This window comes from Leeuwenhoekiella aestuarii (assembly GCF_004104055.1).
Classification (GTDB): domain Bacteria; phylum Bacteroidota; class Bacteroidia; order Flavobacteriales; family Flavobacteriaceae; genus Leeuwenhoekiella; species Leeuwenhoekiella aestuarii.
In genome coordinates, this window is the sequence record NZ_QOVJ01000001.1 from 288358 (window position 1) to 346028 (window position 57671).

42 protein-coding genes are annotated in these 57671 nt (G+C 38.2%); 15 read left to right on the plus strand and 27 right to left on the minus strand.

Features of this window, described 5'->3' with window-relative positions:
- The first annotated feature begins 17 nt into the window (after positions 1-17).
- Complete coding sequence (locus tag DSM03_RS01290; protein WP_128761568.1) at positions 18-497, plus strand: ExbD/TolR family protein; 480 nt, start codon at positions 18-20, stop codon at positions 495-497.
- A 152-nt stretch (positions 498-649) separates the two neighbouring features.
- A complete protein-coding gene (locus DSM03_RS01295; RefSeq protein ID WP_236638849.1) occupies positions 650-1321 on the plus strand; it encodes a porin family protein in 672 nt (223 codons plus the stop codon).
- On the opposite strand, the gene DSM03_RS01300 is transcribed toward DSM03_RS01295, so the two are convergent.
- From DSM03_RS01300 to rplM, 15 genes are all read right to left on the minus strand, one after another.
- A complete protein-coding gene (locus DSM03_RS01300) occupies positions 1309-1917 on the minus strand; it encodes a hypothetical protein (protein WP_128761570.1) in 609 nt (202 codons plus the stop codon). The genes DSM03_RS01295 and DSM03_RS01300 overlap by 13 nt on opposite strands.
- Positions 1917-3371 carry an RNA polymerase factor sigma-54 gene (gene rpoN / locus DSM03_RS01305; protein WP_128761571.1) on the minus strand — a complete coding sequence of 485 codons (1455 nt, stop codon included), beginning with the start codon at positions 3369-3371 and terminating at the stop codon, positions 1917-1919. Before rpoN ends, DSM03_RS01300 begins: the two co-directional genes overlap by 1 nt.
- Positions 3372-3484: 113 nt before the next feature.
- A complete protein-coding gene (locus tag DSM03_RS01310) occupies positions 3485-4120 on the minus strand; it encodes a response regulator transcription factor (RefSeq protein WP_128761572.1) in 636 nt (211 codons plus the stop codon).
- 5 nt (positions 4121-4125) lie between these two features.
- Positions 4126-4884, minus strand: a complete 759-nt coding sequence (locus DSM03_RS01315; RefSeq protein ID WP_128761573.1) for a sensor histidine kinase — start codon at positions 4882-4884, stop codon at positions 4126-4128.
- A 3-nt stretch (positions 4885-4887) separates the two neighbouring features.
- Entirely contained in the window at positions 4888-5622 is a 735-nt protein-coding gene (locus tag DSM03_RS01320; RefSeq protein WP_128761574.1) for a hypothetical protein, read from the minus strand.
- A gap of 12 nt (positions 5623-5634) precedes the next feature.
- A complete protein-coding gene (locus DSM03_RS01325) occupies positions 5635-6279 on the minus strand; it encodes a hypothetical protein (RefSeq protein WP_128761575.1) in 645 nt (214 codons plus the stop codon).
- Between the two features lie 273 nt (positions 6280-6552).
- Complete coding sequence (asnS, locus tag DSM03_RS01330; RefSeq protein WP_128761576.1) at positions 6553-7992, minus strand: asparagine--tRNA ligase; 1440 nt, start codon at positions 7990-7992, stop codon at positions 6553-6555.
- Positions 7993-8114: 122 nt separating this feature from the next.
- On the minus strand, positions 8115-10520 hold the full coding sequence (locus DSM03_RS01335) for an efflux RND transporter permease subunit (RefSeq protein ID WP_128761577.1): 2406 nt from the start codon (positions 10518-10520) through the stop codon (positions 8115-8117).
- A gap of 134 nt (positions 10521-10654) precedes the next feature.
- Positions 10655-12802 carry a DUF5686 family protein gene (locus DSM03_RS01340; RefSeq protein ID WP_128761578.1) on the minus strand — a complete coding sequence of 716 codons (2148 nt, stop codon included), beginning with the start codon at positions 12800-12802 and terminating at the stop codon, positions 10655-10657.
- Positions 12803-12883: 81 nt separating this feature from the next.
- Positions 12884-13447 (minus strand): ribosome recycling factor, encoded by a 564-nt coding sequence (frr, locus tag DSM03_RS01345; protein ID WP_128761579.1) that lies wholly within the window; start codon positions 13445-13447, stop codon positions 12884-12886.
- A 140-nt stretch (positions 13448-13587) separates the two neighbouring features.
- Positions 13588-14295 (minus strand): UMP kinase, encoded by a 708-nt coding sequence (gene pyrH / locus DSM03_RS01350; RefSeq protein ID WP_128761580.1) that lies wholly within the window; start codon positions 14293-14295, stop codon positions 13588-13590.
- Positions 14296-14418: 123 nt separating this feature from the next.
- Positions 14419-15384: a translation elongation factor Ts gene (tsf, locus tag DSM03_RS01355; RefSeq protein ID WP_128761581.1), complete on the minus strand. Its 966-nt coding sequence runs from the start codon at positions 15382-15384 to the stop codon at positions 14419-14421.
- Between the two features lie 96 nt (positions 15385-15480).
- Positions 15481-16272 carry a 30S ribosomal protein S2 gene (gene rpsB / locus DSM03_RS01360; RefSeq protein WP_128761582.1) on the minus strand — a complete coding sequence of 264 codons (792 nt, stop codon included), beginning with the start codon at positions 16270-16272 and terminating at the stop codon, positions 15481-15483.
- A 193-nt stretch (positions 16273-16465) separates the two neighbouring features.
- Positions 16466-16852: a 30S ribosomal protein S9 gene (gene rpsI / locus DSM03_RS01365; protein WP_073099261.1), complete on the minus strand. Its 387-nt coding sequence runs from the start codon at positions 16850-16852 to the stop codon at positions 16466-16468.
- Positions 16853-17308, minus strand: a complete 456-nt coding sequence (gene rplM, locus DSM03_RS01370) for a 50S ribosomal protein L13 (RefSeq protein WP_073099262.1) — start codon at positions 17306-17308, stop codon at positions 16853-16855.
- Positions 17309-17890: 582 nt separating this feature from the next.
- On the opposite strand from rplM, the gene DSM03_RS01375 reads away from it, so the two are divergent.
- Positions 17891-20971: a SusC/RagA family TonB-linked outer membrane protein gene (locus tag DSM03_RS01375; protein WP_128761583.1), complete on the plus strand. Its 3081-nt coding sequence runs from the start codon at positions 17891-17893 to the stop codon at positions 20969-20971.
- Positions 20972-20981: 10 nt separating this feature from the next.
- Positions 20982-22580: a RagB/SusD family nutrient uptake outer membrane protein gene (locus DSM03_RS01380; RefSeq protein WP_128761584.1), complete on the plus strand. Its 1599-nt coding sequence runs from the start codon at positions 20982-20984 to the stop codon at positions 22578-22580.
- A 93-nt stretch (positions 22581-22673) separates the two neighbouring features.
- Here DSM03_RS01380 and polA read toward each other — a convergent pair whose 3' ends face one another.
- Positions 22674-25526: a DNA polymerase I gene (gene polA / locus DSM03_RS01385; RefSeq protein WP_128761585.1), complete on the minus strand. Its 2853-nt coding sequence runs from the start codon at positions 25524-25526 to the stop codon at positions 22674-22676.
- Between the two features lie 104 nt (positions 25527-25630).
- On the opposite strand from polA, the gene DSM03_RS01390 reads away from it, so the two are divergent.
- A complete protein-coding gene (locus DSM03_RS01390) occupies positions 25631-25939 on the plus strand; it encodes a hypothetical protein (RefSeq protein ID WP_128761586.1) in 309 nt (102 codons plus the stop codon).
- Between the two features lie 68 nt (positions 25940-26007).
- On the opposite strand, the gene odhB is transcribed toward DSM03_RS01390, so the two are convergent.
- A complete protein-coding gene (gene odhB, locus DSM03_RS01395) occupies positions 26008-27300 on the minus strand; it encodes a 2-oxoglutarate dehydrogenase complex dihydrolipoyllysine-residue succinyltransferase (RefSeq protein WP_128761587.1) in 1293 nt (430 codons plus the stop codon).
- Between the two features lie 48 nt (positions 27301-27348).
- Positions 27349-30108, minus strand: coding sequence for a 2-oxoglutarate dehydrogenase E1 component (locus DSM03_RS01400; RefSeq protein ID WP_128761588.1), 2760 nt, complete (start codon positions 30106-30108; stop codon positions 27349-27351).
- Between the two features lie 165 nt (positions 30109-30273).
- Between DSM03_RS01400 and DSM03_RS01405 the strand changes: the two genes are divergently transcribed.
- Entirely contained in the window at positions 30274-30789 is a 516-nt protein-coding gene (locus DSM03_RS01405) for a hypothetical protein (protein ID WP_128761589.1), read from the plus strand.
- Here DSM03_RS01405 and DSM03_RS01410 read toward each other — a convergent pair.
- A complete protein-coding gene (locus tag DSM03_RS01410) occupies positions 30724-31110 on the minus strand; it encodes a hypothetical protein (RefSeq protein WP_128761590.1) in 387 nt (128 codons plus the stop codon). The genes DSM03_RS01405 and DSM03_RS01410 overlap by 66 nt on opposite strands.
- A gap of 13 nt (positions 31111-31123) precedes the next feature.
- Entirely contained in the window at positions 31124-32098 is a 975-nt protein-coding gene (locus DSM03_RS01415; protein ID WP_128761591.1) for a polyprenyl synthetase family protein, read from the minus strand.
- Positions 32099-32262: 164 nt separating this feature from the next.
- On the opposite strand from DSM03_RS01415, the gene DSM03_RS01420 reads away from it, so the two are divergent.
- Genes DSM03_RS01420 through DSM03_RS01435 form a run of 4 tightly spaced genes read left to right on the plus strand, consistent with a single transcriptional unit; the run spans position 32263 to position 38953 of the window.
- Complete coding sequence (locus DSM03_RS01420; protein ID WP_201740392.1) at positions 32263-32868, plus strand: TetR/AcrR family transcriptional regulator; 606 nt, start codon at positions 32263-32265, stop codon at positions 32866-32868.
- A complete protein-coding gene (locus DSM03_RS01425) occupies positions 32868-34247 on the plus strand; it encodes a TolC family protein (protein WP_128761593.1) in 1380 nt (459 codons plus the stop codon). The genes DSM03_RS01420 and DSM03_RS01425 overlap by 1 nt, the downstream gene beginning before the upstream one ends.
- Before the next feature lie 19 nt (positions 34248-34266).
- Positions 34267-35445: an efflux RND transporter periplasmic adaptor subunit gene (locus DSM03_RS01430; protein WP_128761594.1), complete on the plus strand. Its 1179-nt coding sequence runs from the start codon at positions 34267-34269 to the stop codon at positions 35443-35445.
- A gap of 1 nt (position 35446) precedes the next feature.
- The gene (locus DSM03_RS01435; RefSeq protein WP_128761595.1) at positions 35447-38953 is read left to right on the plus strand and encodes an efflux RND transporter permease subunit; all 3507 of its coding nucleotides are present in this window, start codon (positions 35447-35449) and stop codon (positions 38951-38953) included.
- A gap of 68 nt (positions 38954-39021) precedes the next feature.
- Here DSM03_RS01435 and DSM03_RS01440 read toward each other — a convergent pair whose 3' ends face one another.
- Positions 39022-41817 carry a leucine-rich repeat domain-containing protein gene (locus tag DSM03_RS01440; RefSeq protein ID WP_161568049.1) on the minus strand — a complete coding sequence of 932 codons (2796 nt, stop codon included), beginning with the start codon at positions 41815-41817 and terminating at the stop codon, positions 39022-39024.
- A 167-nt stretch (positions 41818-41984) separates the two neighbouring features.
- Between DSM03_RS01440 and aspS the strand changes: the two genes are divergently transcribed.
- Entirely contained in the window at positions 41985-43733 is a 1749-nt protein-coding gene (gene aspS / locus DSM03_RS01445) for an aspartate--tRNA ligase (protein ID WP_128761597.1), read from the plus strand.
- Positions 43734-44578: 845 nt separating this feature from the next.
- On the opposite strand, the gene DSM03_RS01450 is transcribed toward aspS, so the two are convergent.
- The 3 genes from DSM03_RS01450 to DSM03_RS01460 form a co-directional block, all read right to left on the minus strand.
- A complete protein-coding gene (locus DSM03_RS01450; RefSeq protein WP_128761598.1) occupies positions 44579-44971 on the minus strand; it encodes a helix-turn-helix domain-containing protein in 393 nt (130 codons plus the stop codon).
- 226 nt (positions 44972-45197) lie between these two features.
- A complete protein-coding gene (locus DSM03_RS01455; protein WP_128761599.1) occupies positions 45198-47153 on the minus strand; it encodes a hypothetical protein in 1956 nt (651 codons plus the stop codon).
- A gap of 34 nt (positions 47154-47187) precedes the next feature.
- Complete coding sequence (locus DSM03_RS01460) at positions 47188-50013, minus strand: TonB-dependent receptor (protein ID WP_128761600.1); 2826 nt, start codon at positions 50011-50013, stop codon at positions 47188-47190.
- 186 nt (positions 50014-50199) lie between these two features.
- Between DSM03_RS01460 and DSM03_RS01465 the strand changes: the two genes are divergently transcribed.
- Positions 50200-51531, plus strand: coding sequence for a deoxyguanosinetriphosphate triphosphohydrolase (locus DSM03_RS01465; protein WP_201740410.1), 1332 nt, complete (start codon positions 50200-50202; stop codon positions 51529-51531).
- Positions 51532-51645: 114 nt separating this feature from the next.
- Here the strand turns inward: DSM03_RS01465 and DSM03_RS01470 are convergent, their stop codons facing one another.
- Positions 51646-53412 carry a 1-deoxy-D-xylulose-5-phosphate synthase gene (locus tag DSM03_RS01470; protein ID WP_128761602.1) on the minus strand — a complete coding sequence of 589 codons (1767 nt, stop codon included), beginning with the start codon at positions 53410-53412 and terminating at the stop codon, positions 51646-51648.
- Positions 53413-53514: 102 nt separating this feature from the next.
- Here DSM03_RS01470 and DSM03_RS01475 point away from each other — a divergent pair, with 102 nt between their 5' ends.
- From DSM03_RS01475 to DSM03_RS01485, 3 genes are read left to right on the plus strand one after another with little or no spacing between them, the layout of a single operon-like run.
- Positions 53515-53964: a nucleoside deaminase gene (locus tag DSM03_RS01475; RefSeq protein ID WP_128761805.1), complete on the plus strand. Its 450-nt coding sequence runs from the start codon at positions 53515-53517 to the stop codon at positions 53962-53964.
- A 7-nt stretch (positions 53965-53971) separates the two neighbouring features.
- The gene (locus DSM03_RS01480; RefSeq protein ID WP_128761603.1) at positions 53972-55876 is read left to right on the plus strand and encodes a DUF294 nucleotidyltransferase-like domain-containing protein; all 1905 of its coding nucleotides are present in this window, start codon (positions 53972-53974) and stop codon (positions 55874-55876) included.
- 2 nt (positions 55877-55878) lie between these two features.
- Positions 55879-56544: a 3'-5' exonuclease gene (locus DSM03_RS01485; protein ID WP_128761604.1), complete on the plus strand. Its 666-nt coding sequence runs from the start codon at positions 55879-55881 to the stop codon at positions 56542-56544.
- On the opposite strand, the gene DSM03_RS01490 is transcribed toward DSM03_RS01485, so the two are convergent.
- Together DSM03_RS01490 and DSM03_RS01495 are read right to left on the minus strand one after the other, a co-directional pair.
- Positions 56537-57121 carry a hypothetical protein gene (locus DSM03_RS01490; RefSeq protein ID WP_128761605.1) on the minus strand — a complete coding sequence of 195 codons (585 nt, stop codon included), beginning with the start codon at positions 57119-57121 and terminating at the stop codon, positions 56537-56539. The two genes, DSM03_RS01485 and DSM03_RS01490, sit on opposite strands and share 8 nt — an antisense overlap.
- Positions 57108-57587 carry an ankyrin repeat domain-containing protein gene (locus tag DSM03_RS01495; RefSeq protein WP_128761806.1) on the minus strand — a complete coding sequence of 160 codons (480 nt, stop codon included), beginning with the start codon at positions 57585-57587 and terminating at the stop codon, positions 57108-57110. The genes DSM03_RS01490 and DSM03_RS01495 overlap by 14 nt, the downstream gene beginning before the upstream one ends.
- Between the last annotated feature and the right edge of the window lie 84 nt (positions 57588-57671).

Genomic DNA, 57671 nt, shown 5'->3' on the forward strand with positions numbered 1-57671 from the left:
CTATAACATTAAAATTTATGTCTAAGTTTAATAAGAAAAAAAGTGGTGATTTGCCAGCTATTTCTACGGCATCACTTCCGGATATTGTTTTCATGTTACTGTTCTTCTTTATGGTTGCAACAACAATGCGTGAAACAACCTTGATGGTAAAAAATAATTTGCCTACAGCAAACCAAGTTGAAAAACTCGACAAAAAAGACCTTATTATGTATATCTACGCTGGGGAACCTGTAGATCGCTATCAAGGTACTTATGGGACTTCTGCAAAAATTCAATTAAATGATAAATTTGCAGATGTTGGAGAGATTCAAGATTTTATTTATCAAGAACGTGCTAGTAAGAGAGAGGAGTTAGTACCCTTTCTTACTACAGCTCTTAAAGTAGACGGAGATAGTAAAATGGGCCTTATTTCTGATATTAAGCAGGAATTGAGAAAAGCAAATGCACTTAAGATTAACTATGTTACCAAATCTGGTGATGCAGTTAAGATGAACTGATACTCTTTTGCAAGAGTTGATTCACATCTCTTAAAATTTATATTTAAAACGTTCTGTATCTTCAGGACGTTTTTTTTATTTCTTTAATATCTCAGAACACCAAAATACTTATGCGTTTAAAATCACCATTTAAGTTGATTATTTTTTTACTTATGAGCTTTTCAGTATTGGCTCAAGATAGCATTGTACAAGTTATTGATACCGCTGAAGTTTATAAGAAATACAGAGAAGATCAATTCTACCTTGGAGTTACATTCAACCTGCTTACTAATAAGCCTAAAGAAATGGAGCAGAATGGCTTTAGTGGTGGAATTCACTTTGGTTTCATACGCGATATGCCGATCAATAAACAAAGAAACCTTTCTATAGGCATGGGCGGAGGTCTTTCTATGAACACCTACAATCAAAATTTATTCGTTGGAGAGACAACTTCAGAAGAGAGTATTTTTGATATTATAGATTCTTCTACTGATTATGATAAAAATTGGCTTTCAACTTATATAGTAGAGGTACCCATACAATTACGCTGGCGCACTTCTACAGCTACTAATTATAAATTTTGGAGAATATATACAGGACTACAATTAGGATACGTCTACGCTTATAAATTTCACTTTGAAGAAACAGGTAATCAAGTTACACAAACTGATGTCCCTGAATTTAATAAATATCGAATGGGCCTGACATTCTCTTTTGGCTACGATACCTTCAACTTTTATTTTTATTATAATCTAAATCCATTTTTTAATGGTGATGCACAACTAAATGGCAGCCCTATTGAAATAAACAGCTTGAAGTTAGGGCTAATGTTTTACATCTTATAAAGATAAAACACCAAAAATTGTGGTAAGCCTCCCACTACTATCCCCACAAATAGCTCTAGCATCGTATGTGCTTTTAATTGAATTCTGGAAGCTGCTGTAAAACCGATTGCCAAAATCAGCAAACTTATTACAATCAAATAGTTTGCATTATACACTAGACTCAACCCCATTACAAATAACAACACTCCACCAATACCGGTCATATGCAAACTAGTCTTAAAACCAAATAAAGCAAGCAAAAAAGCAGTAGCAGATGTAATCAATATTCCTAAAAAAAAGATATAAAGTTCCGGGAATTCATATCCATTGATAATGATACGTATAATAAGTAATGTAATACCAATTTGTATTAACAAAGGCAACCTGCGTTCTTTGACTTGCTTCAACTCTATGGAAGAAACTAGTTTCACACTTTCCAATAAAAAGTAAAATAGAATGGGAACTACAACGGTTAGAATACTTATCGCAAATAATTTTGCATACATAAAGGACTGTGGAACAAACTTAGGAGTTACTGAAAAATAAATCCCAACACCTAACATCGGCATCAAAAGTGGATGCATTAAATAAGAAAAGAACCGGAGAAAGTATTTCATTAAATTTCTTTACGTAAACGTGCCACCGGCACATCTAATTGCTCTCGGTATTTCGCAACAGTACGACGAGCTATAGGATAACCTTTTTCTTTTAAAATTTTAGCCAATTTATCATCAGTGAGTGGCTTGCGCTTGTTCTCTTCCTGAATTGTGATTTCAAGGATTTTTTTGATCTCTCGCGTAGAAACCTCTTCCCCCTGATCATTCGTCATACTCTCACTAAAAAATTCTTTTATCAACTTGGTTCCATATGGGGTATCTACATATTTACTATTAGCAACCCGTGATACTGTAGACACATCCATCTCGATCTCATCCGCTATATCCTTCAGGATCATTGGACGCAAATTACGCTCATCACCGGTTAAAAAATATTCTTGTTGATAATTCATTATAGAACTCATCGTTACAAAAAGTGTTTGCTGGCGTTGCTTTATAGCTTCTATAAACCATTTTGCAGCATCTAGTTTTTGCTTAATAAATAATACAGCATCTTTCTGAGATTTACTCTTTTGCTTGGCGTCTTTATATCCCTTTAGCATATTGGTATATTCTCTAGAAACATGCATCTCAGGAGCATTCCGACCATTTAAAGTCAACTCAAGTTCACCATCATTTATTGTTATCGTAAAATCTGGAATAACATGCTCAACAACTTTTGTATTTCCGGCGTAAGAGCCGCCTGGTTTTGGATTGAGATGTTCTATTTCTTCAATAGCATCTCGAAGCTGATCTTCAGTAATGTCAAATTTTGAAAGTAATTTTTGATAATGTTTCTTGCTAAAATGATCAAAAGCATCAGTCAGGATATCCTGAGCTAGAGCCACAGATTCAGTTTCTTCTTTACGTTTTAGCTGAATTAATAAACATTCTTCAAGACTACGCGCTCCCACTCCTGCTGGATCTAGATTTTGAACGATTTGCAATATCTTCTCTAGACTATCTTCCGTAGTATAAATATTCTGGGTAAAAGCCAGATCGTCCATCAAGTCAATAAGACTTCTTCTTAAATAACCACTTTCATCTACACTTCCTATTAAAAACTCTGCAATCTCCATCTGCTCATCATCCAGACGATAGGTATGCAACTGCCCCATCAAATGTTGCGTAAATGAAGTTCCTGATGCATAAGGAACCTGTCGCTCTTCATCATCAGAACTGTAGTTATTAGCATTTAAGCGGTAACTGGGAATTTCATCATCAGATAGATAGTCATCGACATTGATATCTGTCTCAATTTTTTCTGAATCATATTCCTCATCCCCACTGTTGTCAAACTCCTCAAAATCATCTTTCACTTCATCCTTTCCACTGTCTAAAGCAGGATTCTCTTCGAGCTCCTGTTTTACGCGCTGTTCAAAAGCCTGCGTAGGCAATTGTATAAGCTTCATCAGCTGTATCTGCTGAGGCGAAAGCTTTTGTGAAAGTTTAAAATTAAGTTGTTGTTTTAACATATAAGTTGTTGAATCTGTTCTTACAAAAATAAAAAAATGCACCTAGTAACGCATCAGAATGTTTTGTTAAGAAGCGCTTCTAAAATTAGTGCATCAAACAGATTAACGATGCACTATGGAGTGAAGATATTGTTTTTAATGGCATATATAACAAGACCCGTTCTATTTTTTAAACCGAGCTTTTGAAAAACAGACTCCCGATAGCCTTCTATAGTTTTTGGACTTAAGAACATTTTTTCAGCGATCTGCTTATAGGTCATTTCAGTACAAGCGTGTTTAATAAACTCAATCTCCCGGTCCTTTAAAACTACTTCCTCTTCGTACAAATTCTCCGTTTGCTTGACGATACGCTCTACGGTATTGGTATAATAAAAACCATAATTAATAACCTCAAGAAGGGCTTGTTCTAAAATAGACTTACGGGTATCTTTCAACAAGTAACCTTTAGCTCCAGAGCGAATCATCTGCATCACAACACCCTCTTCTTCTTCTACAGAAAGTGCCAAAACTTTAATATCAGGATAGTATTTAGAAAGATACTTTGTAGTTTCGACTCCACCCATAACGGGCATTTTCACATCCATCAAAACAACATCAGGTTTATCGCTGTTCGCTGTTTCGAGGTAGTTAATAAACTCTTTTCCGTTGACCGAAATATTGACTACTTCAAAATTGATAAACTGGCGTACTAAACCACCTATGGCTTCTGACAAAAGGGTATGATCGTCTACAAGAGCTACTTTATACATAGTATTTATTCTAATGGATAAATTAATTTCAATTGAGTTCCGGCACCGGGAATCGAACTGATCTTAGCATCGGCACCTATTAACTCAGCACGTTTATCAATATTGCTCAGGCCGATACCTTTCTCAAAGAGATTTTCTGAATCAAACCCTACACCATCATCCAGCGCTGTGATTTCTAAGGCATCTGCTTTAAATTGAACTTTCACTTCTAACTTAGAAGCTCTTGAATGCTTCATGGTATTGGCCATAAATTCCTGAACAATGCGAAACAATACAATCTCTACTTTTGAATCGATTGTAACAGCATCACCCAGCAATTCATAATCTGCAGAGAGATATTTCAACCGATTGAAACGATTTACCTCCTGCTCTAAAGAGTAAATAAGTGATTGCCCATTGATAGCTTCTGGATTGATAGATTTTGAAAGCGCACGAAGCTCATTTAAGCCCGTTCCTATTGTTTCTGCAACTTCTATCATTTCTTCCCCTCCTTCTATATTTTGTGCTTTTATTTTAGCTAAGGTGAGCAACTGACCAATATTATCGTGCAATTCCCAACTAATATTCCGCAATGTTTCTTCACGGATCTCAATTTGGGTTTCTGCAATGGCACGCTCGTAGCGCTTTTCGGTCTCGATTTGCTCGCGTAGCAAACTGTTTTTACGTTTCATAAATACCGAAAACAATACAAATACAATTACCGCTAGTAGAAACAATACCAGCAGAACCACTAAGATAAGTAACAATTGCGTACCCTGGTCCATAGATTAAATCGCAGTTATCTCTGGTCTTTTTGCTCTATATAAACCATATGCAAAAATGAGATACATAATGCAGGAGACACCAAAACCAACATTACGTATTAATTGAAAGAAGGCAACACTTGGATCTGCAGTATCAGTCACTTTTAGCCAACCTACAAAAGTTACAATAGAAATTGGAAGTTTTACAACCAAAGAAATCAATAAACCAAGACCTAGGTAAACCATTAAATTATCAGCTATTTTTGAAATCTTTGAGGATTCTACAACTTCAATCAAACTAAAGAGTATGATTACTAACAGACAAAAATCTCCAATCATTTTTGGAACAAACATATACTTTTCGATAAAGTTTGATGTAAATCCAAAATATACAAGACTTATAGTCCAAACCAAAAAAAAGATAATTACACACAATCTAAACCCTTTCTTCCGAAGGAAATTAAAATATATTAGGTAATACATTAAAACGTATAAAACATCACGAATATTGAAAAAAATACTTGTATTCTTACCCACACCAATAACATAGTAAGCTCCTGATAAGATTTCATTCAAAAAATTATAACCTAAAAAAAAGATGAACCAAATTAAAGCGGTCTTCTTGTATTTTTCCCAAAAAATTATCCCTAGAATTAATGGAATTACTTCACAAATAAGTAATAGTATACTTATTGGATTACCTGTAAAAACAGCTAGCCTTTTTCCCCAATCTGATAAGAAAATTATTAATAACAGCACTTAATGTGATTTTTAAAAATCGTTTCCATCCTGATATGGAGGAGGTATCAACCAAACATCATCTCCCGATTGGGATTGAATTGTTTCTCCTTCTTCAATACCTAGCTCACCCTGCTTTGGATTAAGAATGACACCTACCATTTCTGCTCGTTTTTTTCCATCTAGACCAGTAACAATCGCATAACTCACAGTATCTTTTTTTCCATTGGAAAGTGTAAACTCTGCAGCGGGATTTAAAAACAAAGTAGCTCTTCCTTTCTTATTTTTTTGAGGAAAACTATTATTATACTTCCCAAAATAAAAACGCATTTCAGCAATCTCAACATCAGCAGCTTTCGCCTCTTGCTCGATGTAAGCCATATATTCTTTCAATCTCTTATAAGATACAGTTACTGCGCGCGTAGCTTTTTTATATCGAGCATCGCCTTCTACAATCGTGTCTCCTTCCTCAGTAATATTCTCAGCAAGCTCTATAAGAGAAACCCTACTGTTGCCATAGTTTTTATACAAGGTATCTGCTGCGGCGACGGGTATAATATTTCCGGGAGCACTTAAAACCGGAGTTTCAGTTTCTTCACAGTCGCATTTATGTTTTTCACAAGAAGAGAATAAAAAGGTAGCAGTTAGGGAAACTGCTAAGAGCATAATTTTTTTCATAATTTAGAAATTTGTTAGTTGGGTGTAAAATAAACATCTTTTCTCTAGCAGGGAAAACAACCTTTAAAAAAGGGGATTTTCCCCCTAAATAAACTACCTCGCAGCAAGTCCACAAAGCATTCATTGAAAACAAATTTTAAATTTCGAAGCAAGCCTCGGGGGGAATTAAACCCTTTGGCGGTTCCAATTAAAATTTCAGCTAAATCTTTTCATTAAAAAAGGCTGCTTAGAATCGCAATCTAAACAGCCTTTAAGTACTTTAAAATATATTTTTTAAAATTCTGCATTTTGAGGAAAACGTGGGTAAGGTATCACGTCTCTAATGTTTGTCATCCCGGTAGCAAATAAAACCAAACGCTCAAAACCAAGACCAAAACCACTATGTACACAGCTTCCAAAACGGCGGGTATCTAAATACCACCACAATTCTTCTTCAGGAATATCTAGCGCAGCCATTTTTTCTTGCAATACTTCAAGACGCTCCTCCCGTTGAGAGCCACCTACAATCTCTCCAATTCCCGGGAAGAGAATATCCATAGCGCGTACGGTTTTACCATCTTCATTTAAGCGCATATAGAACGCTTTAATGTTTGCAGGATAGTCAAATAAAATCACAGGGCACTTAAAGTGCTTTTCTACCAAGAAACGCTCATGTTCACTTTGCAGATCTGCACCCCATTCTTCTATAGGATATTTGAATTTCTTCTTCTTATTAGGCTTAGAATTTTTAAGAATCTCTATCGCCTCTGTATAACTAACGCGCTTAAAGTTGTTCTCTAAAACAAACTTCAGTTTCTCACGTAGCGGCATAAGCGCACGTTCTGCTTCAGGCTTACTTTTATCTTCTTGAATGAGTCTGTTTTCTAAAAACTCCAGATCATCCTGACCGTTATCCATCACAAATTGTATTACGTATTTGATGAAATCTTCAGCCAGATCCATATTCATATCCAGATCGCAGAAAGCAACTTCCGGTTCGATCATCCAGAACTCTGCTAGATGACGGCTGGTATTTGAATTTTCAGCTCTGAAGGTTGGCCCAAAAGTATAAATCTGGCCAAGTCCCATAGCATAAGTCTCCCCTTCTAACTGACCAGAAACCGTCAAGTTAGTTTCCTTTCCGAAGAAATCTTTTTTATAATCTATATTTCCGTCTTCATCCTTTGGCGGATTTTTCATGTCTAAAGCCGTCACTTTAAACATCTCTCCTGCTCCTTCTGCATCACTACCCGTAACAATAGGCGTATTCACATAATAAAATCCTTCTTTCTGAAAATACTGATGCACTGCAAAACTTAATTGGGAGCGCAAACGCATTACTGCTCCAAACGTGTTTGTGCGCACACGTAGATGTGCTTGCTCGCGTAATTTTTCTAAAGTATGACGCTTAGGCTGTAAAATGGTTTTCTTTACTTCTTCAGGATCAGCATCACCCAGAACTTTAACAGCTTTAACTTCTACTTCAACAGCCTGACCACCACCCTGACTTTCTACAAGATTACCGATTACTGCAATTGCAGCGCCAACTGTAATACGATTTAAAAGCTCTGGATCTGTATTTTCAAAATCAACTACACATTGTAAATTATTTATCGTAGAACCATCATTTAATGCAATAAAGCGATTGGCTCTAAACGATCTCACCCAACCTTTAACGGTAAGTTCGTGCCCTTTGGGCTCCTCTTTTAAAATGTGTACAATTGTTTTTCTCATAATCTATATAATCAAAACGCTTAAAGCGTGTATTGAAATTTCAGTTTCTAATTTCTGATAAAGGGCAAAGATAAATTTTTAGCAGTGTTCTTCACAAAGCTTAAAGCCCGAATAACACTTAATTAATTGTCTAATTTCTCAAGCTCATCATCATCGGCTTCATCCAGGATCTGAATGGCAGGCTTTTTAAAATCTTCTTTGTTAGCGATATTTTTTTCTAACGAAAGTAACAATGATGGCAACAATAATAAGTTAGAAAGCATCGCAAAAATAAGAGTTACCGAAACCAAGCCTCCAAGCGCAACGGTACCACCGAAGCTACTGATCATAAATACCGAAAACCCAAAGAACAACACGATCGAGGTATAAAACATACTCACACCGGCTTCTTTTACTGAAGCATAAACCGAACGCTTGATCTTCCAGCCACTACTGCGTAATTCCTGACGGTATTTTGCCAAGAAGTGAATCGTATCATCTACTGAAATACCAAAAGCTATACTAAACACCAAAATGGTTGAAGGTTTAATAGGTACACCTAAAAAGCCCATCAACCCTGCTGTGATTAATAACGGTAATAAATTAGGGATCAGAGAGACCAAGATCATTTTTACCGAACGGAACATAAAAGCCATAAAAACCGCAATCAATAAAATTGCCAGAGAAAGACTGATAATCAGGTTATTAATAAGATAGTTTGTTCCTTTCTGAAAGACTAGAGCTTTACCAGTAAGCGTCACATCAAATTTCTCTTTTGGGAAAAGAATATTTATTTTATTGTATAAATTATCCTCTACGATTTCCATACGATCTGTACCGATATCTTGCATAAATGTAGTCATACGAGCGTATTGCCCGGTAGAATCTACATAACTATCCAGCAAGCCGGCTTCGGTAGAAAAACTTTGCGCATACGGCAAAATGAAGTTACGTTCATTAGAAGTAGGTAATTGATAATACTGCGGATCTCCATTATAAAACGCCTGCTTCCCATACTTTACCAAATTCACAATAGAAAGTGGTTTTGACAACTCTGGAGTTTCAGAAATAGTAGTAGCCAACTCATCCATGCGTTTAAGCGTTGGCAGCTTCATGACACCTTTTGGTCGCTTAGTATCTATTAAAACTTCCAGGGGCATAATACCGTCAAATTCGGTTTCAAAGAATTTTATATCCCGGTAGAAACCGGTATTCTTTGGCATATCTTCAATTAGACTACCAGAAACCTTGATTTTATAAATACCTATCATACTTACGATAAGCAACACCACTGTACTGATGTAAATCGTGATACGGCGATCGCGCACCATATGTTCAATCCATTTTACAAAACCTTCAATCCAGGTTTTACCTAAATGCTTCAAGTGACGCTCTTTTGGCGGCGACATGTAACTGTAAATGATCGGGATAATTAATAAGCTCAATAAAAAAATCGCCAGTATGTTTATAGAAGCGACAATACCAAATTCTTTAAGCAATGAACTTTGCGTCAAAATAAACGTTGCAAAACCAGATGCAGTGGTAATATTTGTCATCAATGTTGCGTTACCAACTTTGGTAATTACCCGTTGTAAAGCCTTAATTTTATTACCGTGATTTTTATATTCTTGTTGGTATTTATTAATCAAAAAGATACAGTTAGGAATCCCGATCACAATAATTAATGGCGGAATTAATGCAGTTAACACAGTAATCTCGTAACCCAACAATCCTAAAAAGCCGAATGCCCACATAACCCCAATCACCACCGTGATCATAGAGATAAACGTAGCTCTGTAAGAACGGAAAAAGAAAAAGAAAATTAATGAAGTTACGATAAGCGCACCACCAACAAACCAGCCTATTTCACTGATTATAGTCGCACTGTTTAAAGTACGTATATACGGCATACCACTGGTATGAACTTTTATACCGGTTTCTGCCTCAAAATTTTCTATTAATGGTATTAAGTCATCTACGATAAAATCTTTCCGAGCTGCGGTATTTACAATATCCTTTTTGAGATACACCGCGCTACGTACGGTTCCGGTTTCCTTGTTATAAATAAGACCTTCATAAAACGGCAAATCTGTAAACAACTTTTTCTTCAGTGCATCTGCCTGAATCTTTGTATTTACATTTCCGGAAATAAAAGGCTTGAGGTCAAAACGTTTTGGATCTTCTTCCTTTTCTAAGAGTTTGAGATCTTTTAAAGAAACTGAAAGCGCAACAGCATCATAACTATTGATGCTATCAGAAAGAGCGTTCCATTTGTTAAGAATTTCCGGAGTAAAAAATGTAGAATCTTTAATACCAAAAACCACCAGATTTCCTTCTTCACCAAACTGGTTTAAAAACTTGTTGTATTCCAGATTAACCTCGTGATCGTCAGGTAGTAAATTGGCTTCTGTATAGGTAAAACGCATATATTTCCACTGCGTACCCAGAAATACCGTAAAACCGGCAACCAGAAAAAGTATAAAGAGTCTGTTGCGTAAAATGAGGCGTGCTACACCGTTCCAAAATCCGTAACCCAATAGCTTGGTCATCGTCCTAATTTAAGAGGCGCAAAGGTACTCATTTGTATGCGAAAAGTCTTTGCCTAATATCAAAAACAAAATTGACACTTCAGCTTTACTCACTTTAGAAATTTTATTCTGAAAAAATAACCTTAACTGAAACCCTACAGTTGCAGATTAAAAGTGAATTTAAACGCAATATTATCTGCGAAACTAGGCAAATGATAAGCTCCGTAGCGATAGGTGAGACTCGTACCAAAACCAAATAAAATTTTATTGATCTCAAAACCACTCTCCATAAAACCTTTGTTCATTTTTCCAAAAGTCACATCCTGATGCCTGTCAATATTTGAAATATCACCAATGGCATAACGCGAAATGAACACCATTTCAGGTTTAAATTTTTCACCTAAATTAAACGGTCTTAAGTGATGTTTAACTTGAAGTGTAGCAAGCTTATCTGAAAAGAATTCACCAAAATACATAGTTTCAAAACTATTTACACCTGCCACCGAAAACCGCTGCATAATGGTTTCTTTAGTAGGAGCATTAGGATACGCGTGAAACAAATGTGTAATCGGCACATCGCCAAAAGCCATTTTACCTTCAATCAGGAACTCGGTAGTAGATTTATTGAGACGTTCTACCTGATAATAAAATTTTGCACCTACACGGGTAAAATCAAAATCCCCGTTAAACAGTCCTGAAATTCCTTTTGAAATCTGCGCGGTAATTTTTGGGTAGCCATCGTAAATCTCTACCGTTCCTTTTTCCGAACGCATAAATTTACTTGACGGACTCCATCGAACTCCAAAAGTCGCTTCGGTGATATCATATTCACTATACGACTCATCACCTAGCACAAACCGGTAAGCTTCCGTTTGTAAGACATTCGTTTTTGCAAATTGAAATTCTGAAAGAATTTTAGGAGTGATCTGGTATTCTTGATTCAGTCTAAAGGTTTTGTAATCAAAAAACTGAGTGATATTTACCAGACGCGGTTCAAAAAGCGAGTAGACGCGACGGTCTGTCAAATAATTAAAACTTCCGGTTTCTTGTAAATCATCACTATAACTCAGGCTCAACCAGGCTCCGTGAGACTCATTTAGCAAAATACCACCACCAAAACCATATTTTAAAACCTTGTCTTTAAAACCATACGCGGTATAACCTTCAATCCTAAAATCTTTTGAAAAATCAGCATTCGTAACACCACCAAGACCAAGGCGTAAACCTTCATAATTATTATATTTTAAGGGATACGTCAAATCAAAATCGAAGAAGTCTACAGTATAATAACCTATTCCAAAATTATTGATCACCGCTAATCGACGTTCAATATTTTCGGTTTTTACAATATTATTCAGATAATCAAAACTGTTAAGATCGCGTTCGGTAAGTGCTTGATTACGGTACCGCGTCCAGAAATCTTCAGACTTTTGATCGGCGCCTTCCCTAACTTCAATAGCAAGATTGGGATGCTCCAGTTTCTCTCCTTCGGAAAGGTTAAAGTTTGCATTATAGGAAGTCAACAACAAATAGCGCCCCTCTATAGCTTCTTTAACTGGATTATTTTGTATTGTTCCCACCGAAACTTTTCCTCTGAAAAGTGAAAGGCGCTTGGAAGTCTCCCCTTTTTCAATATAAAGCTTACTGGTTCTAGGCATATAAACTGCAACGTCCGGGAGATATTCATAGTGTTGCTCAATACGTGCAACCAGCTCATCATTTATAGCAATATGCACTTTTTGAATCGCTAAGCTCTGAGCATCTAAATAAAGTATACCTTCTAAACCGGGTATGGTTTTAGGACGCTTAGGGTAAAAAGCAACAGCATAGCCTTTTCGATCTAACACCGTTGTATCTCCAATAAACTCGTAATCATAATTTTTCAAACCACGTGAAGAAAGTGGCCCGGCATAACGATAATTGAAAATCACAAAATCTTCATCATAAAAAGACCGCGATTGTAAAGTGATGCCTAAAACCTCATAACGCGGCTCTTTAAAGCCGGCCATATTAAAACCTAACACTTCTTCTTTAAATCCGTGATACGTATTGAAATTATTCTTCGAGACTTTTTCTGTAAAAAAAGAATGTGCATTGTTTTCCCGCTCTAGCGAATCGGTGATGATTGTTTTCTCGTATGTAGTGTAGCTAAAATGATCTAGCGCCTTTTGCGGGTTATTCTGATCTGCACGATTGATGGCGAGTTGCATCAAGGAGTCTACATCGATGCTTTTTTGCTGCGCTATCGCAGTATTTTGCATCAAAAAAAGCAAAAACAAACAGAAAACAAATGGTTTAGTCATTAGTACAAAAGGACTTAAGTATCTAAAAATACTATAAAAAAAGCGACCCATGGGTCGCTCTTGGCATGAGTTTAACGTGAATTAAACGGTAAGTATTTCTTTTTCTTTAACTGCAAGAATATCATCTATTTTCTTGATGTGTGCATCAGTTAAATCTTGAATGTCTACTTCTGCATTCCGACATAAATCTTCCGCAAGACCGTCTTTTTCTAACTTCTTAATTTCGTTGTTTGCATTCTTACGATCGTTACGCACACCTACTTTTGCATCTTCTGCTTCTGCTTTAGCTTGCTTAACCAAATCCTTACGACGTTCTTCTGTAAGTGGCGGAACGTTAATGATAACGCTCTCTCCATTATTCATAGGATTAAAACCAAGATTAGCATTCATAATAGCCTTCTCGATCTCCTGAATCATCGCTTTTTCCCAAGGCTGAATAGAAATGGTTCTACCATCTGGAGTATTTACATTCGCTACTTGAGCTAATGGTGTTAAACTTCCGTAATAATCAACCATCACACTTCCTAGCATAGCAGGACTCGCTTTACCGGCACGTATGTTTGCAAATTGTTTTTTAAGATGGGTAAGTGCATTTTGCATTGCCTCTTCTGTCCCGTCTAATATAAATTGAATGTCTTCGTTCATAGCTGTATTAAATTCTAAGATTTCTGGAAATCAGTCAAAAATAGTAAATTCTCTTTGGGAAAGCTCAGTAGAAATTAAATTGAAACAATTTTTAATTTCCTAAAAAAGCCTCTGAGCCATTAAGTCCAATAATCGTTAATTTATAAATTTACCGTAGTACCAATATTTTCACCCTCAACAACCTTAAGTAAATTCCCCTGCTTGTTCATATCAAAAACAATAATAGGCAATTCATTCTCCTGGCTCAGTGTAAAAGCGGTTGTATCCATTACTTTCAAACCTTTCTGAAGCACATCTTCAAAACTGATGAAATCAAACTTTACCGCTTTGCTGTCTTTTTCTGGATCACTGGTATAAATACCATCAACACGAGTTCCTTTTAGAATAACATCTGCATGAATTTCTATAGCGCGCAATACCGCAGCAGAATCTGTAGTGAAATATGGATTACCAGTACCACCACCAAAAATCACCACACGTCCTTTTTCAAGGTGCCTGATTGCTCTTCTACGGATAAAGGGCTCTGCAACTTCGTTGATCTTGACAGCGCTCTGTAATCTGGTTTGAATTCCCGCCTCCTCTAATGCACTTTGTAATGCCAAACCGTTAATAACCGTTGCCAACATCCCCATATGATCACCCTGAACGCGATCCATACCACGGCTGGCTCCCGCAACACCTCTAAAAATGTTACCACCACCAATTACTATGGCAACTTCTACACCTTTATCTAAAACTTCTTTTATTTCTTCTGCATATTCTGCGAGCCTATCGGGATCAATACCATACTGGCGTTTACCCATTAATGCCTCTCCTGATAATTTAAGTAGAATACGTTTGTATTGCATGGTGTAGAAAAATTTTTGACAAATATAAGCTTAAATGGCATTTAAGGAAAAGAAAGAAATACAACAATAAAAAAGGCTGCCAATTGGCAGCCTTTTTTCTATTCTAAAAATAGAATTATAAGATTAAGCTAGGCTTACTCTTTTAAATCCTACAACTTCAAAATCACCTTTACTAGCAACATATTTTGCAACGTTGGTGCTTTCGTCCATAATAAATACTTGATCTAATAATGCTTTCTCATTATCAAGAGTGGTATTATCTGCAACAAAACGCTCTAGTTTACCAGGAACAATACGATCCCATATTTTTTCAGGCTTTCCTTCGGCTTTTAATTCTTCTTTGATAGCTGCTTCTGCCTTAGTCATAACTTCTGGAGTTAACTGAGACATAGAGATAAATTGAGGCACATTCTTTTGAGTTTTACCTAAACGACCTAACTCAATATTCTCTTTTTCTATAGCTGCAATACGTGCTTCAGTTTCTGAAGCTACGAATTCAGGGTCAAAATCTTTGTAAGACAATGTAGTCGCACCCATTGAAGCAACCTGCATAGAAACAGCTTTAGCAACTTCTTCTGAAGCATCTTCTGCTTTAGATAAACCAGTTAATGCACCAATTTTGTTACCGTGAACATAAGCGCCTACAAATGCAGCTTCTAATACTTCAAAACCACCTATTTCTAACTTCTCACCAATAACACCAGTTTGCTCGATCAATTTTTCTTCTACAGTCATCCCTTTAAAGTCTGCTGCTAAGAACGCTTCTTTAGCATCAAAGTTGATCGCGATATCACCAAGTTCATTTGCTAACTCTACGTAAGAATCGTTTTTAGCAACGAAATCGGTCTCACAGTTCAATGAAAACACAACACCTCTGGTGTTAGCATCATTAATTTTTGCAACTACAACTCCTTCGCTTGAATCGCGGTCTGCTCTTTTTTCAGCAACTTTTTGTCCTTTTTTACGAAGAACAGCGATTGCTTCATCAAAATCACCATCAGCTTCTACAAGTGCATTTTTACAATCCATCATACCAGCACCGGTAGCCTTTCTAAGTTTATTTACTTCTGCGGCTGTTATTTTTGCCATTTTAAATACGTTTTATGAGTTAAAAGAAAAGTCGTTTAGTTTAGTGCAAAATTGCAGTATACTAAACGACTTTAATAATTATCAAATTGTTAAATACTATTCTTCTTCGTCGTTAGCTACAGCTTTTTTAGCTTTTGCCTTTGCAGGCTTAGCAGCTTTGTCAGCTTTTTTAGCGTCTCCAGACTTTTCTTTCCCAGCTTTACGCTCAGAAAGACCTCCTACGATAGCATTAGCAACGTTAGAAATGATTTTCTCAATAGATTTAGAAGCATCATCATTAGATGGGATAGCATAATCAACCTGACGTGGATCAGAGTTGGTATCAACCATCGCAAAGATTGGAATGTTTAATTTTTGAGCTTCTTTAATCGCAATGTGTTCACGCTTAATATCAACTACAAACAAAGCTCCTGGTAGACGTGTCATATCTTCGATAGAACCTAAGTTCTTCTCTAATTTGTCACGCATACGGTTCATTTGTAATTGCTCTTTTTTAGACAAGCTATCAAAGCGACCGTCTTGTTTCATACGATCTACAGTTTGCATTTTCTTAACCGCCTTACGTATAGTTACAAAGTTAGTCAACATACCTCCAGGCCATCTTTCTGTGATGTAAGGCATTTTTGCACGACCTGCGTGATCTGCAACTATTTCTTTAGCTTGTTTTTTGGTAGCTACAAAAAGTATTTTTCTACCTGAAGCTGCAATTTTAGCTAGAGCTTCTGAAGCTTCGCTTAATTTAGCAGCAGTTTTGTATAGATTGATGATGTGAATACCATTACGCTCCATATAGATATATGGTGCCATGTTTGGATCCCATCTTCTGGTAAGGTGACCAAAGTGTACACCTGCATCCAGTAAATCCTTTACATTTTCTGTTTTTGCCATTTTTAAATTTAGTTTACGTTCCCGTTCTAGTAGCAATATGCAAGTGGTCTTCTAATGAATCGCCAAGCACATTTAGATGCTAAACTAATTTCCCAACGTATTGGGACAAGGACATTATTTTAAAATTAATTTCTTTTCGCTTTCAAAAATCTGATGCAATATAAATTGCAAAAGAATTGAAACACGATTGTTGTTAACGTTTTGAGAATTGGAATTTCTTACGCGCTTTCTTCTGACCGAATTTCTTACGCTCTACCATTCTTGGATCTCTAGTTAACAGACCTTCAGGCTTAAGAATAAGTCTGTTTTCTGCATCTAGCTCGCACATTGCTCTAGAAAGAGCAAGACGTACAGCCTCTGCCTGACCTGTGATACCTCCACCGTATACATTCACTTTAATGTCAAAGTTTTTGTCATTTTCAGTCATTACTAATGGCTGATTAACTTTGTACTGTAAAGTACCTGTAGTAAAGTAGTTGTTAAGCTCACGTTTGTTGATCGTGATGTTACCAGAACCAGGAGCTAAATAAACACGAGCAACAGCCGTTTTTCTACGACCAATTTTGTGAATTACTTCCATTTACTTAAGTTCGTTAATGTTAATTGCTTTAGGTTTTTGCGCTTCCTGCCCGTGATCTGCACCGGCATAAACCTTTAAATTGCGATAAATCGCACTACCTAATTTGTTTTTAGGTAACATTCCTTTTACTGCATTTTCTACGAGACGCGCAGGGTCTTTACCGTACAATTCTTTGGCAGTTAGGCTTCTTTGACCACCAGGATAGCCCGTATGACGGATGTAAGATTTAGAATCCCACTTCTTTCCTGTTAAGTTGATTTTAGAGGCATTGATAACAATCACATTGTCTCCGCAATCAACGTGTGGTGTGTAGTTAGGCTTGTACTTTCCGCGCAAGAATTTTGCAACGATAGTAGACATGCGACCCAACGTTTGTCCTTCAGCATCAATAACAACCCACTCCTTATTAACGGTGTTCTTGTTGGCAGATACTGTTTTGTAACTTAATGTGTCCACACTGTTTTATTTAATTATTAAACATTCCATTTCCTGCTCTCGACACTCACGCGTGAAAACAGGGGTGCAAATGTACAACTATATATTAATATAGCAAACGGTGATTTTCGAATTTTTTCTTGACATAAGTTTCAGGCAAATAAGAGCTTACCTAAATTAATATTTAAAAATAATTTAAGACCAATAGCTACAGATACAAATCAACTTATACACTTGTTTTAAAATTGCCACAGCCACTTAACTATTTTCAAACCAAAAAAGAAAGAACTCACGTAAGACAATTACCTTTTATCACAATTGATTTTATCATTTATTACATAATAAGAACAGCACAAATACCATACAACAAACACGATATCATCTTTTTACTTGTATAAATAATCCTTTTGTAACAACTATTAATTGTCGATAAATTGATTTAAACAACATTTTTTAGTTAAAAAAACAATTTTTATTCAGTTTTAAGATCAAAACACACAACCAATTAATACTTTTTAATAATAATTCAATCAAATTGATTATTTATCAATTCTGCACTATCATTTAATCTACATTTCGGCCTTATAACCAAAACATGTTTAAATGATAAAAAAATTATTATTTAGTTTTTTACTGTGCGCTATAGGCTTAAGCTCTTATGCTCAACAGAAAACCATCACCGGCACCGTTATTGGATCTGACGGTATACCCTTGCCAGGCGTGAATGTGGTAGTCAAAAATGCCGCTAACCGTGGAGCTCAAACTGATTTTGACGGGAAATTCTCAATTGCAGCGTCCCCGGAAGAAACTTTAGTGTTCTCATTCTTAGGTTTTGAATCGACTGAACGTGTGGTAGGACAAAGCTCTGTAATAAACATTACTTTAAACCCAAGCACCGAATCTCTTGACGAAGTGGTGGTCGTAGGGTATGGCGTTCAGCGAAAGTCAGATTTAACGGCATCTGTATCTCAGGTAAAAGGAGAGGCCATTGCAGACCTTGTTACTCCAAGTTTTGAATCGCAACTTGCAGGACGTGCAGCCGGTGTACAAATAACAACTCAAACAGGTATCATAGGTGACACTCCTCGTTTTAGAATACGAGGTATTGCTTCTATTGATTCTGGCACATACCCATTAGTTGTTGTGGATGGTATCCCCATTGCAACAGGAGGCCAAGGAGGTTATGCCTCTTCAAATGCTCTGGGTGACATAAACCCTGCAGATATCGAATCGATTGATATTTTAAAAGACGGTTCTGCTACTGCAATTTATGGATCGCGTGCTGCTAATGGCGTTGTATTAATTACTACCAAAAAAGGAAAAGTTGGTAAGATCAGCACCAATTATAATGTAACTGTTGGTTTCGCGAGACCAGTAAGTCAATTTGACCTACTAGGCGCAGCCGACTTTGTAACCATCAGTAATGAAAAAAGATCAAACCGAAACCAATCAGATTGGGCAGCCGGTACTGAAGTAAATACAAACTGGCAGGATTTAGTTCTTAATGATAATGCATTTCAACAAGATCACAACCTTTCCTTTTCTGGTGGGACTGAAAATTTAAAATATTACCTGTCTTTAGGATTCACAGAACAAGAAAGCGTTGCTAAGCCCAATGAATTTACACGATTCACATACCGTGCAAATGCCGAACAGAAAATCAAAGACTGGGTATCTATAGGCGCTAATGCAGGTATTACACAATCTGAATATTTTGGATTGAACGTGGGCACCAACTCTCTTTCCGGAAACGTTTTTAACGCTACCCGTCAACATCCTAACGTATCGCCTTATGACGCCAATGACCCTACTGGTTACAATTTGGATGATACTTTTCCGGATCGCATGGGACGCGGCACCAACTTGGAGACCGTAGGAGACAACATTCCTAACATTATTTTTGTAATAGAAAATAACAAATATGCCACAAAAATAAACCGATTGATCGGTAATACCTATCTTGACATTAAGCCAGTTTCTACCTTAAACTTCAGAACACAAATCAGTGTAGACAAGGCATTATCAAATGGCTATCTTTTCTGGAGCCCAATACACGGAGATGGTCGAGGTTCAAACGGGCGGGTTCAAAATAACAGTTTGGACGAAACTACTTGGAACTGGCAAAACGTTTTAAGCTATAATGAAACCTATGCGGATGCTCATAATATAAGCGTTACTCTTGTAAACGAATATCAAAAAACCAGAAGTCAAAGCTTCTTTGGTACCGGAACCGATTTAAGTAACGAATTCTTCGGCACCAACCTTATTACAGACTCTTACGGTGTTCAAGGTTCTGGCGGGGGTATTACCGAAAATGGTCTTATCTCCTATGCTGCTCGTCTTTCTTATAATTTTAAGGAACGCTACTATCTTCAAGGGACTATACGTCGTGACGGCCTCTCAAGACTAAGCTCAGATACCCGCTATGGTAATTTCCCGGGAGCTTCGGTTGGCTGGAGAATAAGCGAAGAACCTTTTATGGAAGGTATTAAACATGTGATCTCTGAATTAAAATTAAGAGGTTCTTATGGAAAAGTAGGCAACACAGATATTGGAAATTATCCTTATCTAGGTCTTTACGCTCCAGCGCCCTATGCAGCAAATAATGGAATTGGTTATTCACAGTTTGGAAACAACACCTTACAATGGGAAACTAGCGCTAAATATGATGCCGGTTTTGACCTATCACTGTTGAGAAACAAAATAAACTTTAGTTTTGATTACTTTCTTAACGATATTGATGGCCTAATACTTGACGTGGAAACACCTCAATCTTTTGGTGTTCCTAACAACAGCTATAGAGCTAACATTGGTCAGATTGAAAACAGTGGTTTAGAGTTTACCGTAGATGCGCGTATTATTGATTCAGATTTCACATGGAATGTAGGCGCTAACATCTCATTTATTGAGAATGAGATCATAAGTCTTGTTAATGGCGCAGATCGTATCTCCAGTACTAATAACACGATAAACCGCGAAGGTGAGTCCATAAATTCAATTTACGGATACCGTTATTATGGTGTCAACCCTTCAAACGGGAATCCTGTTTACTATAAAGCAGACGGAAGTCTTGTACAGGGGAATCTGCCCGGAGCCAGTTATTCAGTTTTTGACCCGGCAAATCCGGCAGATGTATCAACTGCAGCAGCATTAAGCGCCACTGATGACCGCTCCATTATAGGAAGATCACAGCCTAAGTATTTTGGAGGATTTAATTCTAATATGACGTTCAAGAATTTTGATTTAGGTTTCCTATTCCGTTTTAGCGGCGGAAATCAGATTTTTAATGCAACCCGCAGAGATTTATTAAATCAAAACTTTACGAACAACAGCACAGAGATTTTAGGAAGATGGCAAAGTGTGGAAAATCCAGGTGATGGATGGACCCCAAGATTATACGCTTCTACAAATACCACAACAAACCTAACTTCTACACCTACCACTCGTTTTGTGGAAGACGCAGATTTCATTAAGCTTGACAATATTACCTTAGGATACTCCCTACCTATGTCTGAAGCAGAAAAACTTGGTTTAACCAAGCTACGCATTTTCTTACAAGGTCAAAACCTTTGGACGATCACAGATTATAGCGGAGTAGATCCTGAGATGGAAACCGCAGGGGTAGATTTAAATTTAACGCCCAGATCTAGTGTGTTCTCATTCGGTATTAACTTAGGATTTTAATTAGAAACAAATGAAATTAAATATCAAAACAAATTTTAGAAGTAAAGCAGCATTTGTTTTACTATCAGTATCAAGCTTCAGTTTCACATTAAACTCTTGTAATGAGGGTAATGTATTGGATCTAGAACCTTACAACTCTATTTCAGAAAATGCAGCATTTTCTACAGCAGATCTAGTAAAGCTATCTGTAACTGGTCTTTATAATGCAGCAGAGATTGGCGTATACACAGGGGCTGGGAGAGGATATCCATTTGGAGCAGCATTTGTACAACAAGGGGATAATCGTGGTGAAGACGTAGTAAATGTTGCTACTTTTTACCAACTTACGTATACAGCAACATACGACCCTACAACTGCCAATAACGTATACTATTGGAGCGACACATATCGTCTCATTAATCGCGCTAACATTGTTATTGAAGGCGTACAGGCAGCTTTAGATAATGGTATTATAACCAGTGAAGTTGCCACAGATTATATAGCTCAAGCTAAATTCTTTAGAGCCGCAGCGCATTTAGAACTATTATTCCATTTTGCAAGACCCTATAATGATACTCCTGATGCAAGCCACCTTGGAGTGCCTTATAGAGATTTTGCTATTCAAACCGCAGAATCTTTGGATTTAGCACAAGCACAAGGTCGAAATACCGTTGCTGAGTGTTATCAAAGAATAATTCAGGATTTTGATGATGCTGAAGATGATTTACTAAGCAAATCAGACCGGGCAAGTGAAGAGGGCTCTACACGAGGAGGTATTGTTCGTGCTACAAAAGAAGCTGCAATAGCCTTTAAAACAAGAGCTTATTTACATATGAGAAACTGGCAGATGGTAATTACAGAAGGAATGAAACTGAATACAGTTTATACGCTACCTGCCGATCCCAATACTACGTTCTCTTCCGGTTATGACAACACAGAATCTGTATTCTCGATGGAACATTCTGAAAACAACAATCCAGGCGTGAATGCTGCTTTAGCCTCTCAATACAACAGAAGAGGTCTGGTAGTAGTTAGCCCTATTATCTGGAGAAACCCAGCTTGGCTTACAGATGACGAGCGCAGAACCGAAGGCGGTTTAATAAACACAACTTCAGGAGTGATTTACACAAACAAGTATAAAGATGCTACAAATTATACTGATCCTGCTCCCGTTATTCGTTATGCTGAAGTTCTTTTGAATATGGCTGAGGCTTATGCAAGATTGAGTCCTGCAAATACGAGTGCAGCTCTCAGTTCACTTAATGCTGTTAGAAATCGTTCACTTGCAAATCCTGCAACTCAGGCATATGTCGCCGCAGATTTCACCACACCTGCCTCTTTGGTTAACGCTATTATAACAGAACGTAGAATCGAATTTGTAATGGAAGGAAGACGCTGGCCAGACATCCACCGTTTACAAAACGATAACCTGGCTCCTGTAAATGGCATTCCTGCAAAAGTTGCCAACGGAACTCCTGCAGAAGCGCTTTACACTTTAGGAACCGCATATGACGGTCCTTTGGGAGTTGACGCCGTGCCTTACAACGATTTTAGATTTTTATGGCCTATCCCTCAACAAGAAACAAATAACAACCCTACCCTTGCTGCGCAACAGAATCCTGGATGGTAGAAATCCCGATTTTGATTTTATAGATTTTTTAAACTAGCCAAAAAACCCGTTTAGCAAATGCTAAACGGGCTTTTACTTTAGTGAAGTTTTTAATTAATGTGCTTCTAACCAGTTTTCTCCTATACCCAATTCTACATCTAACGGCACGTCCATTTTAAAGGCTTGTTCCATTTCAGATTTGATCATTTTTTTGACGGCTTCCAGTTCAGGTTTGTAGACATCAAAGACCAATTCATCATGCACCTGAAGCAACATTTTAGTTTTTAGTTTTTCAGCCTTCAGTTTTTTGTGAATGTTGATCATCGCGATCTTGATGATATCTGCAGCACTACCCTGTATGGGGGCGTTTACCGCATTCCGCTCTGCGGCACCCCGCACCACAGCATTGCCACTGTTGATGTCTTTTAAATACCGGCGACGCCCTAAAACGGTAGAAACATACCCGTTATCGCGGGCAAAATCTACCTGCTCACTCATGTAGTTACGCAGTTTTGGGTAAGTTTTATAATAGGTATCGATCAGGTCTTTTGACTCGCTTCGGGACAAATCGGTTTGATTGCTGAGGCCAAAAGCCGAAACCCCGTAAATAATTCCAAAATTCACAGTCTTCGCATTACTACGCTGCTCACGAGTTACTTCATCAAGCGGCACATTAAAGACTTTCGCCGCTGTAGACGCGTGAATATCCTCACCATCCTTAAAGGCCTGCATCATCGTTTCTTCCTGGCTCAACGCCGCTATAATACGCAGTTCAATCTGCGAATAATCGGCAGCTAGCAATATGTAATCTTCATTACGCGGAACAAATGCTTTACGCACCTGACGCCCGCGCTCGGTACGAATGGGTATATTCTGCAAATTGGGGTTGTTTGAACTCAAACGCCCGGTGGCAGCAACTGTTTGCATATAATCGGTATGCACGCGACCTGTATTCGGATCAACCTGAGTAGGTAAAGCGTCTACATAAGTACTTTTCAGTTTTGAAAGTCCGCGATAGTCCAGCACGTGCTGAATGATCTCGTGATCGGGAGCCAGATAGGACAACACATCTTCTGCGGTTGAATACTGCCCGGTACGCGTTTTCTTGGGTTTATCTACCAGTTTTAATTTATCAAACAGGATTTCTCCCAACTGTTTCGGCGAACCGATATTAAATTCTTCCCCTGCTTCTTCATAAATTTTTTTCTCTAACGAAAGGATGTCATTATTTAGTTCTTCCGCCAGGCTATTGAGAAATTCTTCATCCAGATTAATTCCTTCAAGTTCCATATCGGCTAAAACCTGCACTAGAGGAATTTCAATCTCATCAAACAATTTTTGCGTATTGGCTTCCCCCATTTCTTTTTCAAAATGCTCTTTAAGTTGAAGGGTCACATCTGCATCTTCAACAGCATATTCGGTTTGCTCTTCAAGCGGCACATCTGCCATTGATTTTTGGTTCTTCCCTTTTTTACCGATGAGTTCTTCAATGGAAACCGGTGTGTAATTGAGATAGGTTTCGGCCAGTACATCCATATTGTGACGCATATCGGGATTGATCAGGTAATGCGCAATCATCGTATCAAAGAGTTTGCCCTTTACCTCAATACCGTACTTAGCCAGAACTTTGATGTCGTACTTTAAGTTCTGCCCTATTTTCTCAATTTCTTCGCTCTCAAAAAATGGACGTAACTCTTCAATCAGTTTTTGCGCTTCTTCTTTTTCCGTTGGAAACGGAATGTAAAAACCTTTAGTCTTCTCCCAGCTGAATGCGATCCCAACCAGGTCAGCTTTCAACGGATCCAGATCAGTCGTTTCTGTATCAAAACACACTGAAGTTTGCTTCATCAGGTTTTTAAGGAAAAGCTTCGTAGCCATTCCCGGCGCGACACTTTGGTAAAAATGCTCGGTGTCTTTGATGGTTTTGCGGGCATTGCGCTCTTCAATTTCCATCCCGTCACTGCCATCTGCAAAAAGATTGTACTGCCCTGCTCCTGCTGCCGCGGCTTTTTCTGATGAATTCACCAATTTTTTTGCGGTTTCGGTATTGCTCACAGCAGCACCGGTATCACTATCGGCTTCGCCGGAAAATATCTTGATAAACTGATCTTTTAATCTTCTAAATTCGAGCTCATCAAATAGCTCCTGTACCTTATCGGCGTCCGGCTGAGACAATTCGTAAGACTCTGCATGAAATTCCACATCACAATCAATCATAATCGTTGCCAGCTTTCGCGAAAGCCTGCCCAGTTCGGCATTCTCGATTACCTTTTCCTTCATCTTACCCTTAAGATCATCCGTATTAGCCAGCAAGCCTTCAAGACCGCCATATTGTTTGATAAACTTCTTGGCTGTTTTATCACCCACTCCCGGAAGCCCCGGAATATTATCTGAGGCATCCCCCATCATCCCCAGGTAGTCAATCACCTGCTCCGGGTGTTCCACCTCAAAACGTTTTTGCACTTCAGGAATTCCCCAGATCTCGATACCGTTACCCATTCGGGCCGGTTTGTACATAAAAATGTTTTCAGAAACCAGCTGGGCATAATCTTTATCCGGAGTCACCATAAAAACCTGAAATCCTTCTTTCTCGGCTTGTTTTGCCAATGTTCCAATCAAATCATCAGCTTCTACTCCTTCAATCTCAATACACGGTACGTGCATTGCTTTTAAAATTTGCTGAATAATAGGCACAGCTATACGGATTGCCTCTGGGGTTTCATCACGGTTGGCTTTATACTCCTCGTATAGTTCCACACGTTCTGAGCTTCCGCCCTTATCAAAAGCCACGGCAAGATGATCGGGTTTTTCACGTTTGATCACATCAAAAAGCGAATTCACAAAGCCCATTACCGCAGAGGTGTCCTGACCTTTTGAATTTACTCTCGGATTTTTAATTAGGGCATAATATCCGCGAAAAATTAAAGCATAAGCGTCTAAAAGAAATAAGCGTTTTTGAGTCGACATATCGGGAATGTGTTTGATTCTGGAATTGAATTCCAAAAATAGGAATTAGTCTTTTGATACGTGATTTTATATCTTAAGCATTTTAAAAATTAAGTTAAAACGGAATGACAAAACCTGAAAACTATACGCAATTTGAAGATTCACTTCGTGCTGATAAACCAAGGGAAAACTGGCCGGAAACCCTAAAGTCACTTTGGTTTATAGCCAAAGGAGATTGGGAAGCTTCACACAACATCGCTCAGGACATCAACAGCCCTATGGGAAGTCTTATACACGCACACCTGCACCGCATAGAAGGCGACGACTGGAATGCGAAATACTGGTATCGCCAGGCGGGCAGAACGTTTCCCAATGTTTCTTTAGATACAGAACTCAAGCAGCTTGTAGAAAAAGTTTTAATTGAGAAAAAATAAAAAAACCTCACAGCTTTTAAAAGCTGTGAGGTTTTTTTATTTCAGAGTATTTCGCAGATGCAAAATTTCTACATTTCTAAAGCTTTAAGCACATTGTTATCCATCAATAATTCTTCAGGATTTTCTAATGCTTCTTTAACAGCAACCAGAAATCCAACCGATTCTTTTCCGTCAATAATACGGTGATCGTAAGAAAGTGCTACATACATAATAGGTGCAATTGCAATACCACCATCACGTACAATAGGGCGTTCTACAATGTTGTGCATTCCTAAAATAGCAGATTGAGGAGGGTTGATAATAGGCGTTGAAAGCATACTTCCAAATACACCTCCGTTTGTAATCGTAAACGTACCACCGGTCATCTCATCAACTGTAATCTGACCATCACGGGCTCTTAAAGCCAAACGCTTAACTTCAGACTCCACACCACGAAAACTTAGATTTTCAGCATTTCTGATAACAGGAACCATCAATCCTTTTGGACCAGAAACTGCTATAGAAATATCTTTATAGTCATACGTCAACATTTCTTTACCGTCAATCATCGAGTTCACTGCAGGATACATTTCTAATGCACGCACACAAGCCAATGTAAAAAACGACATAAACCCAAGACCTACACCATGTTTCGCTTTAAAGTCTTCTTTGTATTTATTACGCAGTTCAAAAATAGCAGACATATCCACTTCGTTAAAAGTAGTAAGCATTGCAGTCTCATTCTTTACCGAAACCAGGCGCTCTGCAACTTTGCGACGTAACATAGACATTTTAGAACGACTCTCACCACGGCTTCCGGTTCCCGGAGTACCCATAGAAGGTTTTGCATTTACGGCATCGTCTTTTGTAATACGACCGTCACGACCAGTACCTTTTACATCTTTTGCATCAATACCTTTTTCATCTAAAGTCTTTTTAGCTGCCGGAGAAGGTGTTCCTGTTGCGTATGATTTTTTATCCTGAGACTGACTAGGTGTACTAGACTTAGAAGGCTCTTCCTTCTTAGCATCACCCTTCTCATTAGTATCTTCCTTTTTGGCGTCTTTTTGAGCCAATTCTTTTTCGGCATCTCCCCCACTTCCTTCATCTCCAGAAGCTTTCTTATCACCACCACCTGGTTTAGGCGCATCGGTATCAATAAGGCAAACCACCTCACCTACAGCAACAGCATCGCCCTCTTCGGCTTTTAATGTGATGATCCCACTCGCTTCAGCAGGCAATTCTAAGGTTGCTTTATCGCTATCAACTTCAGCAATTGCCTGATCTTTTTCTACATAATCTCCATCTTCAACAAGCCATTGTGCGATTTCAACTTCGGTGATCGATTCTCCCGGTGATGGGACTTTCATTTCTAAAGCCATAATTCTCTTGTATTAACTTTTATTCTATCGCTTTCGCGAAATTTTCTTTTATTGGTTATTTGAATTTTTATCAAACACGTCATCAATTACGCGCTGATGTCTTCTCTTAAAACGTACAGAACTTCCTGCGGCAGGTGCCCCGTAAAACTTACGGCTGCAAATTCTGAATTTTTGCGCTTCAGGTAAATGCATCAATAAGTGACCATAAGCTCCCATATTACGTGGCTCTTCTTGAGCCCACACAACATCGTCTGCATTTTTATATTTTTCTATAGCCGCTCTAATTTCATTTTTAGGAAGTGGAAACAACTGTTCTACTCTAACTAAAGCAACATCATCACGACCTAACTCTTCGCGTTGTGCCAGCAGATCATAATAGAATTTACCGGTTACAAATACGAGTGTTTTTACGTTATCTACTTTTACTTCTGAATCATCTATAGTCATCTGGAAACTTCCGTTAGCCAACTCTTCTTTTGTAGAGATAACTTTAGGGTGTCTCAACAAACTTTTTGGAGTAAAAACAATAAGCGGCTTTCTAAAGTTAGTCTTTAATTGACGACGTAGTAAGTGGTAGAAGTTTGCGGGTGTAGTACAATCTGCAACGTACATATTATCTACTGCACACAGCTGTAAGTAACGCTCCATACGTGCCGAAGAGTGTTCTGCTCCCTGACCTTCATAACCATGAGGCAATAACATGACCAGACCGTTTTGAAGTTTCCATTTATCTTCTGCAGCAGAAATGTATTGATCTAACATAATCTGTGCTCCGTTGCTGAAATCACCAAACTGCGCCTCCCAGATAGGTAGCGTTTTTGGACTCGCCATGGCATACCCATAATCAAAACCTACAACGCCATACTCAGAAAGTAGCGAGTTGAAAATATACATATGCCCTTGCTCTCCTTCGAGATTATTAAGCAATACGATTTCTTCTTCGCTATCTTCTACTTTAGTTACCGCGTGACGGTGTGAGAACGTACCACGCTCTACATCCTGCCCGGTCATACGCACATCAAAACCTTCTTTGAGTAACGAACCGTAAGCCAGTAATTCTGCAAGACCCCAGTCTATTTTATTATCATCAAAGTACATCGCGCGACGTCCTTCAATAATCTTATTTATTTTACGCAAGAACTTTTTATCTTCCGGAAGCTTTGTGATTGACTTCGCAACTTCTGTAAGACCCTCAAGATCAAAAGTGGTATCTACGGGCTTCATCATTTCATCTTCAGTGGCAGGCTCAAAACCTTCCCACTCGTCCTGCATAATAGCCGTTATACGTGTAGTATCTTCTTCACGAGATTTTTCTAACTTCTCTTCGAGTTTGTCTTTATATTCCTCTTCCAGCTGCTTAACATAATTGTCATCAATCACGCCTTCAGACTTTAAACGATTTGCATATAGATCTCGAGCATTATCGTGCTTAGCAATTGCTTTGTATAATTTAGGCTGTGTAAAACGCGGCTCATCACCTTCGTTATGTCCGTATTTACGATATCCCAAAAGGTCAATAAATACATCACGGCCAAATGTCATTCTGAAATCTAGTGCAAAAAGCGCTGCGTGCACTACTGCTTCTGCATCGTCTGCATTCACATGAAGCACTGGCGACAAGGTGGTTTTAGCAACATCTGTACAATAGGTTGAAGAACGCGCATCCAGATAATTTGTGGTGAAGCCTATCTGGTTATTGATCACAATATGAATAGTACCTTTTGTAGTGTACCCATCTAATTGTGCCATTTGTATCACTTCATAAACAATTCCCTGCCCTGCAATTGCAGCATCACCGTGCACAACAATAGGTAGAACCTCTTGCGGATTGTCAAAGTGATGACGGTCTTGTTTTGCTCTAGAAATACCCTCAACTACAGCACCCACAGTCTCTAAGTGAGACGGGTTTGGCGCAATATTGATGTTGATCTCTTTTCCGCTATCAGTAAGGCGACTTGAAGTCCAACCTAAGTGATATTTTACATCTCCGTCAAAAACTTCCTGATCGTAATCTTTACCATCAAACTCACTAAAGATGTCTTTAGCATTTTTCCCGAAGATATTTGTTAAGGTATTTAAACGACCCCGGTGAGCCATACCCATCACAAACTCTTTTACACCAAGATCTGCGGCAGCTTCAATAATCGCATCTACAGCCGGAATAAAACTCTCACCTCCTTCTAAAGAGAAACGCTTTTGACCTACATATTTTGTATGCAAAAAGGTTTCAAAAGAAACAGCTTCATTTAATTTTTTTAGAATCTTCTTCTTAGTCTCTGCAGAAAAATCAGGATGATTATCATTGATATTGAGTTTATCCTGAATCCACTGAATCTCTTCAGGTTTTCTAATAAACATATATTCTACACCAATAGATTCACAATAAATCTTCTCAAGATGTATAATAATTTCTCGAAGCGTAGTAGTCCCAATACCCAATATTTCACCAGCAGTAAAAGTGGTATCTAAGTCATTCTGACTCAATCCAAAATTTGCCAACTCTAATGAAGGAGTATATTGTCTACGATCACGCACGGGATTTGTTTTAGTAAACAAATGCCCACGAGTTCGATAACCGTCAATTAGTTTTACAACCTGAAATTCTTTTTGAAGGTTTTCAGGAACACCCGAACTGGTAGGTTGAGGAGCAACATCTGGTGCTAAACCACTTTCTTCTATTCCAAAGTCAAATCCCTGAAAAAAAGCTCTCCAACTGGGTTCTACACTATCAGGATGCTGTAAATATTTATCGTATAGTTCTGCGAAGTATGCAGTATTTGCTGCATTTAGAAATGAAAATCTATCCATTTTATAAGTTAAATCTGTCGATTTTTTAAGCAATAATTTGTCAAAAATACAATATTTACCCTCCACAAGACGTGTCCTTATCTATTTTTATGCCTATCATTAACATTTTAAAATCAGGATTTAACATCTATATAACAGATATGCAAATTCTACAAAGACTACTTTATGAAATCGATTGCTACGTTAATAATTACGATACTTTTTATAACGCTATTTTCAAATGAATCAACAGCTCAGTTTGCGCGATCTAATTTTTGGGATCGGGTAGCTATTGGAGGTGGTCTTGGTTTAAATTTTGGTCAGGATTATTTTGCCGCTAATATTTCTCCAAGTGCAGTCTATAATTTCAATCCATATTTCGCTGCAGGACCAGGCTTGAGCTATTCGTATATAAAAAATGGAAGCTACAAATCGTCAATTGTAGGAGGTAGCATTATCGCATTAGCAAATCCGTTGCCAATATTGCAGCTTTCTGCAGAGTTTGAAGAACTGTATGTGAGTCAAAAAGCAAATCTTGATGGCGGCACTTTTAAAGATGATTTCTGGAATTCTGCTCTTTTCCTGGGAGCTGGTTATCGTTCTGGACCTGTTACAATAGGCGCTCGCTACAATGTTTTATTTAAAGATGATAACCTCATCTACACCAGCGCCATACAACCGTTTATTCGTTTCTATTTTTAAAAAAACCTTCATAAACTCTCGTTCTAAGATCAATTCTGAAACAGCAAGGGCAAATTCATGAACTTCTTGCTGCGGTAACTTTTTGATTTTTGATTCGGAAACGTCAATGGTATAAAGCAAATTGAGGTACACTTCAAAATCTGAGACTATTGTAGCATACAGACTTGCAGTTAAATTACGCACTAAAGCTTCAGCAGATACATCTTCACCAAACTGGTCAGCAATTCCGGCACGCAAAAAATCTTTGTTAAGTTGAATGATCAGATCTTTATACAATTTGGCATCTTCTGCCTTCTGTAAAATCTGAATTCCTGCTTCCATCTTTTGCAAATTGTTAAACCGATCTATACATCAAAGCTTGTGCAAACTCGCGTAAGTTCTCTTTATTTTCTTCTTTCACGTCTAACTCATCGAGTACTTTAAGCGCCTGATGGGTATAACTTTCTATCTCTTTCTGTATTGCTTCAGAAGCTCCCGATTCAACAAAAAGCTGTTTTACTGTTTCAACCTTTTCTGATGGATCTTGTGGATTTATAGTAAATAAATGCTGTAATTGAATGCTTTGTGCAGGATCTAATTTTTCTAATGCAGTAAGATACAGAAAGGTCTTTTTATTTTCGATTATATCTCCTCCCACTTGCTTACCAAAGGTTTTAGGATCACCAAAAGCATCTAAATAATCATCCTGTAATTGAAATGCAATCCCTAAATCACGCCCAAACTCATAAATACGATCACAATTGATCTTTGTGGTTTCTGCAACAATTGCTCCCATTTTTAAAGCCGCTCCCACTAGCACAGCGGTCTTATATTCAATCATTTTTAAATATTCAGGAAGCGTAACATCATCACGTGTTTCAAAATCTACATCATACTGCTGTCCCTCACAAACCTCTATCGCCGTTTTACTAAAAAGCTTTGCCAACTCTCTGAAAATTTCTCCTTCATAATTTTCAAATAATTGGTACGCATTAATAAGCATAGCATCTCCAGAAAGAATACCGGTATTTACATCCCATTTTTCATGCACAGTATCCTTACCTCGTCGCAAGGGAGCATCATCCATAATATCATCGTGAACCAGCGAAAAATTATGAAAAACCTCTACGGCTAATGCAGCATCTAACGCTTTTTTATGATCAGATTCAAATATATCAGTTGCCATTAAGGTCAAAACCGGTCGCAAGCGCTTCCCTCCTAACTGTAGAATATAATTGATGGGGTCGTACAAATTCTTAGGCTCTCGCTCTGTAATTTTACTATTTAAGTACTCAACAAACACTTCTGTGTATTGATCAATGCGCAGCATACTCATAAAATTTTCAGCTAAAATAAGACACTAAATCTGAACTCAACTCTCAAAGTCTTATGAAGCTGCACGAATACCATAAAGTTATCTCATCATTAAATAAATAAAAAACTTTGGAAACTTATTAAGTTTTTAAAGTTTCCGTTATATATTTGCCTTCGATTATGAAGAATGAAATTTTAAAAAATGCAACGCAATTATTTTTAAGTCAAGGATTTAAAAGCGTTACTATGGATGATATCGCCACACATATGGGGATATCAAAAAAAACAATTTATGCAAATTATGCTCATAAAACCGAGTTAGTACATGCTGCTGGCTTTGAAATATTGAATAATATTCAATGTGGTGTACAAAATTTACTCACCGAACACATGAATCCTATTGAAGAGCTTTATGAAATAAAAAAATATGTTATACAACACCTAAAGGGAGAAAAAAATTCATCCATTCAACAGCTTATAAAGTATTACCCAAAAATCTCCGCAGAATTACGTGCTACTCAAACCGAGTTTATTCGTGGCTGTATGAAGAAAAATATCACTCGGGGGATTGAACAGGGCCTTTTTAGAAAAAATCTGGAAGTAGAATTTGTATCTCGAATGTATCAGGTAGGGATAACGAATATCAAAGACGAAAGCATTTTTCCTCCAGAAAAATTTCCACACGTTGCTTTACATGAGATGTATTTAGAATACCATTTACGCGGCATTATAACTCCTGAAGGCAGAAAAATTCTCAATCAATTAATTCATTCAAATCAAGACTAATGCGAAAATCACTCCTCCTTTTTACTTGTGCTCTGGGCCTATATTTCCCGGCAAAAGCTCAAGATTCAACAGAGGTACAATCTTATGCACTCAGTTTACAAGAAGCTATTACTTATGGCCTTGAAAACAGTTATACTGCAAAAAATGCACAAACAGATGTGGAGATTGCTTTAAAACAAAAATGGGAAATCATCGCTCAGGGATTGCCTCAAATCTCTGGTGAAATCACCTATCAAAATCAGTTAATACAGCCAACCTCTTTTATACCTGCTCAATTTTTTGATCCAGACGCAGAGCCCGGAACCTTTACTCCGGTGCAGTTTAGCCCTAAACAAAGTGCTTCTGCTACAGCCACCTGGAATCAATTGATATTTGACGGCTCCTATATCGTAGGCGTTCAGTCTGCAAAAACACTTTTACAGATTTCTGAAAATGCCAAAGTAAAAACAGATCTCGAGGTTAAACAAAGTGTAATTGAAGCCTATGGTAATGTCTTACTTGCTCAGGAAAGTATTTCAATTTTTCAGAAGAACTTAAAAACCATAAATAAAAATCTAAACGATACCCGTAAGATTTTTGAAAATGGTCTTGGTGAAGAAGAGGATGTAGAGCAATTACAAATCACAGCTTTAGGCCTGGAGACGCAGCTTAATAATACGGTACGTCAACTGGCTATCGCATACGATATGCTCAAGCTTACTTTAGGGATACCTATTGATAGTAAACTTGAAGTTACAGATAAACTTGAAGATTTGACCATGCAGTATTATGACCTTAACTTACTTACGCAAACTATAGAACCCGAAAAAAATATAGATTTTCGTATTGCTCAAGATCAAACCAATTTGGCAGAGACCGAAGTTAAGCTCGAGAAAAGTAAAGCGCTTCCCCGCTTGAGTGCTTATGTAAATTATGGAGCTTCAGGAGCGAGTAATGAGTTTACGTTTCTAAGTGATGAGCAACGCTATTTTGAGCAATCTGTTCTAGGCGTATCACTTAGCGTACCCATTTTTAGCAGCGGGATGCGTGCAGCTAAAACCGCTCAAAAAGAATTGGCTTACAAACAAAGTCTTGAAGACCTCGAGCAAGCCCGCAATCAAATCAAACTTCAGATTGCAACAGCTCGTAATGACTACCAGTTTGCATTGGATAATTATGCTACCCAAGAAAAAAATCTTGCACTTGCAGAACGTATAGAAAACAAGAACTCTATTAAATTTTTTGAAGGTATTGCCAGTAGCTTTGAACTAAGCGAAGCACAATCTCAACTCTATCAGGCGCAGCAAGATTATTTACAAGCTATGTATGATGTTATTGCCAACAAAGCAGCATTAGAAAAAGTTTTAGACACTACTATTTACAAACCAAAAGAAGACTAACCTCAGACACCTAATACCTATGAAAAATATATTCACTATAGCATTTGTAACTCTTTTGCTTGTTTCCTGTGGAGGCAAAGAAGAATCTGTTGATGCAATTATTGAAAAAGGAGATTTGAGTGCGATGCGCGCAAAAAAGACCGAATTACTGGCTCAACAAAATGAGTTGAAAGCAGAAATTGACTCACTTAATGCTGCAATAGAAAAACAAGACGTTAAGAAGAAAGCTGCTTTAGTCACCACAACTACGCTTAAAGACACTTTATTTAAGCACTATTTTGAAGTGCAGGGTAATGTAAATACAGATCAGAATATCATTCTTTACGCTGAATATACCGGTGTACTTACACAACTATATGTAAAAGAAGGGCAACGGGTTTCTAAAGGGCAACGTTTAGCACGTATAGACGATGGTGGCTTGAGTAGCGAGCTGGCTCGCCAAGAGGCACAAACCGCTTTAGCAAAAACGACCTACGAACGTCAAAAAAGACTTTGGGATCAACAAATAGGTTCAGAAATCAGCTATTTAGAAGCAAAATCCAATTATGATGCTATGCAAGCCGCAACAGATCAATTGCGTTCACGAATTTCTAAAACAGTAATTACTGCACCTTTTTCTGGAGTTGTTGACAATACCTTAGCAGATCAGGGACAGGTTGTAAATGCCGGGCAGACCGGAGTTTTACGTCTGGTAAATCTTAGCGATATGTATGTGGAAGCTTCAATCCCGGAATCTTTTTTAGGTAAAGTTGAAGAAGGCACCGAAGTAAAAATCAGACTGGCTTCAATAGGTAAAACCTACGACGGAAAGATCAGACAGGTAGGAAACTTCGTTAGTCCAGATAACCGGACCTTTGATGTTAAAATTTCAATACCAAATCCCGATAATGCGGTAAAGCCCAACCTGATTGCGACGGTTATGGTTAATGACTATGCTGTAGAAAGTGCCATAGTCATCCCAGAAAATGTAATTCAGCAAAATGCAATGGGTAACAGCATCACTTATGTATTTGATGAGCAGACAGATGGTACTGCTGTTGCTAAACAGGTTCAGATAGAAGAAGGTTATAGCGATGATCAGTCTGTAGAAATCACATCTGGTCTGCAAGCCGGTGATCAGCTTATAATAGAAGGTGTACGCTCGTTGAGAGATGGCCAGCCTGTAGAATTAAAAGACAAATCTTCAAACAACCAGTAAAATGGCAAAAAACACCTATAAAGAATTTGGTATATCATCGTGGGCAATAGACAATAAGATGACGGTATATGTTATTACCGCCATCATCTTATTGAGTGGTCTTGCTGCCTACTACAGTATGCCTCGAGAAGCGTTCCCTGAGATTATAGAAACCAAGATTTATGTGAGTTCTGTAAACCCGGGTAACGCTGCAGAAGATGTTGAAAAATTCATTACAGAACCTCTTGAAGAAGAGTTTAATGATATTGCCGGTGTAAAAGAGATCACCTCTACTACACTTCAGGATTACAGTATCATTATCGTAGAATTTGAAGAAGATGTTGATGTAAACGTTGCCAAAACCAAGGTTAAAGATAAGGTTGACCTTGTAAAAGCAGAGACCACCTGGCCTACCTTAGATAACGGTGCCAAAGTGGAACCCAATATTTTTGACCTCAACATTTCTGAAGAGCAGCCTATTTTAAACATCAACCTTACGGGAGATTTTCAGGTGCAGCAATTAAAGGATTATGCAGAGCATCTTCAGGATAAGATCGAATTGCTTCCGCAGATTAAAGAAGCAACCATACGGGGTGCTGAAGAACAGGAAGTTGAAGTAGCTGTTGACATTTATAAAATGACTGCTTCTAAAGTAAGTTTTGATAATATTTTAAATGCAATTAGATCAGAAAACAATACCATCTCTGCGGGTAACGTAATTTCAGACGGACTGCGTAAAAACATTCGGGTTCTGGGAGAGATTAAAAACCCAAAAGAACTCAACAATATCGTGGTGAAGCGCGATGGTGGAAACATTTTCTTAAAAGATATTGCTACGGTTCGCTTTAAAGAAAAAGATGCAACCACTTTTGCACGTGAATATGGCCAACCGGTTGTTATGCTTGACGTTAAAAAGCGTGCCGGTAAGAATATGATCGAGGCAGTAGAGTCTATTAAAAAAATCGTAGCAGAAGAAAGTGACAACTATTACCCGGAGTCTTTGCACATAAGTCTTACGAACGACCAGTCTATCAAAACTGAAAATCAGGTTGATGATCTGGTAAACAACATCATTTTTGGTGTGATCCTCGTAGTGATAGTACTCATGTTTTTCTTAGGATTTAGAAATGCATTATTTGTAGGTTTTGCGATTCCGCTTTCTATGTTCATGTCACTTACCATCCTATCTGCGCTAGGATTTACATTAAATACCATGGTGCTTTTTGGGTTGGTTATGGGACTCGGTATGCTGGTAGATAACGGTATTGTGGTTGTAGAAAACGTGTATTCGCTGATGGATCAGGGTATGTCACGCATCAAAGCTGCAAAACAAGGTGTTGGGGAGATTGCATGGCCTATCATCGCTTCTACAGCGACCACCCTTGCAGCCTTTTTCCCCTTAGGATTATGGCCCGGAACCATAGGTAAGTTTATGATTTACTTCCCTATTACCCTTTCTATTGTTTTGAGTTCGTCGCTTTTTGTAGCCTTGATCATCAACTCGATGTTGACCTCTCGCTTTATGAAATTAGAAGAGGAAGAACTTACTAAGAAAAAGCTGGTACGCTACAGCCTGGTTTTAGCCGGAGTAGGAGTTATTTTATTGATTGCCGGTTTTGTTATGGACTCTGGTGGTTTCCGTGGAATAGGAAATTTGATGCTATTAGCTGCTATTTTGCTTTGGGCATACAAGTACTTCCTTGCCGGTGCAGTACGTTACTTTCAGTTTAAATCCCTTAGAGATCTTGAGAATCTTTATGAGCGCTTCTTAAAATATGCGCTTCGCGGAAAGAAAGCTTACGTATTTTTCTTCGGAACTTTTGCAATGTTGATCCTATCTTTTATTCTTATCGGGTTAGTTCAGCCTAACGTGTTATTTTTCCCCGAAAATGAACCCAATCAGATCATTACGTATATAGAATATCCTGAAGGAACAGCGATAGAAAAAACAAATGAGCTTACCAAAAAAGTTGAAGAACGCATTTTTGATGCGATCAAAAAATATGAGGATAAAGACGGATACAACTATATGGTTGAATCTGCTATTTCTCAGGTAGGTCAAGGTGCCGGAAACCCACAAACCGATGGTGGACAGAGTAACGAAATGCCACATAAAGGTAAAGTAACGCTCTCTATGCGTGATTTTAAATTGCGCCGTGGTGTTAAAAGTAGTACTGTTTTATCAGAAGTACGCGATGCTGTTAAAGGGTTCCCGGGTGCATCTGTAACGGTTGAAAAAGATGCTGCAGGACCTCCGGTAGGATACCCTGTAAACATTGAGATTAGCGGTGAAGATTATGAGCAAATGTTAATTGCTGCAGAAAATATGCGCTCCTATATAGAAGATCTGGGCATTGGCGGTATCGAAGAATTGAAGCTTGACATAAACCGCTCTAAAGCAGAATTGGGCGTCACCGTCAACCGTGAAAAAGCAGGGCAATTGGGTATTTCCACAGTGGCTATTGGTCAAACGTTAAGACGTTCTGTTTACGGTGAAGAAGCTTCGACTTATAAAGAAGGGGATGATGATTATGAAATCAATGTGCGTTTTAATAAAGAATACCGTTATGATGAGAATGCGTTGTTCAATCAGCCGGTAACCTTTAGAAACAATCAAGGTGAAATTATACAAGTCCCCATCTCTGCATTAGTAGACACCAAAGCAACTTCTGCATTTAGTGCAATAAAACGTAAAGATCTTAAACGTGTAATCACCTTATATTCTAACGTATTACAAGGCTATAATGCTACCGAAATTGTAAACCAGCTCAAGCAAGAGTTATCCGGTTATGATTTACCTACCGGTACTTCATTCAGTTTTACGGGTGAGCAAGAAGAGCAAGCTGATAACATGAGCTTCTTATTGATGGCTTTAGGTATCGCTATGGGCTCTATCTTACTGATTCTGGTAGCTCAGTTTAACTCCCTTTCAAAACCGATTATCATCTTGATGGCAGTTATATTGAGTTTAGTAGGTGTGTTCTTAGGTCTCATCATTTTTAATATGGACTTTGTAATCCTGATGACGATGATGGGTATTATTTCTCTGGCAGGTATTGTTGTGAATAACGCCATCGTGTTGATCGATTACACACAAATACTCATTGACCGTAAAAAAGAAGAGTTGGGCTATGAGGAAGATGACTTATTAACCCGTGAAGAGTACTTTAAACTTACGGTTGCTGGTGGGAAATCCCGTTTAAGACCCGTACTACTTACAGCAATCACAACCGTACTTGGTTTGATTCCGCTCGCGGTAGGACTCAACATTGATTTCTTTGGTCTATTTACAGATTATGATCCCGGAATCTATATTGGTGGAGATAACGTGATTTTCTGGGGACCACTCGCTTGGACGGTTATTTTTGGTTTGGTTTTCGCAACCTTCCTGACCTTAGTAATCGTACCGGTAATGTTCTATTTAACAAACCGAGCGAAAGTTAGATTCAACGACAAGAAAAAAACACGTAAAAAGCAGAAAGAGCAGGCAAAGCTTGAAGCTGCTAACAATAATACTAGTGAAAATTAATTTTAAGTTTTAGTTAGATTTGAAAAAGCAGAAGCTCTAGGCTTCTGCTTTTTTGTTTTCTGAATAATTCAGCCTTGAATAATCATTGTCAATTCCTTTATCGTTTGCTTCTTTTTGGGTGTCAAATCCGCTTTATCTAACCACATTTCAAAAAGCTTAAAACTCCAGGATTGAAAATCAGTTTGCTCTTTCTGAAAGGTATCTTCAAAGCTATTTATCTCCTTAGCAGAATCTTCTTCTTGAATTATGCTCAACACCAGATTGAAATACTTCATCAACACCATACTTGAATAATCCATATCATTTAGAGGCTGAAGTTCTAAGAGATAATTCCTTGCTTCGGTAAATTCATTTGCTATAATATAAAGCTCAACTAAGCTTAGATCATAGCCATAATCAAGCAGCTTATTATTTTTTCTAAATTCTATTTGATTTTTATAAGAAGTAATGCCTTTTTTAAACAAAATTGCGCTTAGTGAGTCTTTTGATGCGGATTTTGCCAAAAGAGCAGCTTTACCATAATCATTATCCCAACCCTGATCACTTATAAACAAATAATCTTTTATAGCGGCAATCGTGTCGCCCGTTTTAAGATAAGCTTCTGCCCTATTTCTAAATTGTGGGATTAAAAAATTTAACACTCTAATTGACTCTGTAGTATCGTTTACTATAGAACGTGTAAAAAAATCTATCGCTTTAGTGTACTCCTTATTGCGCATCAAAGCCTCAGCGTAATCATCTTTTCTTATTTTACTCATAGCGTATGAGCTATCAATCTTTATTGCTTTTTTAAATAAAGGGTATATCGTGTTTTTAGCATTTGTATAACTCCTATTATATGCGTTTTCTAAAAAAGCCTGAGACATATTTTGGGTTTTAGGAATCTCTTCCCATTTTAAAAAACCCTTTTCTTCATAAAATGCCAGAAGTTGTTCTCTAGTTCTGAAACTGTAATTTAGCTTATCTTCACTGCTTAATTTAAATGAGAGTGATTTTAAAAAAGGAGATTTTACGATTCCTTTAGGGATACTTTCAAGATTATTATTCGTCAGCTGTAGATTTTCCGCATAAAAAGACTGCCACCCTACTTCAGGTAGTTTACTAATTGCACAATTTCTCAACTTTATGGTGTACCTGTAAGACTTTAAATTGAACAGTATTTTAAAAATATCTTCAACTTGAAGAGATTTCTGATTCTCAAAATCCAACATCTTCAGATTTTTCAGACTTGAAAGACTGACAGGAAGTTCTTGGAAATCATTATTAGATCTCATTATCCTTAAAGAATCACTTTCGTAAGACGAATCAAGTGATTTAAATGACGAAATCTTCGTGCTATCGCGTCCACCGAGATAAATTGATCTAAGCTTTTTTAGATTTCCTAACTGAGAAGGTAAATGCTTCAATTTATTTTGCTGTATCTCTAATTTTTCAAGATTTACGAGTTCTGTAAATGATGAAGGCAACTCGATCAAAAAATTACTATAAAGCGGAAAAGTTTTTAAGTTGGAAAGGCTTCCAATATTCTCGGGTAAATGAGTCAAATCATTTTCGGCAAGATCAAGGCTCTCTAATTTCTTAAGTTCTGTAATTGAATCCGGCAAAGCGCAGATAATGTTTTGTCTTAGGTTGAGATTAGTTAACTGTTTTAGTCTGCCAATAGTTTTTGGCAATATATTTATTGAATTATTTTCTAAACCAAGTTCTTGTAAACCATTTAAGTTACCTATGCTGGCCGGAATTTCCGTAAGCAAATTGTTATTGAGATAAAGTTTTTCTAACAATTTTAACTTCCCCAATTCTGATGGAATGACCTTAATGTGGTTGTAGCTTAACCTTAGTTCTTTTAAGACTTTCAGGTCGAAAATTGATTTATTCAATATTTTTAAACCATTATATCCCAAATCAAGCTTTTGTAACTTTTTCATTACCGACAGATCGCCCTCAATGCAAATAGGCTCTCCTTGATGATGAAATACAAGTGATTCTAAATTTTTTAGATTATCATAATTAGTGGAACCCGATCTAATCCTCAAATTCTGAAGATTGAGACTTCGTAAATTATTATTTTCTGAGAATGCATCAAACAAGCATTGTAAACTATCCAACGAAAAATTAAAAAGAGTTAATTTTTCTAAGTCTTTAAAATTTTTAAGAAACCCTACCTGCTCTAAAGAGAAAGAACCAAAACTAATTTGTAAGTCCTTTAATTTAGGAATTGTAGCTAATTTTGAAAGTATTTCTATTGGGTTTTCATAGCCCTCAATAACCAAGACAATGCTTTCCAAATCTTTCATTTCAGAAAGATCACTGGGCAGAATTATTTTCTTAAAACCATTAATTCTAAAACCTCTTAATCCTTTTAACTCTAAAAGGATTTGAGGTAGTTCAATTTCTTCAGTTATAAAACCAAGTTCTAAATACTGAATATTTGAATTGTGCTTGATACTTTTAAATAAAGCATCATAATCTATATCGAATGTACCATCAAACTTTAAAAACCGAAGGTTTTCAAGCTCATCCAAAAAATCAAAAGATTTTAAAATTGGCAAAGAATCACTTCCTCGAAATAAATTTTTAGATCGTATTTCCAGATACTCAATATTATTAAGCTTTTTCAAGCTTTTCATATTCAAATGAAGCTCCTCGTCGCTTCCGTAATCTAACGAAACAAACCTTATTTTTTCTGGGTTGAAAATTGTATCTGGATAACGATCATATACAGTTCTTTCAAAATTTAATACTTGATTTGCTTCATTATTATTAACAAATCGTATTGATTCAGGTGTATTTCCGAAGAAACCTAATTGATGAAACAGATCATTAATACTAAGCTCCTTCTCTTGAGCAAAAATTATACTCATCATCAAAAAAAATACACATGATAGTTTGTTTCTTAGTAACATAATATAGAATCTCACTAATTAAATCCTTTTAAAACTACAATTTAAAATATTAGGCAATCTTTATTTTTAGATTAAGAAGGTCTTACTTAAATATCTTCTTAAATTTGCACCTCAAATAATCAAGCATGTACAGAACGCACAATAACGGAGCTTTACGCGCCGAACATATAAATGAAACGGTAACGCTTGCCGGATGGGTACAAAAGTCCCGTGATAAAGGTTTTATGATCTGGCTGGATTTACGCGATCGCTACGGCATTACCCAACTTATTTTTGATGAAGAGCGTACCCCTAAAGACGTGATGGATCTCGCTAAAACCTTAGGCCGTGAGTTTGTGATTCAGGTAACCGGTAAAGTGATCGAGCGCGAGTCTAAGAATGCGAAGATGGCTACTGGTGATGTGGAGCTTTTAGTAGAAAAACTTGAGGTTCTCAACCAGGCAAAAACGCCACCTTTCACGATTGAAGATACAACTGATGGCGGGGAAGATCTACGCATGAAATACCGCTATCTCGACATTCGTCGTAATCCGGTAAAAGAGAAACTCATCTTTAGACACAAAGTGAGTATCGCCGTGCGTAATTACTTATCTGAGCAAGGCTTTATAGAGGTTGAAACGCCTTACCTAATAAAATCCACGCCAGAAGGTGCCCGTGATTTTGTGGTGCCCAGTCGTATGAATGAAGGGCAATTTTACGCCCTTCCACAATCGCCACAGACTTTTAAGCAATTGCTTATGGTAGGTGGTATGGATAAGTATTTTCAGATTGTAAAATGCTTTAGAGACGAAGATCTGCGTGCAGATCGCCAGCCGGAATTCACACAAATTGACTGTGAAATGGCATTTGTAGAGCAGGAAGATATCTTGAATATTTTTGAAGGATTAACCAAACATCTTTTAAAAGAGGTAGTAGGTTTTGAGATCGAAAACTTCCCGAGAATGACCTACGACGAGGCGATGGCAAAATACGGTAACGACAAGCCGGATATTCGTTTTGGGATGGAATTTGGCGAACTCAATACCGTTGCACAACACAAAGAATTCAAAGTATTTAATGATGCCGAATTGGTAGTAGGTATTGCAGTTCCCGGTGGTGCGAGCTATACCCGAAAAGAGATCGACAAGTTGATTGACTGGGTTAAACGACCACAAGTTGGAGCATTAGGAATGGTCTATGTAAAATGTAATGAAGACGGAAGCTTTAAATCTTCAGTTGACAAATTTTACGATCAGGAAGATCTGACAAAATGGGCAGAAGCTACCGGAGCTCAACCCGGGGATTTAATCTGTGTTCTTTCCGGCGAAGCCTTTAAAACGCGTACGCAATTGAGCGCATTACGAATGGAACTGGCAACCCAATTGGGATTACGCAAATCAGACGAATTTGCTCCGCTTTGGGTAGTAGATTTTCCACTCTTAGAATGGGACGAAGAGACTGAACGCTATCATGCGATGCACCATCCCTTCACCTCTCCCAAGCCCGGTCAAATGGAATTGCTGAACACCAATCCCGGTGACGTAAAAGCAAACGCTTACGACCTGGTTTTAAATGGAAACGAAATAGGCGGTGGCTCTATACGTATTCACGATAAAGAGACCCAGTCTAAAATGTTTGACTATTTAGGCTTTACCAAAGAAGAGGCTCAGGCGCAGTTTGGCTTCCTGATGGATGCTTTTCAATACGGTGCTCCGCCACACGGAGGTCTGGCCTTTGGCCTTGACCGTCTTGTTGCCATTTTAGGTGGCCAGGAAACCATACGTGACTTTATTGCATTCCCTAAAAACAACGCCGGTCGCGATGTGATGATAGATGCTCCGGCTAAGATTGACGAGGAGCAATTGAAAGAATTGAATCTAAAAATCACCTTGTAAGTGCACGTCAAAGTGTTTTAAGGCTTAGAGAATTATATACATATAAGATTCTACTATTTAAAGTAAACTACCTCAGAGCAAGCCGGTCTGCCGACAAAGGCAGGCCCATGAAACATTGCTTGAAAACGAATTTTCAATTTCTTCGAAGCAAGCCTCGGAATAGTAAACCCTTTGGCGGTGCCAATAAAAAAGAGGCTTTCTTAAGATTAAGACCGCCTCTTTTTTTACATCAAGTCATTAGAAATCTAGCCTAGCTGTTGTGTTTAAATAAACGGGTAGTAAATCTGCACCAATCAGAATGCTGCATTTTCACTCCTTTAACCCTCCTTATTCTAAGCTATTAGACAATCCCAATAGCTCCATAAAAACATTACGGATAATTTAGGTATACGTATAGGTAATCCAAAAGTCAGTCTATACTCCAACCATATTCACACACAGATTTTGTGGTAAAGTGTGGTTGGAGTGTGGTTGCACTGTGGTACCAGTGTGGTTGCATTATGCTTTTACTGGGAAGAAATTAGCCTTCATTTTAAAGTATGCAGTTTCTAACTCAGGCTAAATCACAACTCCACTACTACACATTAAAGACCTATGTTCTACAAAAATCGTAGAGAAGTGTACGCAGTGTAGTATCTGTTTGAATTCGCTCTGAAATCATCAGCAGCAATCAAAATTCAGCCCTAGAGTAGAGCAACTCCCAGGCAAAGGCATAGCAAAGCCTAGGATAGTGTATGAAGAGTGTATGAAAACCACTTTAAAAAACGTATAAAATTAAGATTTTCTTAACAATAGACCTGATTGCTAGCTAATCAGTTCAAGTATCGTGCAAACTTTAAAGAAAGCTATTTCTTTTTAATCAGTTCTTCTAAATAAGAAAGCTTATCTCGCTCCGCTTGAACAAGGCGCTCATATAATTTCTTATTTTCTTCGTAAGCTTCAACAAGTTTGTCTAAAGGATTGAATGTTGCATACATACCTTGATAAAAGCTATTACCCTGAGATACACTATTATCATAAAAATTATTAAAATAATTGATGCCATTTTCCTCTGAAATATTTTCAATAGTTTCCGAAGTAACATCAAGGACTTTTGCCACCTTTTCTAATGTTTGATTCTCTAAGGTTTCACTCTGTTCGATGTGGGACACACTTTGCTGGCTAATACCTAATTCTTCCGCAAGGCTTTCTTGCTTTGTCCCACGAAGTTCTCTGATACGCGCGATTTTACGTCCTATAGGATAGGTTTTAGTAACGCTCTAAACTAATACAATAAGATCACGCTTACATTTAGATAAAGCCTTCGCATAGCCCGTTCCTTGAATAGTCTAATTGGTTTAGTTATAATGTTGAAAAAAAAAGACCGCTCTAATGGAACAGTCTTTTATTTTGACTTAAGAAATAGCTGAATAAAAAAGGTCCGAACAATGTCCGGACCTTTCATCTATAGCTAATTCAAATAAATTATAATCTTGCTTCAATCCAAGTCCAAGTAGAAATATCAACTTGTGTACCCGAATCATAAGCCGTGTTTAAAACGCCAGCAGCACCATCGATCAACACATTGCTTAATGGACCACTATCTTTCATATCTATGTTTGTATCATACCCACCAAGATAAAGATTAGTGATCGTTGCTCCAGATTCTTTTTTAAACTGCAAAGCAGTACCTCCTTGGGTAGATATCGCAGTTACGTTTACAAATTTCGGATTGTTGTTTGTTCCATCACCTTCAAAAGCAGTTGAAAAACCTTCTTCTGTATGGCTAATATATACGTTAGTTAACGTACCATTCCATCCTTCAGTCCAATCTACAGAGTCATCTTGGTCATTTTCAAAATATAAGTTCGTTGCAGAAACTGTTCCTCCAAAGAATTCAACACCATCATCTGCACCGTTGATTACAGCAACATTTTCTACAGTTGTTCTAGAACCTACTGCATAAAAAGAAACTCCATTGTATTGAGACTCTGAATTGATCTGAGCACCTGTACCTAAAATCACTAAATTTTTAATACTACCTGAAGAATCTTCATCGTCAGTACCTCCATAGATAAACCCACCAACTTCAGCGGTTGCGTCAACACCTTCAGAAGTAGTTGCTTCACCACATATAGTAAGGCCACCCCAATCTCTAGGTTGTGCATTCTGAGAAGACATTACAACTGGGTTGTCAGCAGTACCTTGAATATCAATCAAACCACCTTTTAAAACAGCGATATAAACTGAAGTACCACCATCTGCAGCAGTGATTTTGGTACCTGCTGGGATGATCAATTTACCACCATCTTGCACAATATAAGAACCATCCAGTAAATATGATTTTGAAGCATCTAGAGTTACTGTAGAAGTTACATCACCGGATAATGCAACTACTTCATCAACAGTTAAATTCGAAGCCACCCAAAAGAATGAATCAATATCTACTGTTGGTTGAGCGATATAACTTAGATCAGGATTACCAGCCTCACCTTCAATAATCACGTTAGCTAGATCTCCATCATCTTTCATATCTATTGAAGTCTCATACCCCGTAAGAGAAAGTCCTGTAATGGTTGCTCCAGACTCTTTTTTAAACTGTAATGCAGTACCCCCCTGAGTTGAGACAGCTGTTACGTTGACAAATTTTGGATTATTGTTTGTTCCATCTCCTTCAAAAGCAGTTGAGAAACCAGCTTCTGTATGTAAGATATAAGCGTTAGTTAACGTACCGCTCCAACCCTCTGTCCAGTCTACTGAATCATCTTGATTGTTTTCAAAATACATGTTAGTTGGAGAAACTGATCCTCCAAAAAATTCAACACCATCGTCTGTACCGTTAAGCATTGCTACGTTTTGAATTGAAGTTCCACTACCTACAGAGTATAAAGTAAGCCCGTTATACTGTGATTCTGCATTGATTTGTGCACCTGCATAATTAATGATCAGGTAATTAATACTACCGCTTGAATCATTGTTATTAGTACCACCATATTTAAAACCACCAACCTCAGCAGTTGCGTCAACACCTTCGGAAGTAACAGCATTTCCTAATAAAATAAGTCCACCCCAGTCTCCAGGAGTTTCGTTGGCAGAAGTCATCACAACAGGGTTAGAAGCTGTACCTGCAATATTTATTTCAGCTCCTTTTTCTACAACAATAAATACATCAGTTCCTTTATTAGCAGTAATTCTAGTGCCTGCAGGTATAGTAAGTGTTGAACCTGATTTCACATAAAGACTCCCTACTAATGCATAAGCTACATCTGTATCTAATGTGGTGTCTTCAGCTATATTTCCCGAAAGGTCAGACTCCGTAGTGCCTTCTCCATCGCCACCTCCTTCTATGATAATGTCTCCACCATCATTAGAACAACTAAAGGTAACTGCTGCAAGAACTGCAAGGCTCAGGAGCTTAATTTTTAAAAAATTCTTTTTCATAATTGAAAATGTTTAATTAGAATCTGTTTATTAGTTATAAAGAGTATGTTAAGCCAAGAGAAAATGTGCTTCCTAAACTATACGATCTAACAATCTGATTGGTCTCGATGTTAGTGGTACTAGGCTTTACAAGCTGAGTCCTTTTTATCTCTGGGTTTAATAAATTCAGTGCTCTTAACTGAAGTTGCCAGTTTTTAGCAAATGTTTTTGAAACTATAGCATTCAGCGTTACATAACCTACTTCGATTATTGCATCATTGTAATTGATATCACTCTCTGTCTGAATCTCTGGAGCTCCTAAAGCGAGGATACTGTTTGAAGCGTAATTAGCAACTAAACTTGCATCAAATGGATTCTCTGAATTTGTAGTAAAGTTTAAGTTTGCATTAAATATATAATCTGATGCACCCTGTAAACCTTCTTCAGTAAGGCCTTTGTATCTAAAAGTTCTGATGAAATTTCCGTTATCATCATAAATTTCTTTAAGATCTTGTTTATGCCACATACGCGTTGCATTAAGTCCTAATCTTAAATTAGAACCATCGTCGTCATCACTTTTGTAAAGGTTAACACGAGTTTCTAACTCTATACCATAAATATCTGCTTGGTTACCTGCATTAAAATAAGAGAATACTCCGGCAGAACCGCGATCTTGCACTTTATTAATGGGATCTTCAATCAATTTATAAAAGCCTGCAACCGAAAACAATTGATCTGCTGACGGGAACCATTCGTATTTAAGGTCTAAATTATAGTTTGTAGATGCTTTTATGTCTGGATTACCTCTGGTGATCTGACCTGTTGGAGATACATACTCAAAAGGAGCGATCTCTTTAAATTCAGGAAGCGTTATTGTACGGCTTGCAGCAACACGTAAGCTTTGATCCTCATTAAGATTATATTTAAAATTTCCTGTTAAATATAGATTATCATACTCTTGTAATGAATTACCAGTACGACCCGGTATGTTATTTACATCATAAGCAACATTGATATAATCTCTCTGATATCTGGCACCAACATATGCGCTATATTTTTCACGCTCAAAGTTAAATGCTGCAAAAGCCGATTTAGAATCTAATTCTGCATCGTACAAATCTGTTGGAATTACATTGAATTGTAATACCCCGCTTTCAAAGTTAGCAGTAGTAAAGATCGCTCCCAGATCATCAATTGAAGTGGGGTTAATTGCGTTTGTACTTCTTTCAGTAATCCCTAAGAATTGCGAACGGAAACCACGTTGCTTATTTCTATAATTTAAGCCTAAGGTTAGCTTAGCTTTTTGAGATTCTGTATCTAATAAAGTAATCTCATCTTTTACAAGACCAGCATACTCTACATCATCTATATATTGAAACGTTTTACGTTGTTGAAAACCGCCGTTACGACCCAACTGAACAATATCGTCATTAAAATTAACCTCATTACGGATACGATTAGGTTCATTAGCATAAACCACATTAAACCCTAATCCCCAATTTAACTTGTTGCGCTCAGAGAAATCATGTTCACCAAATAATTGATTAACCCACATTGAAGTTTGCTTCGTATTTTGATCTCTTATAAACTGTGATAATCCTTCTTCAGGAGCAGTCTCTTCAAAAATGGTTCCTTCACCATTTCTACCTCCTTCATAAACCTCATCAGAAAGCTTATTAACAAAAAGAGATACATACTTAAAGCTATTATTATCGTTAAGTTTAAAATCTACATTACCCATAGCGGTAGTGTAAACGGTTCTGTTGTAGTTTGTAGCATCAGTAATAGTATCATCTATAAAGTTTGATCTAAACTGTCTGAATAAACCTTGACGGTATTTAAAATCCGTACTTTGAGATGCTGTTACAAAAACTTTAAGCTTTTCTCCTATTTTCTTACCTAGACTTATGGCAAAACGATGGTTTAAAGGTGTGTTTACTGAACTAGGATTCCAGCTTTGCTGAGTTAATCTTGGGTAAGCTTTATACGTAACCAAGTTGGTATACTGCGAAGGCAGGGTGGCACTTGTATAACCTTGACCTTGTAAATAACCTGCTTGAAAGTCGGCTTGATTAGCGGAAACTTTAAAGTTATCAAAAACTCCACTTTTAGCTACGTTTGTATTTATTCCTCCACGCACTCCTACACTCAGTTCTTGAGTGCCACTCAATTCTTTTGAAGTTATATTCACAGTTCCTGAAGCTTGATCTGCAGATTCTGTAGATGCATACGTTTTACTTACACTCAAACTCTGAATAACGCGTGTATTGAATAAACTTAAATCAATATTCTTTCGCTCAATATCATCAGATGGAACCGGTAATCCGTTCATTGTTGTATATAGGTAGCGATCTCCCAAACCTCTAATGAATACATCACCCGAAGCTTCACTACTAGTCACACCAGAGATTTTAGTCGTAGCTGTTGCAGCATCAGTAATACCTTGTTTTGCTAATTGTTGAGCACCTATGCTCTCTTTAATTTCTATCGCATTTTTTTGCTCCATCAAGAGTGCTGTTTCCCGTTCTCTACTGGTCTGCACCTGTATTAAAACTTCATCAAGTGCTGCTGCACTGGCTCCAAGAGCAGTGCTCACATTGGTAAATTTACCTGTCTCTACTACTACATTAGGTACTGTTACGGGTTCATACCCTACGAAGCTGAATTCGACTTCATAAGTACCTACTGGCACATTTTCAATGATGTATTTGCCATCAAAGTCTGTCGTCCCCCCTTTAGTGGTTCCTTTAATTATAACATTTGCAAAGGGAAGCGGCTCATTATTCATTTCTTTATCTGAGAGCGTCCCTTCTATCGTACCGGTTTGCCCGAATGTCACTGCTGATAGCATAAACATTAAAAGACCTAAAATTTGTTTCATCAATAATCGTATTTTGTGCTGCAAAGATGTTTCTTAAGAAGCTGTAGCCGGTTAATCCAATGTTATGAATTCGTAATGCCAGAGTTACATCATGGTTATCTTAATGTTAAGTGATTTTTGAGCAAGCGCTAAATCATTAGATTAAAATTTGGCAATACTGTATCTTGCCAAAAATTGCCTATTATGATGAACTGGGAACATTTGCTCTCTCTAAAGAGACAGGGAGACACCGCAAAAAGACTGCGTATCGAACAGGATGATACCCGTCTTGGATTTGAAGTAGATTATGACCGGATTATATTTTCTACGCCCTTTAGAAGCCTTCAGGATAAGACGCAAGTCATCCCCCTTTCTAAAACAGACTTTGTTCATACACGCTTAACACACAGTATGGAAGTTTCGGTTGTGGGACGTTCACTGGGGAGAATGGTGGGCAAACAACTCCTTGAGAAATACCCGCATCTGGAACAGGTTTACGGCTATCGCTTCAATGATTTTGGGGCTATTGTTGCTGCTGCGGCACTGGCTCACGATATCGGGAATCCACCTTTTGGGCATTCGGGAGAGAAGGCGATTGGGGAGTTTTTCAAATCGGGTTATGGTAAACGGTACAAAGACAGTTTAACCGAAAAAGAATATCAAGACCTCATCAAGTTTGAGGGTAATGCTAATGGCTTTAAGGTGCTCTCCCAAAGCAAACCGGGAGCTCAGGGGGGCTTGAGACTTTCGTATGCGACTCTGGGTGCTTTTATGAAATATCCAAAAGAGTCGCTTCCGCACAAACCCACAGATCACATTGCAGATAAAAAGTACGGCTTCTTTCAGTCTGAAAAAGAACTTTTTGCTGATGTCGCTCAAGAACTCGGCTTGTTGAACAGAAGCGAGACTGATGATTTAAGTTGGTCACGCCACCCTCTTGCTTATCTCGTTGAAGCGGCAGATGATATTTGCTACACCATTATTGATTTTGAAGACGGTATAAATTTAGGACTCATCCCTGAAGAGTATGCGTTGGAGTATATGGTTAAACTCGTTGGCAACACCATAGACCGTAACAAATACAATGCGTTGCAGGAAACTTCAGATCGGGTGAGCTACTTACGCGCACTTGCGATAGGCACATTGATTACTGAAAGTGTTGAGACCTTTATGAAGTATGAAGAAGAGATTCTCGCCGGTACGTTCAGTCAATCTTTAATAGACAAAAGCAGTTATCAGGCACAAATCACCGACATCATCAACCTCAGTATCAATCGCATTTACAACAGCCGCGAAGTGATCGAAAAGGAAATTGCCGGTTATGAAATCCTTTCTACACTCCTTGAAGCACGTTGCAAGGCACTAGACAATACAGATACCCATTACAACCAACTCATTCAGCAGCTTCTGGCTCCGGTAGATAAATCTGAAAATACGTTGTACGAAAACCTCATTCAGATTTGTGCCGAAGTCTCAACAATGACAGACGGTAAGGCCTTACGCAATTACAAAAAGATAAAGGGATTGGATATTAAGTAAATTACCTTGGGGCAGGCCTGTATACCGACAAAGGTACGCCCGCAAAGCATTAAAGAAAATAGTTTTTGACTTCGAGACAAGCCTCAGAGCATGTAAAGCTCGATTGTCGAATAACTAATCCAGAAGCGACTGAATATTTTCTTTTAAACTTTCAAAATCCAGACCTAATGCCTGTTGCAGTTCTTCCGTGGTGCCCTGTTCTATAAACTGATCAGGTATTCCGAAGATTTCCAACTTGCCTGTATAGCTTTGACGTGTAGCTTGTTCAGCAATAGCGCTTCCAAAACCACCGGATTGTACCCCGTCTTCTAAGGTTATGATTGTGTTATACTTTTTAAAAACCCGCTTGAGCATCACGAGATCTAGCGGCTTTACAAAACCAAAATAATACACAGAGATTTTCCCCTTAAATACCGCTGCAAGTTGCAGGGCTGTTTCAGTAAAATTACCGGTAGCTAAAATGGCCAGTTGTGAGCCTTTAATCAAGTGTTCTGCTTTTCCGAGTTCCAGTTGCTCAAAAGGATTCTGCCAGTCCAATTCCAATCCCCGTCCTCTGGGATACCGAATTGCGATGGGCAATTCGAGACCCAATTGCGCCGTATACATGATATTCCGTAAGCTTGCTTCATTCCGCGGAGCGAAAATTATAAGATTGGGAATACAGCGTAAATAGGCCAAGTCAAAAACGCCGTGATGCGTTGCACCATCGGCACCTACTAATCCCGCCCGATCCACACAGAAAATAACCGGAAGTTTTTGCAAAGCCACATCGTGAATCAACTGATCGTACGCGCGTTGCAAAAACGTAGAATAGATTGCGCAAAACACAACACCTCCTGAGGCGGCTATCCCGGCTGATAAGGTCACTGCGTGTTGCTCTGCAATCCCCACATCAAAAGCACGCTCCGGAAATTGCTGCATCATATATTTTAAAGAACTACCCGTTGGCATTGCCGGAGTAATCCCTATAATTTGCTTGTTCTTTTTTGCCAATTCAACTAAAGTCAGTCCAAAAACATCCTGATATTTAGGGGGCTGCGGATGGGTATTCTTAGGCTTCAACTCCCCCGTTAGTGCATCAAACTTTCCAGGGGCATGATAAACAACCTGATCAGCTTCGGCTTGCTTGAGACCCTTCCCTTTTGTAGTAATTACGTGCAAAAACTTAGGCCCCTTTATTTTTTTAAGTGTCTTGAAGATCTCAAGCAACTTCTCCATATCGTGCCCGTCTACAGGACCAAAATAATTGAAGTTTAAAGCTTCAAAAATATTCTCTTGCCGCTGACTGCCCGTTTTAACATTCGTGAGGTAATTCTTAAGCGCGCCCACACTGGGGTCGATCCCGATAGCATTATCATTAAGGATCACCAGCAAATTCGCATCGCTATCCCCTGCGTGATTCAAAGCTTCAAAAGCCATTCCGCTGGCAATAGAAGCGTCTCCTATTACAGCGATGTGATTGCGTGCTGTATTCCCTTGAATTTTGGAAGCAATTGCCATACCCAGCGCTGCAGAAATAGACGTACTCGAGTGGCCTGTTCCAAAAGCATCGTAACTATTTTCCTGCATCTTAGGGAAACCACTCAAACCGTTAAACTGCCGGTTGGTATCAAAATTATCGCGCCTTCCGGTAAGAATTTTATGGCCGTATGCCTGATGCCCCACATCCCAGATCAATTTATCATCGGGAGTACTAAAAGCATAATGCAAAGCCAGCGTGAGCTCTACAACTCCCAGGCTGGCACCCAGATGTCCTTCTTTTGTCGCCACAATATCAATGATAAAACGACGCAATTCTACAGCGACGACGTGCAACTGTTCAACAGAAAGTTCACGTAAATCAGCAGGATCATCTATCGTTTCTAAAAGCGGATAACTCATAAAACAAAGGTAGCCGAACTAACAGAAATAATAAGTTGGTCTTTTAAAAATGATACTGCAAAAAACTTTTTATCTTCATTCTTTAAAAGCAAGACTATGGCTCTGATAGAACCCTTTGATGATGAGTATTTTATGAAAAAAGCACTGCTGGAAGCAGAGACCGCTTTTGATCTGGGAGAAATCCCCGTGGGAGCTGTTATCACTGTAAACAACACCATAATAGCCCGTGCGCACAACCTTACGGAACGCCTTAATGATGTAACGGCGCATGCAGAAATGCAGGCCATCACAGCGGCGGCTAATTATTTAGGTGGAAAATATTTAACAGATTGCACCTTGTATGTGACTCTAGAACCTTGCCAAATGTGTGGGGGAGCTTTGTATTGGAGCCAACTTTCACGCCTGGTATATGCAGCAGCTGACCCGAATAGAGGGTACAAAAATCTGGGAACCCACCTGCATCCTAAAACCCAGGTCACAAGCGGTATTCTGAAAACGGATGCCAGTGCTTTACTGAAACGCTTTTTTATACAACGCCGTAACCTGAATTAGATCTTTTATGAAAAATACTATTGCAGAACGTGTTGCCGATTTTTTAAAGCGGTACCCTCCTTTTCAGTTTTTAGAACCGGATAGCTTGTTGCAAATAGCCGGACAGGTTCAGGTGCTTTATTTTGAGAAAGATAAACCCATTTTTAAAGAAAAAGACACCAATCACACGATGTTCTATGTGGTAAAAGATGGTGCAGTTCGCTTGTTTAGAACCGTAGATAACGAACCCAAGATTGCAGATATCTGTGATGAAGGAGACCTTTTTGGACTGCGCCCGTTGATCACAAAAGAAGACTACGAACTTTCTGCTTCTGCAAATGAAGAGTCCATTCTCTATGGAATTCCCATAGACCTGTTTTTACCTATCGCATTAGAGCATAAAGAGGTGAGTAATTTTCTCATCGCTACCTTTGCTTCTAATGTGAGCGACCCCTACTCGCTGGAAGAAAGCGGCAAATTGTTTACGGAATATTCGGTAGAGCGTAATAGTGAGATTTTTGATCTTCAAAAAGCGCGCTATTCTAAAAATATTCTCACGTGCAGTCCAGATACGACAATACAGGTTGCAGCAAAAAAGATGAGCCACCGCAACGTGGGTTCGATCGTAGTAATTGACGCTGAAAAGCCCGTAGGTATCATCACAAACCGTGACCTCCGTGACCGTATCGCTACAGGAGCGCACAGCATTACAGATCCGGTTACTAAGATTATGAGTACTCCGGTACGTTGTTTTCAGAAAGACCCTACCGTTGCGCAAGCACAATTGATCATGCTTAAGAATGAAGTCAATCATTTGTGTATCACCGAAGACGGAACACCAGATTCTAAATTACTCGGTTTGATCACCGAACACGACATCGTGGTTTCTTTTGCGAATAACCCCGTCGTGCTTTTGAAAGAAGTAAAACTGGCAAAACGTACCAAAAGATTGCGTGATGTACGCTTGAAGGTATCCCGATTGCTAAAAAAGTATTTAGATCAAAACCTTCCGTTATCACAGATTCTCAATATTCTTAACGAGATCAATTATGCGATTGCAGTACGTGCTCTAGAGCTATCCCTCAAGAAGATGGAAACCCCGCCTCCTTGTAAATTCGCCTGGTTGGCGTTGGGAAGTCAGGGACGTAAAGAGCAGTTATTATTTACCGATCAAGATAATGCAATCGTTTTTGATAACGTGCCGGAAGAAGAATACGAAGCCACCCAAGCCTATTTCATCAAGTTAGCCCGTATTGCCACACGTGCGATGCATAAAGTGGGCTATGCCTATTGTCCGGCAGATATGATGGCGAGCAATCCCAGATGGTGCCAGTCGCTCTCCGAATGGAAAAAACAATACGATATCTGGATTACAGATCCTTCCCCGGAAACCCAATTGCTATCTGCTATTTTCTTTGATTACAGTTATGTATTTGGTGATACCCAACTGGTAACCAGGCTTTCTGATAACATATTACTAACCTTAGATAAAAACCCCATGTTTTACCGGGTAATGGCAAAAGATGCCATACGCAGTCCGTCTCCGCTTGGGTTTTTTAGACAGTTCTTAGTTGAAGAAAGTGGAGATCACAAAGACTTTTTTGATGTAAAAGCCCGGGCATTAATGCCGTTAATTGATGCCGCCCGTGTCTTGAGCCTCAATCATAAGTTACGCAACATCAACAATACAGCAGGTCGGTTTGAGCGCCTAGCCGAACTCGAAGCAAATAATAAAGAGATCTACGAGAATTGCTCCTATGCCTTTAAAGCCTTACTGAAATTCAGAACCAAACAAGGGATCTTACATGATGATTCCGGGAGGTTTATAGAACTCGCGACCTTAAGCAAAGCCGAAAAACTCAAGTTGAAGCGCTGTTTCAAATCCATTCATGACATCCAGGAGTTGCTCACGCTTCGCTATAATCTCAAGTAGTTATGTACATTCCTTTTTTCAGCAAAAAGCAAGATCCGCCAGAATTCTATAAAGCCTATGCTGCACAATTTTCGAAGACAAATACCGCAGACTTTGATACCGCGCGGTTTATAATCTTTGATACCGAAACCACAGGGACCAATGCCCGGGAAGACCGGATGTTGAGCATTGGTGCATTAGAATTGACCGGCAACCAGATCAATCTTGCCAGTAGTTTTGAACTCTATGTGAAACAAGATATGTTTAGTGAGGAAGCCGCTGCAATACACGGGATCTTAAGAGAAAACAGAAAATACAAGAAGGTAACCGAAGAAGAAGCTGTAAAAGCGTTTTTGAAATTTATAGGTACCGATATTTTAGTAGGTCATCACGTGGGTTTTGATGTAGGAATCATCAATTATGCCCTCAAGCGGCTAGGAGCACCTAAACTAAAGAATAAATTTACAGATACCGGCGCACTCTACAAACGCACGGTTCATCTGGTAAACATCACAAACCCGGATAAAGTATACACGCTAGACGATTTGTGTGAAGAACTCAATATTTCGCGTACTGACCGACATAAAGCAATGGGAGATGCCTACATAACTGCTTTAGCATTTTTAAAAATTCTATCGCGACTGAAGGGAAACAAGAAATTAAAATTGAAGAATATTCTTCTTAATTGAAACGAATAGCGCTTGTAGATTGTTTAGAAAGACTTGTAAAATTATCTATTAGCGTATAATGAGAGAGCTCAGAGTCAAGCAACAATTTTCTGATTTTTGTTGCATACGGAGTTTTCTCGTCTGTGATCAATTTTTGTAAATGAGTTTCAAAAGTAGAATACAGAAGCTGTATCATTCTGGTTTTGATGCCTGAATCTCTATAATGTTGTAAAAACTTTTTACAACAGGATAAAAACAACTGCGGATGCTCGATCAAGGTATCAATAACCGTATTGAGGTAGTGTAAAACCGCCACACCTTCTTGTTCTTCAACCTGAAGTTCAACGTGCTCTGACGAAAGATTATCTTTAAAAAGCCACAAGTTGTTTTTTATAAAGTCGGTATGGTTACGGGTGCTTTTGTAATAGACATCAAGACCCAATGCCGTAGTCATCACAAACACATTCTCACCAATTGTATTGATAAGAAAGTGTCTAAAATTTTTTTCAGCATCAGCATATAGTACAGGAGTTCTCTTAAAACCACTGTTTCTAAATCTCACCGAGTACAATTCTTCTACTACTTCAGGGTGTAGCATGCTTTAAAATATTTTCTATTTGAGAGAGTCCCTGCATCCGCGCATGGTCTTCTGCTGTAAGATCTCTGGAATCTTTAAGTAAAGGATCTGCTCCTTGTTTCAGCAATAATTCCACCAGCTCTTTTTGATTAAAGGTAGCTGCATAGATAAGCGCAGTCGCACCATTAAAATTTTGCACATTCACATCTGCTCCTTTATTGATCAACAGTCTAGCCACCTCAACATATCCCTTGAAGCAAACTCCCATCAAGGCAGTGTTTCCAGATGCATCCTTAGCATCTATCTCAGCACCACTGTCTATAATAAGTTCACTTACATCAATATACCCATAATAGCTTGATAAAAGCAAAGGGGTTGACCCGCGTTGATCTTTAGCATTTATAAGTTGAGGGTTTTCAGACAATAATTCTTTAATAGTGGTTGTATCTTCAGAACGTATCGCATTAAATAAAGAATCTTGTTTCATCTCGTTAAAATAATATATTTTTTTCAAAAAAATACGCGGTAAATTCACAATATTTCACCACGCCGTCATTAATTTTCAGCTATA

Coding starts and splice junctions, on each gene's coding strand:
- DSM03_RS01420 (WP_201740392.1), top strand. CDS start 32,263: ATGAAGAATGAAATTTTAAAAAATGCAACGCAATTATTTTTAAGTCAA.
- DSM03_RS01405 (WP_128761589.1), top strand. CDS start 30,274: ATGAAATCGATTGCTACGTTAATAATTACGATACTTTTTATAACGCTA.
- DSM03_RS01390 (WP_128761586.1), top strand. CDS start 25,631: ATGACAAAACCTGAAAACTATACGCAATTTGAAGATTCACTTCGTGCT.
- DSM03_RS01335 (WP_128761577.1), bottom strand. CDS start 10,520: ATGACCAAGCTATTGGGTTACGGATTTTGGAACGGTGTAGCACGCCTC.
- DSM03_RS01295 (WP_236638849.1), top strand. CDS start 650: ATGAGCTTTTCAGTATTGGCTCAAGATAGCATTGTACAAGTTATTGAT.
- rpoN (WP_128761571.1), bottom strand. CDS start 3,371: ATGTTAAAACAACAACTTAATTTTAAACTTTCACAAAAGCTTTCGCCT.
- DSM03_RS01400 (WP_128761588.1), bottom strand. CDS start 30,108: ATGGATAGATTTTCATTTCTAAATGCAGCAAATACTGCATACTTCGCA.
- DSM03_RS01465 (WP_201740410.1), top strand. CDS start 50,200: ATGAACTGGGAACATTTGCTCTCTCTAAAGAGACAGGGAGACACCGCA.
- frr (WP_128761579.1), bottom strand. CDS start 13,447: ATGAACGAAGACATTCAATTTATATTAGACGGGACAGAAGAGGCAATG.
- pyrH (WP_128761580.1), bottom strand. CDS start 14,295: ATGCAATACAAACGTATTCTACTTAAATTATCAGGAGAGGCATTAATG.
- tsf (WP_128761581.1), bottom strand. CDS start 15,384: ATGGCAAAAATAACAGCCGCAGAAGTAAATAAACTTAGAAAGGCTACC.
- DSM03_RS01415 (WP_128761591.1), bottom strand. CDS start 32,098: ATGCTGCGCATTGATCAATACACAGAAGTGTTTGTTGAGTACTTAAAT.
- asnS (WP_128761576.1), bottom strand. CDS start 7,992: ATGAGAAAAACAATTGTACACATTTTAAAAGAGGAGCCCAAAGGGCAC.
- DSM03_RS01490 (WP_128761605.1), bottom strand. CDS start 57,121: ATGCTACACCCTGAAGTAGTAGAAGAATTGTACTCGGTGAGATTTAGA.
- DSM03_RS01375 (WP_128761583.1), top strand. CDS start 17,891: ATGATAAAAAAATTATTATTTAGTTTTTTACTGTGCGCTATAGGCTTA.
- DSM03_RS01290 (WP_128761568.1), top strand. CDS start 18: ATGTCTAAGTTTAATAAGAAAAAAAGTGGTGATTTGCCAGCTATTTCT.
- DSM03_RS01410 (WP_128761590.1), bottom strand. CDS start 31,110: ATGGAAGCAGGAATTCAGATTTTACAGAAGGCAGAAGATGCCAAATTG.
- DSM03_RS01470 (WP_128761602.1), bottom strand. CDS start 53,412: ATGAGTTATCCGCTTTTAGAAACGATAGATGATCCTGCTGATTTACGT.
- DSM03_RS01310 (WP_128761572.1), bottom strand. CDS start 4,120: ATGTATAAAGTAGCTCTTGTAGACGATCATACCCTTTTGTCAGAAGCC.
- DSM03_RS01495 (WP_128761806.1), bottom strand. CDS start 57,587: ATGAAACAAGATTCTTTATTTAATGCGATACGTTCTGAAGATACAACC.
- DSM03_RS01440 (WP_161568049.1), bottom strand. CDS start 41,817: ATGAGTATAATTTTTGCTCAAGAGAAGGAGCTTAGTATTAATGATCTG.
- DSM03_RS01325 (WP_128761575.1), bottom strand. CDS start 6,279: ATGAAAAAAATTATGCTCTTAGCAGTTTCCCTAACTGCTACCTTTTTA.
- DSM03_RS01380 (WP_128761584.1), top strand. CDS start 20,982: ATGAAATTAAATATCAAAACAAATTTTAGAAGTAAAGCAGCATTTGTT.
- odhB (WP_128761587.1), bottom strand. CDS start 27,300: ATGGCTTTAGAAATGAAAGTCCCATCACCGGGAGAATCGATCACCGAA.
- DSM03_RS01460 (WP_128761600.1), bottom strand. CDS start 50,013: ATGAAACAAATTTTAGGTCTTTTAATGTTTATGCTATCAGCAGTGACA.
- DSM03_RS01435 (WP_128761595.1), top strand. CDS start 35,447: ATGGCAAAAAACACCTATAAAGAATTTGGTATATCATCGTGGGCAATA.
- DSM03_RS01485 (WP_128761604.1), top strand. CDS start 55,879: ATGTACATTCCTTTTTTCAGCAAAAAGCAAGATCCGCCAGAATTCTAT.
- DSM03_RS01340 (WP_128761578.1), bottom strand. CDS start 12,802: ATGACTAAACCATTTGTTTTCTGTTTGTTTTTGCTTTTTTTGATGCAA.
- DSM03_RS01430 (WP_128761594.1), top strand. CDS start 34,267: ATGAAAAATATATTCACTATAGCATTTGTAACTCTTTTGCTTGTTTCC.
- DSM03_RS01315 (WP_128761573.1), bottom strand. CDS start 4,884: ATGGACCAGGGTACGCAATTGTTACTTATCTTAGTGGTTCTGCTGGTA.
- DSM03_RS01425 (WP_128761593.1), top strand. CDS start 32,868: ATGCGAAAATCACTCCTCCTTTTTACTTGTGCTCTGGGCCTATATTTC.
- DSM03_RS01455 (WP_128761599.1), bottom strand. CDS start 47,153: ATGAAAAAGAATTTTTTAAAAATTAAGCTCCTGAGCCTTGCAGTTCTT.
- DSM03_RS01480 (WP_128761603.1), top strand. CDS start 53,972: ATGAAAAATACTATTGCAGAACGTGTTGCCGATTTTTTAAAGCGGTAC.
- aspS (WP_128761597.1), top strand. CDS start 41,985: ATGTACAGAACGCACAATAACGGAGCTTTACGCGCCGAACATATAAAT.
- polA (WP_128761585.1), bottom strand. CDS start 25,526: ATGTCGACTCAAAAACGCTTATTTCTTTTAGACGCTTATGCTTTAATT.
- rpsI (WP_073099261.1), bottom strand. CDS start 16,852: ATGGAAGTAATTCACAAAATTGGTCGTAGAAAAACGGCTGTTGCTCGT.
- DSM03_RS01300 (WP_128761570.1), bottom strand. CDS start 1,917: ATGAAATACTTTCTCCGGTTCTTTTCTTATTTAATGCATCCACTTTTG.
- rpsB (WP_128761582.1), bottom strand. CDS start 16,272: ATGGCAAAAACAGAAAATGTAAAGGATTTACTGGATGCAGGTGTACAC.